Annotated in this window: 45 protein-coding genes, 2 tRNA genes and 1 rRNA gene (1 of these 48 running past the window's edge); 3 read left to right on the forward strand and 45 right to left on the reverse strand. The window is 53.7% G+C overall.

The window, feature by feature from the left end:
- The 9 genes from BM322_RS09040 to BM322_RS09080 form a co-directional block, all read right to left on the reverse strand.
- Nucleotides 1-179: ribosomal RNA gene (locus tag BM322_RS09040) — 16S ribosomal RNA — on the reverse strand; the annotation flags it as partial.
- Nucleotides 180-642: 463 nt separating this feature from the next.
- Complete coding sequence (locus BM322_RS09045; RefSeq protein ID WP_075429807.1) at nucleotides 643-1,905, reverse strand: NAD(P)/FAD-dependent oxidoreductase; 1,263 nt, start codon at nucleotides 1,903-1,905, stop codon at nucleotides 643-645.
- A 370-nt stretch (nucleotides 1,906-2,275) separates the two neighbouring features.
- On the reverse strand, nucleotides 2,276-3,640 hold the full coding sequence (rpoN, locus tag BM322_RS09050) for an RNA polymerase factor sigma-54 (protein ID WP_075429809.1): 1,365 nt from the start codon (nucleotides 3,638-3,640) through the stop codon (nucleotides 2,276-2,278).
- Nucleotides 3,641-3,671: 31 nt separating this feature from the next.
- Complete coding sequence (locus BM322_RS09055) at nucleotides 3,672-4,961, reverse strand: hexokinase family protein (RefSeq protein WP_075429811.1); 1,290 nt, start codon at nucleotides 4,959-4,961, stop codon at nucleotides 3,672-3,674.
- Between the two features lie 35 nt (nucleotides 4,962-4,996).
- Entirely contained in the window at nucleotides 4,997-6,901 is a 1,905-nt protein-coding gene (locus BM322_RS09060; RefSeq protein ID WP_075429813.1) for an ABC-F family ATP-binding cassette domain-containing protein, read from the reverse strand.
- A 97-nt stretch (nucleotides 6,902-6,998) separates the two neighbouring features.
- Nucleotides 6,999-8,327: a hemolysin family protein gene (locus BM322_RS09065; RefSeq protein WP_075429815.1), complete on the reverse strand. Its 1,329-nt coding sequence runs from the start codon at nucleotides 8,325-8,327 to the stop codon at nucleotides 6,999-7,001.
- 18 nt (nucleotides 8,328-8,345) lie between these two features.
- Nucleotides 8,346-9,569, reverse strand: a complete 1,224-nt coding sequence (locus tag BM322_RS09070; RefSeq protein WP_075429817.1) for a DEAD/DEAH box helicase — start codon at nucleotides 9,567-9,569, stop codon at nucleotides 8,346-8,348.
- A gap of 21 nt (nucleotides 9,570-9,590) precedes the next feature.
- Complete coding sequence (locus tag BM322_RS09075) at nucleotides 9,591-12,113, reverse strand: DNA topoisomerase 3 (RefSeq protein WP_075429819.1); 2,523 nt, start codon at nucleotides 12,111-12,113, stop codon at nucleotides 9,591-9,593.
- 17 nt (nucleotides 12,114-12,130) lie between these two features.
- Complete coding sequence (locus BM322_RS09080; RefSeq protein WP_075429821.1) at nucleotides 12,131-12,502, reverse strand: YkvA family protein; 372 nt, start codon at nucleotides 12,500-12,502, stop codon at nucleotides 12,131-12,133.
- A 197-nt stretch (nucleotides 12,503-12,699) separates the two neighbouring features.
- Here BM322_RS09080 and BM322_RS09085 point away from each other — a divergent pair, with 197 nt between their 5' ends.
- On the forward strand, nucleotides 12,700-13,959 hold the full coding sequence (locus tag BM322_RS09085; protein WP_075429824.1) for a diaminopimelate decarboxylase: 1,260 nt from the start codon (nucleotides 12,700-12,702) through the stop codon (nucleotides 13,957-13,959).
- A gap of 58 nt (nucleotides 13,960-14,017) precedes the next feature.
- On the opposite strand, the gene BM322_RS09090 is transcribed toward BM322_RS09085, so the two are convergent.
- The 20 genes from BM322_RS09090 to BM322_RS09185 form a co-directional block, all read right to left on the reverse strand.
- A complete protein-coding gene (locus BM322_RS09090) occupies nucleotides 14,018-15,730 on the reverse strand; it encodes a diguanylate cyclase (RefSeq protein WP_075429826.1) in 1,713 nt (570 codons plus the stop codon).
- A 109-nt stretch (nucleotides 15,731-15,839) separates the two neighbouring features.
- Nucleotides 15,840-16,805: a 6-phosphofructokinase gene (pfkA, locus tag BM322_RS09095; protein WP_075429828.1), complete on the reverse strand. Its 966-nt coding sequence runs from the start codon at nucleotides 16,803-16,805 to the stop codon at nucleotides 15,840-15,842.
- A 157-nt stretch (nucleotides 16,806-16,962) separates the two neighbouring features.
- Nucleotides 16,963-17,787, reverse strand: a complete 825-nt coding sequence (gene manZ / locus BM322_RS09100; protein ID WP_075429830.1) for a PTS mannose transporter subunit IID — start codon at nucleotides 17,785-17,787, stop codon at nucleotides 16,963-16,965.
- 25 nt (nucleotides 17,788-17,812) lie between these two features.
- Nucleotides 17,813-18,613, reverse strand: coding sequence for a PTS mannose/fructose/sorbose transporter subunit IIC (locus BM322_RS09105; protein WP_075429832.1), 801 nt, complete (start codon nucleotides 18,611-18,613; stop codon nucleotides 17,813-17,815).
- Nucleotides 18,614-18,700: 87 nt separating this feature from the next.
- On the reverse strand, nucleotides 18,701-19,177 hold the full coding sequence (locus tag BM322_RS09110) for a mannose/fructose/sorbose PTS transporter subunit IIB (RefSeq protein ID WP_075429834.1): 477 nt from the start codon (nucleotides 19,175-19,177) through the stop codon (nucleotides 18,701-18,703).
- On the reverse strand, nucleotides 19,177-19,608 hold the full coding sequence (locus tag BM322_RS09115; protein WP_075429836.1) for a PTS sugar transporter subunit IIA: 432 nt from the start codon (nucleotides 19,606-19,608) through the stop codon (nucleotides 19,177-19,179). The genes BM322_RS09110 and BM322_RS09115 overlap by 1 nt, the downstream gene beginning before the upstream one ends.
- A gap of 333 nt (nucleotides 19,609-19,941) precedes the next feature.
- Nucleotides 19,942-22,740, reverse strand: a complete 2,799-nt coding sequence (locus tag BM322_RS09120) for a sigma 54-interacting transcriptional regulator (RefSeq protein ID WP_075429838.1) — start codon at nucleotides 22,738-22,740, stop codon at nucleotides 19,942-19,944.
- A gap of 100 nt (nucleotides 22,741-22,840) precedes the next feature.
- Nucleotides 22,841-23,278: a hypothetical protein gene (locus BM322_RS09125; protein WP_075429839.1), complete on the reverse strand. Its 438-nt coding sequence runs from the start codon at nucleotides 23,276-23,278 to the stop codon at nucleotides 22,841-22,843.
- 112 nt (nucleotides 23,279-23,390) lie between these two features.
- Nucleotides 23,391-25,043 carry a TadE/TadG family type IV pilus assembly protein gene (locus BM322_RS09130; protein WP_075429840.1) on the reverse strand — a complete coding sequence of 551 codons (1,653 nt, stop codon included), beginning with the start codon at nucleotides 25,041-25,043 and terminating at the stop codon, nucleotides 23,391-23,393.
- Nucleotides 25,044-25,055: 12 nt separating this feature from the next.
- Nucleotides 25,056-25,808 (reverse strand): hypothetical protein, encoded by a 753-nt coding sequence (locus tag BM322_RS09135; protein WP_143102222.1) that lies wholly within the window; start codon nucleotides 25,806-25,808, stop codon nucleotides 25,056-25,058.
- A gap of 55 nt (nucleotides 25,809-25,863) precedes the next feature.
- Entirely contained in the window at nucleotides 25,864-26,841 is a 978-nt protein-coding gene (locus BM322_RS09140) for a type II secretion system F family protein (protein ID WP_075429842.1), read from the reverse strand.
- Between the two features lie 13 nt (nucleotides 26,842-26,854).
- Nucleotides 26,855-28,174 carry a CpaF family protein gene (locus tag BM322_RS09145; protein ID WP_075429906.1) on the reverse strand — a complete coding sequence of 440 codons (1,320 nt, stop codon included), beginning with the start codon at nucleotides 28,172-28,174 and terminating at the stop codon, nucleotides 26,855-26,857.
- 207 nt (nucleotides 28,175-28,381) lie between these two features.
- Nucleotides 28,382-28,825, reverse strand: coding sequence for a TadE/TadG family type IV pilus assembly protein (locus BM322_RS09150; RefSeq protein ID WP_177220852.1), 444 nt, complete (start codon nucleotides 28,823-28,825; stop codon nucleotides 28,382-28,384).
- Nucleotides 28,826-28,923: 98 nt separating this feature from the next.
- Nucleotides 28,924-29,151: a Flp family type IVb pilin gene (locus BM322_RS09155; RefSeq protein WP_075429844.1), complete on the reverse strand. Its 228-nt coding sequence runs from the start codon at nucleotides 29,149-29,151 to the stop codon at nucleotides 28,924-28,926.
- A gap of 42 nt (nucleotides 29,152-29,193) precedes the next feature.
- Complete coding sequence (locus tag BM322_RS09160; protein WP_075429845.1) at nucleotides 29,194-30,153, reverse strand: type II secretion system F family protein; 960 nt, start codon at nucleotides 30,151-30,153, stop codon at nucleotides 29,194-29,196.
- A gap of 5 nt (nucleotides 30,154-30,158) precedes the next feature.
- On the reverse strand, nucleotides 30,159-31,265 hold the full coding sequence (locus BM322_RS09165; protein ID WP_075429846.1) for a MinD/ParA family protein: 1,107 nt from the start codon (nucleotides 31,263-31,265) through the stop codon (nucleotides 30,159-30,161).
- A 14-nt stretch (nucleotides 31,266-31,279) separates the two neighbouring features.
- The gene (locus BM322_RS09170; protein WP_075429847.1) at nucleotides 31,280-32,140 is read right to left on the reverse strand and encodes an AAA family ATPase; all 861 of its coding nucleotides are present in this window, start codon (nucleotides 32,138-32,140) and stop codon (nucleotides 31,280-31,282) included.
- Nucleotides 32,141-32,175: 35 nt separating this feature from the next.
- Nucleotides 32,176-33,717 (reverse strand): type II and III secretion system protein family protein, encoded by a 1,542-nt coding sequence (locus tag BM322_RS09175; protein ID WP_075429848.1) that lies wholly within the window; start codon nucleotides 33,715-33,717, stop codon nucleotides 32,176-32,178.
- An 11-nt stretch (nucleotides 33,718-33,728) separates the two neighbouring features.
- Entirely contained in the window at nucleotides 33,729-34,640 is a 912-nt protein-coding gene (gene cpaB, locus BM322_RS09180; RefSeq protein ID WP_075429850.1) for a Flp pilus assembly protein CpaB, read from the reverse strand.
- Nucleotides 34,641-34,705: 65 nt separating this feature from the next.
- Entirely contained in the window at nucleotides 34,706-35,947 is a 1,242-nt protein-coding gene (locus tag BM322_RS09185) for a GGDEF domain-containing protein (RefSeq protein WP_075429852.1), read from the reverse strand.
- Between the two features lie 236 nt (nucleotides 35,948-36,183).
- On the opposite strand from BM322_RS09185, the gene BM322_RS09190 reads away from it, so the two are divergent.
- Nucleotides 36,184-37,758: a diguanylate cyclase domain-containing protein gene (locus tag BM322_RS09190; protein WP_075429854.1), complete on the forward strand. Its 1,575-nt coding sequence runs from the start codon at nucleotides 36,184-36,186 to the stop codon at nucleotides 37,756-37,758.
- Between the two features lie 66 nt (nucleotides 37,759-37,824).
- Here BM322_RS09190 and BM322_RS09195 read toward each other — a convergent pair whose 3' ends face one another.
- The 9 genes from BM322_RS09195 to BM322_RS09235 all read right to left on the reverse strand — a co-directional run bounded on the left by BM322_RS09195 (nucleotide 37,825) and on the right by BM322_RS09235 (nucleotide 47,997).
- Nucleotides 37,825-40,380: a heavy metal translocating P-type ATPase gene (locus BM322_RS09195; RefSeq protein ID WP_075429856.1), complete on the reverse strand. Its 2,556-nt coding sequence runs from the start codon at nucleotides 40,378-40,380 to the stop codon at nucleotides 37,825-37,827.
- 123 nt (nucleotides 40,381-40,503) lie between these two features.
- Entirely contained in the window at nucleotides 40,504-41,943 is a 1,440-nt protein-coding gene (locus BM322_RS09200) for a carbon starvation protein A (RefSeq protein ID WP_075429857.1), read from the reverse strand.
- A gap of 199 nt (nucleotides 41,944-42,142) precedes the next feature.
- On the reverse strand, nucleotides 42,143-43,183 hold the full coding sequence (locus BM322_RS09205) for an HD domain-containing phosphohydrolase (protein WP_318254581.1): 1,041 nt from the start codon (nucleotides 43,181-43,183) through the stop codon (nucleotides 42,143-42,145).
- Nucleotides 43,184-43,298: 115 nt separating this feature from the next.
- Nucleotides 43,299-44,987 (reverse strand): hypothetical protein, encoded by a 1,689-nt coding sequence (locus BM322_RS09210; protein WP_075429858.1) that lies wholly within the window; start codon nucleotides 44,985-44,987, stop codon nucleotides 43,299-43,301.
- 14 nt (nucleotides 44,988-45,001) lie between these two features.
- The gene (locus BM322_RS09215; protein ID WP_075429859.1) at nucleotides 45,002-45,907 is read right to left on the reverse strand and encodes an AAA family ATPase; all 906 of its coding nucleotides are present in this window, start codon (nucleotides 45,905-45,907) and stop codon (nucleotides 45,002-45,004) included.
- A gap of 24 nt (nucleotides 45,908-45,931) precedes the next feature.
- Nucleotides 45,932-46,987 carry a tetratricopeptide repeat protein gene (locus BM322_RS09220; RefSeq protein ID WP_075429860.1) on the reverse strand — a complete coding sequence of 352 codons (1,056 nt, stop codon included), beginning with the start codon at nucleotides 46,985-46,987 and terminating at the stop codon, nucleotides 45,932-45,934.
- A gap of 196 nt (nucleotides 46,988-47,183) precedes the next feature.
- Nucleotides 47,184-47,259: transfer RNA gene (locus BM322_RS09225), tRNA-Thr, on the reverse strand.
- A 9-nt stretch (nucleotides 47,260-47,268) separates the two neighbouring features.
- Nucleotides 47,269-47,344: transfer RNA gene (locus BM322_RS09230), tRNA-Thr, on the reverse strand.
- Between the two features lie 80 nt (nucleotides 47,345-47,424).
- On the reverse strand, nucleotides 47,425-47,997 hold the full coding sequence (locus BM322_RS09235; protein WP_075429861.1) for a hypothetical protein: 573 nt from the start codon (nucleotides 47,995-47,997) through the stop codon (nucleotides 47,425-47,427).
- A gap of 168 nt (nucleotides 47,998-48,165) precedes the next feature.
- On the opposite strand from BM322_RS09235, the gene BM322_RS09240 reads away from it, so the two are divergent.
- Entirely contained in the window at nucleotides 48,166-49,365 is a 1,200-nt protein-coding gene (locus tag BM322_RS09240; RefSeq protein WP_075429862.1) for a chemotaxis protein CheB, read from the forward strand.
- A 65-nt stretch (nucleotides 49,366-49,430) separates the two neighbouring features.
- Here the strand turns inward: BM322_RS09240 and BM322_RS09245 are convergent, their stop codons facing one another.
- The 7 genes from BM322_RS09245 to pyk all read right to left on the reverse strand — a co-directional run.
- On the reverse strand, nucleotides 49,431-51,401 hold the full coding sequence (locus BM322_RS09245; protein ID WP_075429863.1) for a methyl-accepting chemotaxis protein: 1,971 nt from the start codon (nucleotides 51,399-51,401) through the stop codon (nucleotides 49,431-49,433).
- A 122-nt stretch (nucleotides 51,402-51,523) separates the two neighbouring features.
- The gene (locus tag BM322_RS09250) at nucleotides 51,524-52,873 is read right to left on the reverse strand and encodes an amino acid permease (protein WP_075429864.1); all 1,350 of its coding nucleotides are present in this window, start codon (nucleotides 52,871-52,873) and stop codon (nucleotides 51,524-51,526) included.
- Between the two features lie 129 nt (nucleotides 52,874-53,002).
- Nucleotides 53,003-53,476: an SsrA-binding protein SmpB gene (smpB, locus tag BM322_RS09255; protein ID WP_075429865.1), complete on the reverse strand. Its 474-nt coding sequence runs from the start codon at nucleotides 53,474-53,476 to the stop codon at nucleotides 53,003-53,005.
- A gap of 33 nt (nucleotides 53,477-53,509) precedes the next feature.
- On the reverse strand, nucleotides 53,510-56,227 hold the full coding sequence (gene rnr, locus BM322_RS09260) for a ribonuclease R (RefSeq protein ID WP_075429866.1): 2,718 nt from the start codon (nucleotides 56,225-56,227) through the stop codon (nucleotides 53,510-53,512).
- A 73-nt stretch (nucleotides 56,228-56,300) separates the two neighbouring features.
- Nucleotides 56,301-57,047 carry a carboxylesterase gene (locus BM322_RS09265; RefSeq protein WP_075429867.1) on the reverse strand — a complete coding sequence of 249 codons (747 nt, stop codon included), beginning with the start codon at nucleotides 57,045-57,047 and terminating at the stop codon, nucleotides 56,301-56,303.
- A 72-nt stretch (nucleotides 57,048-57,119) separates the two neighbouring features.
- On the reverse strand, nucleotides 57,120-57,332 hold the full coding sequence (gene secG, locus BM322_RS09270; RefSeq protein WP_075429910.1) for a preprotein translocase subunit SecG: 213 nt from the start codon (nucleotides 57,330-57,332) through the stop codon (nucleotides 57,120-57,122).
- Nucleotides 57,333-57,485: 153 nt separating this feature from the next.
- Nucleotides 57,486-57,671, reverse strand: partial view of a pyruvate kinase gene (pyk, locus tag BM322_RS09275; RefSeq protein ID WP_075429869.1) — the 3' end only. 1,242 nt of this gene lie beyond the right edge of the window; 186 of the gene's 1,428 nt are visible here — the last part of the coding sequence; its start codon lies off the right edge, out of view — the gene reads right to left on this strand; it ends in the stop codon at nucleotides 57,486-57,488.

Consider the following 57,671-nt stretch of genomic DNA (forward strand, 5'->3'; position numbering starts at 1 on the left):
ATTCGGTATTAGCAGTCCTTTCGGACTGTTGTCCCCATCTTTGCGGCAGGTTGTCTACGCGTTACTCACCCGTTTGCCACTCGACTCTCAAAAGCAAGCTTTCAATCGTCTCGTTCGACTTGCATGTGTTAAGCACGCCGCCAGCGTTCGTCCTGAGCCAGGATCAAACTCTCCAATAAATCATATTGAAGAACTCAATCAAGCTCTCAATTATCATATGGTTCATAAATTACTGAAGTAATTTATGTAAGCGACTCACAAGCAATCAAGATTGCTGTTCGCTGCTTAAGAAATTGCCGATTGCTATGTTGTTCATACCAATCGATGTTTTTTAAAACATCTGGCTTAAATCATGTTGCATGATTTCATTTTACATTGTTTAGTTTTCAGAGAACAATCTCCGTCGCTCATTTCAGCGACTCATTTATTGTATCGCATCGATTTCTTTCTGTCAAGAACTTTTTAAATTCTTTTTCGGAAGCAACAGCTTCCAATCACTTGCCACTCAAGGCTTGCCGATTGTTTTCCGTTGCCGTATCTCTCAGCGACTTGTATTATGATACACGCCTTTTGCCGATATGTCAACACCCTTTTTATAAAAAACTCAAAAATAAATAAAAGGGGCCGTTTAGCCCCCTTCAATCAAAGCTGGATATTCGTGATAATGCGGCCAAGGCGTGTGCCGGAAAGCAGGTTCCACGTCCACTTGATGGCTACAGTAAGGTTCGTATGCGCACCAGCCAGGCGGATCAGATGAACAAACATCCAAGCACACCAAGCCATGAAACCCGTCATCTGCGGATTCATGCTCGTCTTGTTGACCACAGCCTCGCCACGGCCAATCGTCGCCATAGCACCAAGGTCTTTATACTGGAAATCAGCCAGGTCCTGCTGCCCATGGATGAGTTTCATGATATTATCATGGGCAACCTGTGCCTGCTGAGTAGCCACCGGTGCTACCGTCGGCAGCGGACGCTCTGTACCGTGCTGGAAGTGTGCGCAGTCGCCGATGGCAAAGACATCAGTGGCTCCCTCTACCTGCAATTTTTCATTGACGATGATACGGCCAGCGCGATCGACCTCACTGCCGCAGTTGGCAATGAACGGTACAGCTTTGACACCAGCAGCCCAAATGACTGTCTGCGTCGGGATCTCCCGGCCATCTTTCAGCTTGAGCGTCTTGCCATCGTAGTCAACGACCTGGGTATTGAGCATAACATTGACGCCCTTCTTGCGCAGGACTTTGACCGTATAATCGCGAAGATTCGGTGCCATCATCGGCAGGACGCTGTCCGTTGCCTCAATCAGGCTGACACTGACTTCGTCAAAATCTAGATTATGATATTCTTTCTTCTGGATGCCGATAAGCTCAGAGATTGCACCAGCCTCCTCGATGCCCGTCGGGCCGCCGCCGACAACGACAAAGCTCAGCATGCGGCGGCGAATCTCCTCATTGTCCTCATGCTTGTTGGCACGCTCAAACATATGGATGACATGGTTGCGGATATGGATAGCCTCCTGCAGCGTCTTCATGCCATAGGAATTCTTCTCGACATTGTCCATGCCGAAGAAGTTCGTCGTGGCACCAGCAGCCAGGATCAGATAATCATAAGCAATCTCGCCATGATTCGTCAGCAGCACTTTACGCTGCTGGTCAACGCCCTGGGCTTTGGCCATGAAGAATTCCACATTCTTGTTCTTGCGGAAGAACGTGCGGATAGGATAAGCGATCTCATCGGTAGAAAGGACTGCCGTCGACACCTGATACAACAGCGGCTGGAACAGATGAAAATTATGACGGTCCACCAGCATGACTTCCACGTCATCCTTTGCGAACAGTTTTGCCAGCTTTACACCACCAAAGCCAGCGCCAACAATTACAATACGAGGTTTCTTGTCTGCCATGATAAAGCCCTCCCAGCATCCATCAGCAAGATTACACAGTAGCTAATAAACGATAAAGTGAAAAAAATCACTTTAATTGCTAAAAATAAAAGACAATTCTTGGAGAACGTGTTTTTTTGAACTTACTCAGTTAGCGTCCAACCTTTGTTTGAATGTCTACGGGTACTATCATAACACGTTCTGAGACAAATGCAATAGGATATTTACATTTTTCTGTAAACTTATTATTGCATCCTATTTCTTTGTAAATTATCAGCTTATTCTGTCCTTTTTGATTTTCTTTGAACGTGAAAAGCGTAACAAAGTCAAATAAAAAAGATGCCAGGTTCCCCCGGCACCTTTCAGGATTGCTCCGGTCAAACGCAGCCGCTCAATAGCGTTTGCGTTTGACCGAAGATGGATATCCTAGTTGTTCGCGATATTTCATGACAGTCCGCCGCGACAGGTCCATCTGCCGCGCTTTGAGCAGTTCACAGAGCTTTTGGTCGCTGAGCGGCTTATGCGGATCCTCACCTTTGATCATTTCCTCGATTGCCGCCTTGGCCTGCACAGCCGCAAAGTCTTCCCCGCTGCCGTTTTTAGCCAGATTCGCCGTGAAGAAACGCCGCAAAGCCATAATGCCGTTGGGCAGCTGCACGTATTTATTGGCTACTGCCCGGCTGACCGTTGACTCATGGACACCAATCGCATCGGCAACGTCTTTCATCGTCATCGGCTGCAGGGCAGTCTTGCCCTGGGCCAAAAACTCCGGCTGACGCCGCAGGATTTCCTCCACCACATGGCGGATAGTCGTCCGCCGCTGCTCAATGCTGTTGATAAGCCAGGCTGCGGCGTTAAGACGCTGCGTGATATACTTGCGTGTCTTCTCATCGAATGACTCAGCATGCTGATACGCTGCCGAAATCCGCAGCTGCGGCACATAGTTATCATTGAAACTTATCCGGTAATCGCCATCAACCTCCTGCACGATGACATCCGGCGTTATAAAAGCCGCTATCTCACCGCCATAGGCAGCACCAGGTTTGGGATCCAAACGACGGACGATATCGACCGCCAGCTGGACCTCCTGCGGACGACAGTGCTCGGCCACCGCGATTTCCTTGATACGCGACTGGGCAACATCATCGAGATGCTTTTCAATGATTGCCGCCACGAGGCCCTCATAGATTCCCTGCCGCTGTGCCTGCAGGCGCAGGCACTCGGACAGGTCGCGGGCACCGACGCCAGCAGGATCGAAAGCCTGTACCTGCATGAGAACACTTTCCACCTCTGCTACCGTGGCCTGCATGGCCCGAGCAATCTCAGCCAGCGATACCACCAGATAGCCACGCTCATCAATCGAACCGACAATGAATGTAGCTATTGCCCGCTCCGTCACTGCGGTGAACGTAAACTTGACCTGTTCGAGCAGCTCGTCCTCCAGCGTCAGCATTTCTGCCTCAGCAGCCTCAAAGCTACGCTCCTGCTCATCGCCGAAGTATCCAGCCGAGCCATTATCCTCGCCCAGATAATCATTTAACCGTGACAAGGTGTCTGCCTGCAGCAGATTATCCTCTGCCGCAGGTGCTCCATCGCCATAATCCATTTCCAGCGCAGGATTCTCCAGATATTCTTTTTCGATCTCAGCCCGCAGATCCTGAGCGGAGAGCTGCAGGATCTGTATAGCCTGCTGCATCTTCATCGTCATCGCCAGATGCTGCGAGAGATTCATATTCAGTGATTGTTCTGCTTGCATAAAAAAGGGACTCCTTCGCTGGAAATATACCTTATTTCTGCGACATTGCTGCCGCTATGGCTGCGCCAAGGCCCGAACCACCATTTTCAAGGACCGTGTCGATCTCAGCCGCATCCTCGCCGAGGAGTTCCGAAAGAGCACGCATGATATTCTCCTTAGCCAGCGGCATCTTCTCATAGACCGAACCGTCGACGGCAATATGCTGTTTCTGCGGCTTGCCCTTGCCGGCCTGCTGCCAGATGATGCCGACAAAGGATGCCGTAACCAGGCGTGCCGAACGGACCACGAGAGCCGAGGCCAGCTGCTGGACGAGCTCGCAGTCTGCCAGCTCCAGCGTCTTGCCCGTCTTAGCGGCAACGATTTCAGCCACTTTCGCACGATCAGCGCTCTCATCGACAATGATATTGCTCATGTCGATGCTCGTGAAACCATAGGCCTTGCCTTTTTCGCCCAGCAGTTCGGCCATAGCCATACCGAAGAGCTCGCCCATGTAGCGGCCCGATACCATCTTCTCGAGACGCTGCTCGCCCGGTTTCTCCGAATTCTTGTCATATTCGACATCAAAACGGTTCGGCGCCAATTTCATGAAGCCGCCCGACTCGAGGTTCAGGATCATCGGCTCAGCCGCACTGTCAGCATACGGCTCAAGGTAGCAGGTATTATGTCCCGTCGCATAAATCGAGCCGATGTAGATATCCGGCTGCTTGTAGGCAGCGGCCAGCAGTACTGCGACCGTATCGTTGATGACAGCCGTCGGCTCAACATTGTCGATGCCCTGGCGATGCAGTGCTGCCTTGAGCAGGTCATTGACAACCTCACCCTCGACACCAGCCGTAGCAAACTCCTTCGTCCAGATGATGAGCTTGGCATTGTAGAGATCCGTCTGCTCCGATGGGAACGAGAACGTGTGGCCCAGCAGATACTTCGTCTCATGGTCACCTTCCACGGCTTCATCCACGAGCTCAGCGATAAAGTCAAACATCTGCTCAGCCGTCGAACCAGCACCGACAAAATCATAGACGCCCTCCACGCGCAGCGGTTTGGCCACTTTCTTGACTACCTCAAACTTGCCTGCGCCCTCAAGACGGATGCGCAGTACGCGCACGTTCGTACCACCGAAATCCAGGGCCAGATACTCGCCCGTCTCCTTGCCCGTCGGCAGGCCTACATAGGATTTGAGCATGCGCAGCGAAGACTCGTCAGGGTTTTCCAGCCCCTTGACCAGGTCATAGCGGAAATCAGCCGCAATCTCATGCAGCTGCTCGCCATTTACCGTGAATTCCCGGATGATGTCCTCAAATAGATTCTTGTCGAATGCCATGGTTACTGTCTCCTTTTACCTCTTGAATTTATAAGTCATTGCTGGTTTTCAGCAATTTCCTCCAGATATGCCCAGCGCTCCATAAGCTGCTCCAGCTCAGCCTGCAGCCGGCTTTCCTCTTTGCTCAGTTCGTTCAGCCGGCCATAGTCGGCTGCATTCTGCGCCATCTGCAGCTGCACGACCTTGAGCTCGCCTTCCTTGCTCGCGATGATGCCCTCGATTTCCGCATACTCCTTCTGTTCCTTGAAGGTAAGCTTTGGTTTCGCCTCTGTGCGCGGTGCACTGCGCGCCTGCCCTTTCACGGGCTGCACCTCCCGCACCGTTTCCTGCTGCTCAACCGCAGCTCTTGCTGCGAGCTTTTCCTTGTAGTAGGAATAGCCCCCCGCATACATAGTCAATGTGCCATCGTCTTCATAGGCAAAGACCTTCTCGGCCAGACGGTCGACAAAGAAACGGTCATGGGAAACGAATACGATAGCCCCGCGGAAATCATCGATGAAGGCCTCGAGCACCGCCATGGTCTCAAGGTCGAGATCATTGGTCGGCTCGTCTAAGAGCAGCACATTTGGCTCCTCCATGAGCACGCGCAAAAGATACAGCCGCCGTTTCTCGCCGCCCGACAGCCGGGAGATTGGTGTCCACTGCAGATTGCCGGGGAACAGGAACCGCTCCATCAGCTGTGACGCTGAGATCCGCGTACCATCTGCCAGCGTGATATGATGCGCTGCCTCCTGGATGTATTCGATGGCCCGCAAACGCTCGTCCATCTCGACGTTGCGCTGGGTGAAATAGCCGATCTTTACCGTCTGCCCGATGGTAACGGTACCGCTTGTGGGCTGCAAGCGGCCTGACAGGATGTTGAGCAGGGTAGACTTGCCCGTGCCGTTGGGGCCGAGTATGCCCACCCGGTCATTGCGCAGCAGCGTATACGAAAAATCCTTGATGATGATCTGCCCATCCACCTCATAATGCACATGGTCAAGCTCGATGACCGTGCGTCCCAGACGGCTGCCGGCAAGACCGATTTCCACCGTGCCCCGATCAAGGTCGACGCTTTGATTCTTGACTTCCTCATAGCGCTCGATGCGCGCCTTCTGCTTGGTCGAGCGCGCCTGTGCCCCGCGGCGGAGCCACTTGAGCTCGTTGCGCAGGAAATTCTGGCGTTTCTGCTCGCTGGCCTGCTCGCGCTCGATGCGCGCCGCCTTCTGCTCCAGGAAATCCGAGTAATTGCCGCTGTAAGTGTAGGCCTGGCCCTTGTCCAGCTCGAGAATCTTCGCCGCCGTATGATCGAGGAAATAACGGTCATGGGTGACCATCAGCACCGCGCACTTCTGCCCCTTGAGATACTCCTCGAGCCAGACGATCGTCTCACTGTCGAGATGGTTTGTCGGCTCGTCCAAAAGCAGCAGGTCGCAGGGCTGGATAAGCGCCGTTGCCAGGGCCAGCCGCTTCTGCTGACCGCCCGAGAGCGTGCCAGCCTTAGCCGTATAGTCGCCAATGCCCAATTTCGTCAGCACCGTCTTAGCCGCACTCTCGATCTGCCAACCGTCAAGCTCATCAATCTTGGCCGTATAGGTCATGATCTGCTGCTGGACGGCCTTATCCTCGGGATGTCTCGCCGCTTCAGCCAGCGCCAGCTCATAGCCGCGCAAGGCCTGCATGAGCGGGGTCATGCCGCGGAACACTTCCATCAGGACCGTGTTTTCCGGATCAAAGACCTTGTCCTGCGCCAGATACTCGATGCGCAGGCCCTTCATCGTAATCATCGTACCCTCGTCCACTGGCGTAAGCCCGGCAATCGCCTTGAGGAATGTCGACTTGCCTGTACCATTGATGCCGACGATGCCGACCTTGTCCCCTTCATCCATGCTGAAATTTACCCCTTGGAAAAGCTGTTTTTCTCCATAGCTCTTGGCAAAATTCTCGATTGTAATTATCATGCAATAATCTTCCTAACTTACAACAGGCTCTTTCATTATAATTGTTTTGGCATGAAAAACCTAGTACAAAGGCCGTAACTTGTTACAACACGCCAAATCAAACGATTTCTTCATGCGCCTCGGTCAAGGGATTCGCCAGTTTCACGAGCACCCGCGTAATCCGCGCGCCGTCGACTTCCTCGACAAACAGCAGATTGCCGGCGGCGGCGGCCATCTGCCCCACCTGCGGCTCACCACCAAGCTGGTCGTAGAGCCAGCCGCCGACGCTGTCCACATCCTCATCCTCAATCTCAATCTCGAGGATGTCTGCCAGTTCCTCCAACAGCATCTTGGCATCGACCGAGTAGACGTGATTGCCACGGTCTTCTGCCGTCGGCCGCTCCTCGTCAAACTCATCCTGGATGTCGCCGACGATTTCCTCGACGATATCTTCGATAGTCACCATGCCAGCCGTGCCGCCGAACTCATCGACGACAATGGCCAGCTGTGAATGGCTGCCCTGCATCGTCTTCAGGAGCACGTTGACATCCATGCTCTCTGGCACGACAAGGGCCTTGCGAGCCAGTTTGCGCAAATTCGGTTTCCTGCCCTCCACCATCATTTTCATGAGGTCCTTGACATGCAGGAACCCGATGATATGATCCTTGTCCTCACGGCAGATGGGGTAACGCGTCAGCTGCTCCTCCATGATAATCTCCAGATTGTCCTCAAAGCTGTCCTCGAGGTAGAGCACCACCATATCGGTACGCGGCGTCATGATCTCACGGACATTGAGCTCTGTGAAATCAAAGACATTGTCGACGAAATTCGCCTCAGTATCATCGATAAGCCCCTGCCGGTGGCTCTCCTCCATGAGCAGGCGGATCTCTTCTTCAGTATGAGCATTCTCCCCCTCAGTTGCCGCCTCAAAGCCCATGCGCTGCGTGACCCAGTTGGCCACATGATTGAGCAGCCAGACAAACGGATACATGATCTTGTGGAAGATCAGCATCGGCAGGGCGACGGACAACATGATTTTCTCGACGCTCTGGATGGCCATGGTCTTTGGCGTGAGCTCGCCGAGGATGATATGACCGGCCGTGATGATAGAAAAGGCAATCACCAGCGAAATCGTATGACCAATCGCTGCATCAAGGCCCAGCACCTGCGTGACTGGCAGGATCAAGGTGGCCACAGCCGGCTCGCCAACCCAGCCAAGGCCCAAAGAGGCCAGCGTGATGCCCAGCTGCGTAACCGAAAGCGAAGCATCGAGATGATCCGTCAGCCGTTTGGCGTAAACCGCCCGCCGGCTGCCCTCCTGAATCAACGTTTCCAGACGCGATGGCCGTATCTTGACGCAAGCGAACTCCGCTGCGACAAAAAAACCGTTCATGAAAATCAGGAATACAACCAGTACTAACTGCAATAGTATCGGCACGATATCCAAGATAAATTTCCCTCCTGCTTACTGTTTGACTGGCTTTGCCATCTTATCCTTCGGCAAGCCCTTTTGCTGATAGGCCCTATAAGGGCGCTGTTTCTGTTTCTTTTTCTTATCCTTGCCCGCCGGCGCTTTTTTCGCCTTCTTGAGGGGCTTGAAGGCTATGTCGAGACGCTTTTCGAGCTGCTCGAGCTTATAAGCCTCCTTGATATCGGCTAGCGTTATGACCGCACCCTTGGCGCCGGCTCTTGCCGTGCGGCCAGCCCGGTGCTGATAGACCTGCGCATCCTCGGGCAGATCTAGATTGAATACATAGTCCACGCCATCGATATCGAGCCCGCGCGCGGCAAGGTCCGTCGACAGCAGCAGCTGGATGCGGCCCTTCTTGAGATCGGCAATGGCCTTCTGCCGCGCCTGCTTGTTACTGTGGCCCAGCAGGGACTCCGCGCGGATGCCATCATAGCGCAGGCGTGCCAGTGTCTTTTCCGCATCGTAGACGCGGTTGATGAATACGAGCCCGCGCTTTACCCCCAGATTGCGCGTGAGCTTGCGCACATTCTCGATCTTGTCACGGAACGGCGTCATGAGGTAATAATCTTCCCGGGCCGCCATGACCTCAGGATCGGCCTCGATGACGATGTGCTCAGGATGCTCGAGGAAATCTGCGCGCTCCAGCGCCTTTTTCGGTGCCGTTGCCGAGAACAGGATGACCTGACGCTCCTTGGGCAGCAGGCGCACAGCATCGGCTGTATTCTGCAGGTTCTGATCATCAAGCAAGCGGTCGAATTCGTCAAGCACCAGCAGCTTTACCTGCTGCAGCTTGAGCTTGCCTTTGCGCGCCAGCTCGATGATGCGGCCGGCAGAGCCAACGATCAGCTGCGGTTTCTCCTTGAGCTTATCGATCTGGCGGGCGATATTGGCCCCGCCGATGAGCCCCTGTACCTTGATGCCCAGGGCAGCTGCCTGGCTGAGGTCGCGGGCAACATTGGCAATCTGCATGGCCAGCTCATATGTCGGTGCCAGGATCACCACCTGGGCCTGCCGCAGCTCCGGATCGATCTGCTGCAATGCCGGCAGAAGATATGCCAGAGTCTTGCCCGTGCCCGTCGGCGCCTGGCCGATGATATTGCTGCCTGCCAGCACCTTGGCAATGGTCTTTTCCTGAATCGCCATCGGCGCAGCAATGCCCTGTTTGCCCAGAGCATCTGCCAGCGCCGCATTTATGCCTAACTCTTTGAATGTTGTCATTTATTCTCCTTTTGAAGCCTCTTATATGACAGGCTTTCCCTTCTCATCATCAAATGTTGCCGTGCACCGCGGATAATTCGTGCAGCCCCAGAACGTACCGTTCTTGCCGCGTATCTGCCGCAGATGGCCCTCACGGCAGCGCGGGCAGAGATATTTATCCTTATCCTTACTATCTTTCGCCTTTACAGCTGTATTTTCCTCCATGTGCTCCATGGGGCTGGCCGAGTATTTGGGCTTATCGGCCCAGTTCTGCCAGCTTTTTTTCTGCTGCTGTGGCGGCACATAGTTCTGCATGGCATCAGCCATGCTGGCCTCATAATCGGCCGCCGAGAACAGGGAGTTCAGATCCTCCATATCCTGGGCCGACGGGGCCGCATACGACTGGGCCGAATACACCGGCGTCGGCGGCGCACTATAGCTTTCCGCAGCTGCCGGACGGCCGTAGCGCGGACTGCTGTCCTGCCGTGCCATTGCCGAGGCCGATACGGCCGCCGGTGCCATAGCGCGCGGGCTGCGAGCCAGCCGCGACTGTGCGTCGGCCATGTCCGGCTTGCCATCTTTATCGTTGCAGGTCATGCGGCACTTCGGATAGTTCGAGCAACCCCAGAAGATACCATTCTTGCCCTTGCGCTGCAAGAGCACGCCTTGATGGCAACGCGGGCAGACATTCTCGCCCTTGACCTCCATGCGCGCGTTGCCCGCCTTGCCGCAGAGACGCCGCGTGAACTCGACCTGTCCTTTGAGGAATTCCTCGAGGGAGCCATCGCCCTCCGACATCGAATGAAGCTTATCCTCCCAGATAGCCGTCGAATCCGGATATGTCATCTCGTCAGGCAGGGCATCGACCAGCAGGAATGCCGCGGGCGTCGGGCTCAGGTATTTCTTCTTGCCCTTAGCCGTCATGAACTTGCGCTTGATCAGATCATCGATGATCGTCGCCCGCGTCGCCTCCGTGCCGATGCCATAGACATCCTTGAGCTGTTTCTTGGCCTCGGGATTCTTGACGTATTTATGGATTTCCTTCATGCCGGCCAAGAGTGTCGACGGCGTGAACCGCACCGGCGGCTTGGTCGCCCGCTGCGTGATATCGCCCCCCGACCAGTCGACGCCGTCCTTCTTCTTCATGGCAGGCAGCGTCTTATCGCTCTCGTCCTCTTCCTTATTCTCATCTTCCTCATCGGACTTCTTGCGCTTGGACTGGTACATCTCTTTCCAGCCAAGCTCCCGCTCCGTGCGGCCACTGGCCGTGAACAATTCGTCCTTATAGGTGACCTCGACCTTCGTCTGGTCATAGGTGTGGACTGGATAGAACTGCGCGATATAGCCGCGCGCGATCAGATGATACAGATTGCGCTCCTCCGCCGTCATCGTCAGCACATTGGCCTGGACCGTTGTCGGGATGATTGCATGGTGGGCCGATATCTTCTTGTCGTTCCACGCTCGGCTCTTGATCTTCCTATCCGCTTTCGGTGCCCAGGCTGCCACCTCAGCATCACCAGCAGCAGCAAGATTCTGAAGGATCTTGCCCGCATCGCCGAACTGGTTCGTCGGCAGATACTCGCAATCCGAACGCGGATACGTCGTGAGCTTCTTCTCGTAAAGCTTCTGGGCCGTATCGAGCACAAGCTGCGGTGCATAGCCATACATCTTGCCCGCCAGCACCTGCAACGTCGACAGCGAAAAGGGCAGCGGCTGCGGCTCCTGTTTCTTCGTCTTCTGATAGGCCGTGATTACGCCCGCATGCGGCATCTCTTGGAAGAACGCCAGCTTGTCTTCAGCTATCTGCTTGTCGATCAGACGGTTCTCGCTGTCGAGGCCCGCCATCGTATCCTTAGGCTTCCACTGCGCCTGGAACGAACCATTGGCATGAGCAAAGGTACCCTTGATTGTGTAGTAATCAACAGGCTTGAAATTCTCGATCTCGCGCTCGCGGCGCACGACCAGTGCCAGCGTCGGCGTCTTGACGCGACCGATTGGCAGCACGAGCTTATCATGCCCGGCCCGGCGTGCCGCCAGCGTATAGGCGCGCGACAGGTTCATGCCGATCAGCCAGTCAGCGCGCGCACGCGCCAGAGCCGACTGTTTGAGATTGAAGAAATCCTTGTTCTCGCGCAGGCTGCTGTTGGCCTTCTTGATACTCGTCTCATCCAGGGCATTGAGCAGGATGCGCTTGACCGGTTTCGTCGTGCCGATATAGTCCAGCACCTCATCGACGAGCAGCTGTCCCTCACGATCTGGGTCACCGCCATGAACGATCTCATCGGCCTTCTCAATCAGTGATTTGACGATGGCAAACTGCTTCTCGCAGTTCTTGTCCACAAACAATTTCCACTGGTCAGGGATGATTGGCAGATCTTCGGCCCGCCATCGCTTGTACTGCGGATTATATTCATCCGGCTCAGCCTGCCGCAGGATATGACCGAATAGCCAAGTCACGATGCCATCGCGCGTCTCCAGATAGCCATCGTGACGCACCACCGGGCCAGTCAGGCACTTAGCCAGTTCCCGTCCGACACTCGGTTTCTCGGCAATATATAAACGCAAAATAAAACTCCTCTTTCTCAAGCAAAAAACAGCCGCCACAAGCCATAGACAATGAGCCCGATCCAGGCGAGCACGAACAGTGATGCCGCAATAAGCACCGCCGGCATATAACGCGTGGCCTGGTCGGCGCGGGTCTCCGCATATCGACGCACATGCGAGGGCAGCAGATTCGTCAAGCCGCAGATAACTGTCGGCACGATGACCGCATCATCGATAAGGCCGGCAAATGGCACGGCATCGGGAATGATGTCCACAGGACTCACGAGATACAGGAGGGCAAAGGCAAGTATCCCCTTGATGCGGCCCGGCGTATCACGATGACGCAATGCCATAAGCAGCACAATCAGATCATAGCGGAACACTTTCAAGAAACTCAGGAATCTTCGCATCTTCATCCTCCTCATAACGGCCTTTTCTTCTATATAATATAGAACCATTGTATCATTTCTACCTGCTGATGAAAAGAACGAATGGAATGAGTATACTATTTTTTTATAACTGTTGACTTTGTTATGCCGTCTTGTTATAATTTATTTACAAATTTACAATCAAGAATAGTTCTCTCTATCTATCAGGAGGTATCGATATGGCAAAAAAAACATTCCCACTGAACAAAGCCCAGCTGCAGGAAATTATCGCCAAATATCCCACGCCGTTCCATATTTATGATGAACACGCCATCCGCGAGAACATCCGCGCTCTGCAGAAAGCCTTTGCCTGGGCACCATCCTTCCGCGAGCAGTTCGCCGTCAAGGCACTGCCCAACCCGCGCATCGTGCAGATCCTGCATGAGGAAGGCGCTGGCACCGACTGCAGCAGCCTTGCAGAGCTGCTGCTCTCCGACATCGCTGGCGTGAAGGGCGAGGAAATCCTTTTGACCTCCAACGATACCCCTGCCGACGAATTCCAGAAAGCCATCGAACTCGGCGCCATCATCAACCTCGACGACATCAGCCATATCGAATACCTCGAGAAGAATGCCGGCCTGCCGAAGATCCTCTGTTTCCGCTACAATCCTGGCGATCTTATTGAGGGCAATGACATCATCGGCAAACCGACCGAGGCAAAATACGGCCTGACCCGCGACCAGCTGTTTGAGGCCTATAAAATGGCCCAGGACAAGGGCGTACGCCGTTTCGGTCTCCATACGATGGTCGCCTCGAACGAGCGCCGCACCGAGGCCTTCCTGTTCACGGCCAAGCTGATGTTCACACTGGCTGTGGAACTCAAGCAGAAACTCGGCATCCATGTCGAGTTCGTCAATCTCGGCGGCGGTTTCGGCATCCCCTACGAGCCCGATCAGCAGCCGCTGAACCTCATGGAAATCGGCGAAGGCATCCATCAGCTCTACGATGAGATGATGGTTCCCAACGGACTCGGCGACGTCGGTCTCATGACCGAAAGCGGCCGTGCCATGACCGGCCCTGCCGGCTGGCTCGTCTCGACAGTGCTGCATGAGAAGAAGACTTACAAAGACTACATCGGCCTTGACTCCTGCATGGCCAATCTCATGCGCCCGGCCCTCTACGGTGCCTACCACCATATCACGATTGCCGGCAAAGAAAATGAGCCCTGCGACCATCTCTATGATGTCACGGGCTCGCTCTGCGAAAACAATGATAAATTCGCCATCGACCGCAAACTGCCCAAGATCGACATCGGCGACCTCGTGATCATCCACGATACCGGTGCCCACGGCAGTGCTATGGGGTTCAACTACAACGGCAAGCTCTGGTGCGCCGAGCTGTTGCTGCGTGAAGACGGCAGCATCGAGCTCATCCGCCGCGCCCAGACCATCGACGACTATTTCGCCACACTGAAATATCCAGGCTCACTGGTAAAATAATTGCTTCTATAGCCAAAAACTGCTCAATCCCAAAGTATTGAGCAGTTTTTTATTATCATCAATTAGCATGAGCAGCCACCAAGACCTCATCAGACAATTGAGGTTCACGGCAAACCGTATTGCGGCCGCTGCGTTTGGCTGTATAAAGTGCCGTATCCACACGCTTGATAAGCTGCGCGGCACTGTCATTTTCGCCCTGCCAGGAAGCCACCCCCACACTGCAGGTGATGCGGCGCTGGCTGAAGATCCGCGACCACTCCACCTGACGACGCAGGCGCTCAGCTACCAGGAAGGCCTCATCGCCCGAGCAGCCGCGGCAGATCAGGATGAACTCCTCACCGCCCCAGCGGATGAATATATCGGACTTCTTGATGTTGTTGCGGATGACACCAGCAAAGGTAGCCAACACCTCATCGCCGGCATCATGGCCATACGTATCGTTGATATGCTTGAAAAAGTCAATATCGAGCATGATGAGTGAAAACGGTTCCTTTTCCTGCCGATGTTGGCTGATTTCCGCCTCAAGCACCGCCTGCATGCGGTTGCGGTTATAGCACTGCGTCAAAGTGTCAATCTCAGAGCGCGCCACCGCCTCGGCCACAGCCTCCTCAAGGCCAGCAGCCCGTGCCAGCAGCAAGCGTTCCCGCCGGATCTGCTGCTGCACGATGTAGAGGACGAAAATGCCAATCGTGATCGTACCATACGGGAGCCAATACCCCTTTGCCGTCAGCCAATGGAAATGACGGGAAAAACCATCGAGGGTACCAGCAGCCACCAAGCCCAGCAGTGGCACGAGAAGCGCGCGGCAATACTTATTGCCGCGCCAAGCGGACTGAAGCGTCCAATAGGCCACCATGCCCTCGATAGCTGGCAGCATGATATAGAAAGCCGACGCACAGCCATCGAGGCCACTGAGGCCAAAGACCTCCGACAAGATAGCAATCAGGAGCAGCACGACAAAGGACAGCATTGCCATCCACGTACTCCGCCGGTATTCCCTGTCGACCACCCGGTAGATGATCAAATTAGCCAAAATCGGGAAGAAGTAAACATCGATGCGCTGCAAGCCCCACCAGAATACCGGAGCATCCAGGAAAAGCTGCTTCGTATTGGATACACTTACCATCCAGACCACGAAAGCCAGCATGAACAAGATCAGCTGCATATAGAGTGTCTTCGGCGCATTTGGCGACATATAATACATCAACATGATCAGGATCATGAACACGGCGAGCGGAATATTGGCAATATACGAGATATCCTGCTGCAGCAGCGTCGACATCTGCACGACACTCGCATCGAGCTTGATGGGTTCAAAATTCCCCAGGCATAACGGATTCGCTGAATACGCCCGGATAAACAAATGCCGCCCGGCATAATCAGCTGGCAGCGGAATCAGGTGCCATTTCTGTCCATAAGACATCAATCGCGGTTCCATATCGCCGTAGCTGTAAATCCGTTTCCCATCGAGCCAGACCTCAAAGCTCTGGTCCGTCACCGTCATAAGCAGCGATGCATCGCGGATTTCCTCGCCCTGCGGCAATGTCGTCATAAGCCAGATGTACTTCTCCTCGCGTTCAAATGGCGGCTGGGCTGGCGCATCATAAGGCTGCCAATCCCCCATGCCAGCCAACGCTCTTTGGATGACATCCTCACTCGTCTCCGCACCTGCGCTCACCGGGTCCTGCTGCCAATACCACTGCCCCGTGAGTTCCTCGGCCCTAGCCTGCGGCATCATGAAACACAGCAGGCAGGCCACCAGCATAAGCATTGCTTGTATTCTATTCCGTCTAAAAGTGCATTTTCGACCAACCATTACCTAGCACATCCTCTGTGGCAGAAAAATCCCACTGTTGCCAGTGGGATTGATAAAATTCAGCTTATGCGAGCACACGGGCCAGACGCACGAGTTCTGGATCCAGTGTCTTCTGATTATTGACCGCATCAAACAGATTGACGCTGACAACCTTACCTTCATTGAAGCCAAATACGACATTCGTCGCGCCCGAGATGATGGCAAGTGCTGCCTTCTCGCCCAGCATCGAGGCCTTCATGCGGTCTTCAACCGTAGGCGACCCCCCACGCTGGATATGACCGAGTACCGATACACGCGTATCGATGCCAGTCTTTTCCTCAACGACCTGGCCAAGGCCAACAGCCGAGCCAGCACCTTCAGCAACGACGATGATGCTGTAACGTTTGCCGGCATCATACATAGCCTTGAGCTCATGGCACATCTCATCGAGGTCATATTTGACTTCTGGAACGAGCACATACTCAGCACCGCCAGCGATACCAGCCATCATAGCCAGCCAGCCGGAGTTGCGGCCCATGACCTCAACGAGCATGATGCGGCGATGTGCCGAAGCCGTATCGCGCAGCTTGTTGATGGCATCGACAATCGTATTGGCAGCCGTATCGCAGCCAATCGTGTAGTCCATGCCCCAGACATCGTTATCAATCGTGCCCGGCAGGCCGACAATCGGCATACCAGTTTCCTTGGAGAGCAGGCTGCCACCTGTGAGGCTGCCATCACCACCAATGATAACGAGACCTTCGATGCCGTGTTTCATCAGGTTATCAAAGCCCTTCTTGCGGCCTTCCGGCGTCTTGAACTCCATGCAGCGTGCCGTGCCGAGGAACGTGCCGCCGCGCTGGATGAGGTCGCTTACGCTGCGGCTCGTGAGTGGGACGATATCATCGTCAACCATGCCCTGATAGCCGTTGTTGATGCCATAGACCTCTACACCTTCATACAATGCCGTACGGACCACTGCACGGGCAGCCGCATTCATTCCCGGGCTGTCGCCGCCAGATGTCATTACCGCAATCGCTTTTTTAATCATGGAAACATCTCTCCTACCAAACCAAAAACTATAAACAGATAAATCTTTGTTATCAAACCATACTACTTTATTTTACGAAACTCAGCCATAAAAGTAAAGCTTTTCAACAGAAAAAGGAGCTGAAAATCAGCTCCTTTCCCAATTTTGTAACACTGTTTTATTTTACGTTCATGATACCGAGGGCATAGCAGATGATGCCGACTGCGAACAGACCGAAAATAATCGTGATAGCGCTAACCTTGCGCTTGAGGAGTGCCATGCAGGCAAAGGTCATGAGCAGCGGAACAAGACCCGGCATGAGCTGGTCGAGGATACCCTGAACCGTCGTAACGACATGCTCACCTTTGGCGTTCGTGATTTCCGAAACGACAACCGGGATATTGACCGACGTCCATTTGTTGACGAGAGCACCCATGACGAACAGACCGAGGATGGAAGCACCTTCCGTGATCTTCTGGAGCTTGTTGCCAGCGATATCTTTGACGATATCCGTACCTTTGGCATAGCCGTATTTGATGCCGTACCAGCGGACTGCCAGGCGGATGGCATTGAACAGGACGAAGAACAGGATTGGGCCGATGATGCTGCCCGTCAGTGCGAAAGATGCACCAAGAGCTGCCGTGATCGGACGGAGCGTGCCCCAGAAAATCGGGTCACCGACACCAGCCAGAGGGCCCATCATACCGACTTTGATACCGTTGATAACACCATCTTCGATTGGAGCACCATTGGCTTTCTTCTCCTCCAGAGCAGCCGTGATACCGATGATCGGTGCCGTTACGAATGGCTGCGTGTTGTAGAACTCGAGGTGACGTTTGATAGCCTTCTTGAGTTCCTCACCCTCATAGAGACGGCGAAGGATTGGAACCATGCCGAAGCAGTAGCCCAGACCCTGCATACGCTCCATGTTCCAGGATGCCTGCAGGAAGTTAGAACGGACGAACGTCCAGAAAAAATCGTTGGAAGTAATTTTCTTTTCCATTATGTATATCCTCCTCTACTCGCGCTTAGTCAAGTTCGTCGTCAAGATCGTCGCCAGAGCTGGAAGCTGCTGCTGCCGGAGCTGCGGCTACTGCCTGATATTTCGGGTTCAGCTGGATGTAGACGATAGCTGCTACCAGACCGATAACACCGAGAGCAACGAGGTTGAAGTTCGTGAACGCTGCGACAACGAAACCGAGGAAGAAGAACGGCATGAGGTACTGAGCCCCCATCATGTTGATGACCATTGCATAACCTACGACAACGATGAAGCCACCAGCGACCTGAAGACCACCGGAGATAACCGGCGGAATAGCACTCAGCATATTCTCAACAGCACCCGTGCCGACCGTCATAGCGACGAGCAGAGCCGGAACACCGACGCGGAGACCCTGCAGGATCAGAGCGCCATAGTTGCACAGATCGATACCGAAAAGATTCCCCTCTTCTGCGTAATCGTCTGCTTTGTGCTGGAACACAACGGAAACCGTCTTACAAATGATAGCCAGTACCTGACCAGCAGCAGCCAGCGGCATGGCGATAGCGATACCAGTTGCCACGTCCTGATGGCTGGCAACGACGAGGATCGTCGAAATGACCGAAGCCAGTGCAGCATCCGGTGCGATTGCAGCACCGATGTTCATCCAGCCAAGTGCCATCATTTCAAGCGTACCACCGATGATGATACCAGTCGTCATATCACCAAGAATAAGACCAGTGATCGTGCAAGCGATCAGCGGACGATGCGTCTGCATCTCGTCCAGGCAGGACCCCATGCCTGCGATCGTCGCAAAGATAAAGATAAGCAGGATTTGAATAGAGCTCATTGTGTATTCCCTCCATTATGTAATATGAATTTCCCCCAGCAGGGAGCCTTCCCAAACAACTCCCTGCCAGTCATATGAAGAATATCCTTATTTCAGGACATCCATCAGCATAACTTTCTTGTCCGTATCAACCTTACGGATCTCCAGCTCGATGCCTTTCTCGTTCAACTTATTGAATGCATCGATGTCTTTGTCATCAACGGAGACAGCACCCGTAATCTGATGCTTGCCTTCCTTGAAGCTCATGCCGCCGATGTTGACGCTCTTGATGTCAACGCCATGCTCAACCATGTAGAGAACGCTGGTCGGGTTCGTGAACAGCAGCAGGCATTTCTCATTCTCGTATTTCGGGTTCTGATAAACGCGGACTGCCTTCTCGAGGTCAACGACATGGGACTTGATACCAGCCGGAGCAACCTGTTTCAAGAGCGTTGCGCGGATCGTGTCCTTGGCTACCTCATCATCGCAGACGATGATGCGCGAGCAGCCCGTTACCTTCGACCAGACCGTGGCAACCTGGCCATGGATCAGACGGTCATCAATTCTTGCTAATACGATATTCATTATAAGTCCTCCTCCTCATCATCGGAAATCTGGCTGGCATGGAACGTCTGCGTGCCGTTCTTGCCGGCCTCTACAGCTTTTTCCATCAGAGCCTGGATATCCGAACCATCATCAATCATCTGGGCGCTGCACATCTCGATAAGCATCGGGAGATTTACGCCTGTTACGATGCCGTAGTTCTCATTGCTGATAACCAGACGGCAAGCTGCGTTGTACGGGCTGCCACCGAACAGGTCATTCAGGAACAGGACGCCGCCGTCGCAATCGAGCTCTGCAATCGCAGCCTCATACTTCTTGACGACATCATCCGGCCCTTCGCCCGGAATCAGCGTTACGGCACGAACATTTTTCTGCTCGCCACAAATCATTTCACAGGATTTCACAAGCTCCTGCGCAAAGATGCCGTGCGTACCAACGATAATACCAAACATTTAAAGTACCTCCTTAGAATTCATTCCCCATATAACCATTTTCATTTTTGGTCGAATCTGAATGTTTTTGGCTTTTTGCCTTACGCCCCTATATAATGCAATCCGCGTGCCAACTTTGTGTATCAAAACAAAAAATTCTTCTTTCACTTGATTTTACAGGGTTTTTTCAGATAAATTTTTTTACCGCCGATACTATTGATACACTATTAATACACTTCCATATACTTTTTGATACGCTCTGATACTGTCAGAAAATAAAATATACCCAAATAAAATACACTATGGCGTATTTCTTCGCCATAGTGTATCATGTTGCGTATTTTCTTTATTGTTTTATATCATATCAGCCATGAAATAGAACTCATCTTCATCGAAACGCAGCTTTAGTGTCTTATCGAATACTCTGGCCGCTTTTTTTACTGCCTCGAATTTTTGTGTATCGACAGCCGTCTTATCGCCCTTATAGGTCAGCGGACTGCGGGTAACGATACGCTCCAGTGCACAGCCACAGTGAACGATGATACGGATACGCAGCGGATTCGAAAGCTTGATGCTGAGTTCTGTCTCAAGCTGCCGGTCAAATTCCAGCAGGCAGCCCATGATCTTGGCTGGATTCAGATAAGTCAGGAACTTCTGCAGCGATTCCTCACAGAGTTTCTGTACCACCATATTGCTTTTGACTTTAGGCACCATACTGATCTTGCGGTCAAGCATCAGCTCATTGAGCAGCTGCTCGCCGGTACCATCAATGAGCTGTTCCAGGGAAATGAACGGCACTTGCGCCTGCGGCTTTTTCATGCCGACAGCTGCTACGATATGATAGCTTTTCGCGATTTCCTCGATGCGCTCATCCATATGTACCAAGCCAATCGGTATGACTTCCACCGCGCGGCCCGCATTGCGCAGGATGTCCTCGACCAATGCCTTGAGCTTAAGCGCCGCGCCCTGCCCTGTCGAGCAGATGGTCACGATAGCCTCCGGACCATTTTCGCCTGTGGCCACCGTCTCCGTCGAATCCACGGCCTCATAGCCCTTGAAGTTGCGTAGCGACTCGTAGATGCTGTCAAGATCCATGCCAGCGATGTCCACCTTGCGCATGGCCTCAAGGATCAGCGGCGTCGATACCATATCGAGCGTGCGGATAGGGATCTTGAGTTTTTCCGCGAGCATCGAGCCGATGTTGCAGAGCGATCCCATATCAGCAAGGATCAGTACCCCCTTGGTGCACTTCATCGCCTGCAACATGGCTGCCGTCTTGTCAAAGATTTCCTGTGGCTTGACCTCCAACGGCATGTCCACGGCAATGATATTCGTATCGGTCGAGCTGAACAGTTTCTGCGCCACATCCACCATCGAGCTGGCCGTGCTCTTGCCATGGGTTGCCACGAGGATGGTTACCTTCTCATCGAGATCGTCATCATCAGAGGATTCCAGCAGCAGGGCGATGTACTCGATCTCATTGCGCGGCACCTTCAGATGGTAATGTTTTTCGACCATCTCGCCAATTTCGACAGCCACCTGCAGGCACTTGGAATCCTGGGGGATAGCACCCTCGATTTCCGTATAAGGGATGGATTCTTTCGACTTGACACGCTTGAGGAATGCCGACAGATGCAGACTGAAGGCATAGAGAAAACGGTCGCGGTAACTGCGGTTCATCCGTTTTTGTACAAATAGCGACACCTGCTCGGAAAAGTCCACGAGGGCCTCATCCACAATCTTGAGCAAGCGCTCGCGCGTCGTCATGTTGACCGAATGTTTCTTATTATAGAGGTCTTTGACATAGACATTTACATCGGTCGCGACAATCTGCTTGATCAGCTCATCGCTGATGCCCTCGCCTTTCAAGAGGGCCACCTTGTCCTCGACCACCTGATACAGATTGAAGCCGCCTTCGCCGCCATTCTCATCCTCAAGCTGGATCTTCCTTCCCGGCGGCGAAACAACCAGCGGCTCGCTCACGTATTTCGTCAGCTCAGCCAATGCCTGGCGATTAGCTGACAGCGTCAACAGGCCATCCTTGACATTGCCCGGCAGCATCTTGAAATCGACCTCGATATAGTTCGGATTGTCAATACCGTTGAGGAATGCCTGGGCGCAAAGGAGCTTGATGTTGGACTTCAGCTGGCCGACATTGCCGCTGCCGATGCTGCCGATCAAAGCCTTGACCGACTCCACGCTGATGCGCACCGGTTTCTTGACCCGCTGCGCCTCATCCATGAAGAGCAGCTTGAGTATGTCCAGCTGCTCCTCCAGCGTGCGTTCCGCCAAGGGACGGATCGTGATGATATTCGGGATGCGGCGCACGAAGGTACGCGTCAGGGCCGAATTCGGGTCTTCCGTTGTCGCACCGATTATCAGCACCTTAGCCCGGCGGCTGCGCGTCGTCTCGCCCAGGCGGTTGAATGTGCCCGTGTCCATGAAGTAGAAAATCATCTCCTGCCCTTCCGGGGGCAAACGGTGAATCTCATCGAGGAACAATACACCGCCATCAGCCTCTTCCACAAGGCCAGCTTTGGCCGTATCCGCCCCGGTAAACGCGCCCTTGATGTGACCGAACACATGCGAGATCAACAGCTGCGGGTTGTTGTAGTAATCCGCACAGTTGAAGGTGATGAACGGCGCCTCGCTGTCAAAGCGATGCATGGCCTTGCCATAGGCGAACATCATATGCGCAAACAGAGTCTTGCCGACGCCTGTCTGGCCGACAATCAACGTATGCAGGCCATCGGGGGGATAGAGGATAGCCGCTTTGGCCTGCTCCACCTGCCGCTTGAGACTCTTATCGGCACCAATCAGATGCTCAAACGGATTGGCATCCGCCTCACTGTCCCCGCTGGCCTCACGGCATTCCCCAATGTCCTGGAACTGGCATGGCCCCACACCAAAATCCGTCTCCAGCAGATTTTCGAGAGTCTCCTTGTCAAAATAGCGCACCGGACGGCCTGCGAACTTGACGATGCGGTCCTGCCGATGCAGCTCGTTGAGCTCCTTGGACACATTGTTGCGCAGGATATCGAGGGCGGCCGCAATCTCCTGTGCGTCGAACCCCACCTGCCCTTTCAGCTGCTCTTTCGTATAAGCCGCTGATCTTTCCTGGATGTAATTGTAGATGCGCTCGCTGCGTTTCATCCGTATTCCTCCATTCTGATACTCTATTTTTTATTATAGCAGTGTATCAGAAAATAGCAACGGCCGGCAGTATCGACTGCCGGCCGTAAATAGCTTTTGCTTATTTCTTATCTTTTTTCTGCTCTTTCGTGTTCTCCTTGAGCGCGGCTAACGAGAAGTTCTCCAACTGCCCCTTCTTGTCGAAAATAAGCTCACAGCGCACAAGCTGTTCCTTCTCAAAACGCATGAGATAGATCATCTGATCCGCCTGATCGAAACGCGTCCAGCTGATGAACTTGGACTCCTGATACTTGCCGAACTTCTGGTTGAGCTCCGACAGGCTCTTGCCCAGCTTGTCCGCCTGGATATTCTTCTGTGCCTGCGGCCCCATCAGCTTGATACCTGCCGCCGCGTCCTGCTTTACCAGCATCGCGTCCACCCATTTGACAGCAGTTTCCTGTTCTCCCGACAATGCTGCAGCATCCGGCGTCGCTGCCAATGCACTAGCTGAAAAAGCCAGCAGGCAGGCCATACACAAAACCACAATATATTTCTTCATATTGAAAGCCTCCTCTGTATTGATACACTATCATTATTTTATTGTAGCACAGATTATGCTTGAAATCCCAAGAAACGCATTAAAAACTTGAATATTCGTATCCTTTTGTTCCCTACAGCGTTATCTTCGCTCTGGACGTCAGATAGACAACATCTTTCTGCGGATCATCATAGACAGTAAGCCTTACTATCCCAAAATCATCATACTGAGCATCGCCTAAGCCCATCTGCGTATAGAACGACTGCAATTCTCCATTGGTATCTGCATTCTGCTCTTCTGGCATAGGTATGATATTTCCCTCTGCATCTACGATACTCTGCGCTATGATGATCCCGGAGAACTTATGGTTATTCCCTATTACATGCACCGGGCTATTGGGCGCATAAAGGATACCACGAAAATCGGCTTCCAAATTGAACGTCAGCGTCCTGGACTTGCGGCCCACACCACGCTCATTATCTTCGCCCACTGGGCCATCATAGAAGAACGCTATTGGCCGGTAAAGATATTTTCCCGTGATGATGGATTTTCCCGTATTATCCGCCGTCTCCTTGATATTGATCTGGATATCGCGCACCGTGTTCGTGACCCAGTTGCTGCCACTGGCCGTATTATATTCCTCACTTTCAATGCGGACAAACATCGGGTCTAGTTCATTGGGGCTATCTGTATACACGCTATAAGAAACCTCATCCGCACTCAAATTTTCCACATCCCGCACCTCATAAGGATTGATCACATTGATTATCGAAGCTATCCGGGCATTCAGCAAAGTTGCCGCCACAGTCTCACCAAAATTTTTTTTCAATTTGTCATAGAATTTTCCCCACCATTCCGTACCGCCTTCCTTTGTCTCGATGATATTGCCTGAACTGTCGATCAGCTGCCAATTGGTGATTTTCATCCCATGATCAGAAAAATATTGCCGTACATCATCATTGCTCATATTGAGCACCTTGTCCAAATCCCAATTCCCTGTCAATTTTTGTGTAGCAGTGATATCGGGCTTGAAATTTATCAGCAGTTTCTTCATATTGTTGTTTATTGCCGCTGTTCCATCCATAGAAAAGACTTCCTGCCGGGTACCATCCGCATGATAGGCAGGACCTGGATTGGTAAAGCTTATCGCCTTGATATGATCATACGACTTCCCTTTATAATACGCCTGCAAATCCTGAAAGGTCGAATATGTGTCTGCCGCTGCTACCTCCGACATCTGGGTCAGCAAGTCAATCCCCGCCAAGGGATTGTTATTCGCCATCGCCCACGCCTCCACCTTAACCTTCCAATCCTTAGGCATCAGCGCTTTGGGCAAAAACATTGCCGCATATTGGAACTCCATATCATCGGACAATGTCACTTTATAGTAATAATTAACAGCCCTATTCTTCAAGACAGGGCTGTTCTTCTTGAGATTGATTTCCTTGCGCAGTTCCGTCGTAATATTTTGTCCCTCATTGTTCCACGTACTGCCGGTATCCATAGCCAGGAATCTTTTGGCCCCGTTATCCGCTTTTGTACTCGGCTCCGTTTTTATATACTGTCCCAAGACGGGCACGTCAGTCCCTGTTACCAATCGGGCCTTTTGTCCACTGACCGTTTCTGCCCCAGCCAGTGCGGCTGCATCAGCAGCATTCTGCATATACGATTTATACAGATACGCACGGCCAATATCAATCGCCACACCTGCAAAGAGAATCAAAAATGGCAGCATGAGAGCGACAAAGACAATCACCGTCCCCTTCTCGGCTTGTTTTCCTCTCATGATTCTCCCCCCCTATTTGGTAACCACAATATTCATCAGCCCATCCGTCTCATTCCTGATCCATTGGCCAGTCTCTGTATCCTTCTTATTGCGGGTAGCCCAGATCCGGACACTCTCGGCCTGCCCCTGGCTATTGAACGCAAAAGTACAGCGGACACTGACCGCATATTCGCCCGCTTGATGTGGTGTACCATTCAAGACGCCGGAAGGATCGATCAGGTCATCGGAAAAAAAGTACCGGCAATCCGACTCCCGGGTCTTTTCCGTCGACTGGAATTGGGTATAATTCCCCTGCATCCAATTGAGCAGGTTATCCTTAGCAACCAAGCCATTATCAAATACAGTCCTGACAGCACCGTCTTCTCCATCGCCTGTGCTTTTGATGTAATAGTCAAAAAGCAGCGTGCCCTGATTCAAGGCTTGGTTAGGATTGTATTTATTGAAATTGGCATTCCCCGTCAACATGGCGTTGATTTCAGCCTTTGTCTTCCCCAGAAAGACCCCAGCCAGATTCTGCAAGGATGTTTTATCGAGAGCGATACGCAGGTCATTGCTTTCCTGCCTCAGCACAGAATTTGCTATTTTCCCATATTTATTGATTGCCTGCTCTGTGGAAGGTGTACTGCTTAAATAACGTCCAACATTATCATAGGATCCTCTTACCTGCGAGAGCAGACTGGATTCGCGAAAAAAATAGAACACCCCTACCGCAAAAAGCGCTACCAAAGCCCATTCTGCCAGCGACTGTCCCTTTTCACTGCGCATGATCTCACGTAGCTTTATCAGCATCCTGCCCGCACCTCCATTCAGTAAAACATCTCTATCTATTCAGTGATTTGAGCAGCGTTAATGCGGCTGGGAAAACCACCATGACGAAAATCGAAGGAAAGATAAACAAGATCATAGGCAAGATAATCTTTACAGGGGCTTTCAAGGCAATAGCTCTCACCCTCTGCCGATGACGATCCCGCATATTGTCCGCCTGATTCTTCAGCGTCCTGGACATACTGGTGCCCAGATGCTCGGCCTGTATCACAGATGCTGTAAAGAGATAGATTTCCTCAATATCACAGCGCTTAGCCAGTTGGGTCAAGGTTCTCTGCCGATTCATGCCCAGCCCCATATCCCTGAGCATCCGCCGGAACTCATCCATCAAAGGTCCCTTCATGCGATGCACGATCTTGGCTACAGCACCATCAAAAGAAAGCCCCGCCTGAACGCTGACACAGAGGAAATCGAGGAACTCAGGCAGCTGCCGCCTTATTGCCGCCTTCCGCTGCCTGATAGCCGACTGCAACAACAGGAACGGAATCACTGCTCCCGCCAGCACCCCCAGCCCCACGATGGCAATCTGCTGGGTCATATGCAGCGGTGAAAATCCATAGATAACGGCCAGGGAGGTCATGCCTCCTGCCATTACGCCTAATACCCAGCCAGCGGCCAGACGATTCACGCTCCACTGTTCCTGCACCCCCAAATGCATGAGCATCTCTTCTAACATCGTACGCATTTCCCGCGGGGCAAAATGTGTCAGCCATGACTCTATGGACATCACCAAAGGATGGATAACGCGCTCCCGGAAGGATAGTTCCCGCACGCTATTGTAATCGGCAATCTTCCCCGGTTCCACGAGCTTCCGCTTTTGACGCTTAGCGGCTCTCCGCTGGGCTTCGGCCTCAGCAATCATCTTTTCCAAATGCTGCTGGGTCTGCATCTGGGGCCTGCGGGCAGCATAAACCAAAAGAAACAACATCACCATAATCAATGCGGTTATCAATGCCGCTGCTAAGACTATCATGGTAACGCCTCCTTCAGTCCTTGCTGAAAATATTCGCAGGCAGCTGCACGCCGTTGATCCGGAATTTTTCCATAAAATTCGGCTGCAGGCCAGTAGCTTCAAAATGTCCCACCGATCTGCCATGATCATCGAGATAATCCTGCACATAACGGAATAATTCCTGCAGGATGATGGTATCTCCATCCATGCCTTGGACTTCAGTTATATGGGTAATCTTGCGGCTGCCATCCTGCAGACGGGACTGCTGGATGATCAAATTGATAGCCGAAGAGATCTGCGTGCGGACTGCCCGCACGGGCAGCTCCATGCCTGCCATCAAGGTCATCGTTTCCAAGCGGGACAGCACATCCCGCGGACTGTTGGCATGCGCTGTGGTCAGAGAACCATCATGACCAGTATTCATGGCCTGCAGCATATCCAAAGCCTCACCAGAACGAACTTCACCCACGATAATACGGTCAGGACGCATGCGCAAAGCATTGCGCACCAGATCGCGGATAGTAACGGCACCAGTACCTTCGATATTGGCAGGGCGGGATTCGAGCGTCACCACATGACGCTGCTGCAGCCGTAATTCCGCCGCATCCTCAATGGTGACAATCCGCTCCGTAGCTGGAATGAAGGAAGACAATACATTAAGCGTAGTAGTCTTACCAGAACCTGTACCGCCAGCCACCAGGATATTCAGCCGTGCCTTGACACATCCCTCCAGGAAGACCGCCATATTCTCGCTCAAGGTGCCATACCCCACCAGGTTTTCCACAGATAAAGCCGTCTGCGAAAATTTACGGATGGTTACGGCTGGCCCAATCAATGACAACGGCGGGATGATGATATTCACACGGGAACCATCGGCAAGACGAGCATCCACCAAAGGTGATGCCTCATCCACCCGCCGTCCTAAAGGTGCTAATATCCTCTCGATGATATTCATGAGATGCGCATCATCATAAAAGCGGGTATCAGACAGCAGCAGCTTGCCATCTCTCTCGATAAAAACATCCTGTGGCCCGTTTACCATGATTTCCGTGATGGATCCATCCTTGAGCAACGGCTCCAAAGGCCCTAACCCCAACAGTTCATCACAGATATCGTCCACCAGTGCCATGCGCTCGGCTCTGGATAAGCTGTAATTATTCGTGGCCATTTCCCGTTCAAAGTAGGTAGAAATCAGATTCTTGATCTGTTCCCGAGCCTCTTTGCCCTGGGCAATCAACTGTTGTTCTGCCACCGTCATTTCATCCACGATACGACGATGGATAGCCAAGCGCAGTTCCTGTATCTGATCGATCTGCACGATAGCAGAACGCCGGGCTGCAAAGGCTGAGGCCATTTGCGGCTGCGTGGAAGGGGTTTTCTCGATCAGTCGGGAATAGGTATCCGTTTCCTCTGTCTGCCAGGCATCCCCCTTGCGGTTGACATTTCCTGTCCGTTTCTCCCCGCTTTCTGCCTGCGTTTTTTCACCACGTCTTTCTACTTCCTCAATGGCTTGTTCCCTGGTTCTTCCCAAACGCTTTAAGAGCGACATCCAATCACCACCCTACTCTGTATGATCCAAGTCCTTTTCTATGGGCATGGTGCATTGCAGTGGCTTGAGTTTTTTCGGCAAGACTTTAGCTGGGAACCCGCTGCCGCCCAGCTCCTCATTCAGGTTCAGCTCCACGCTGACCGTTACGAATCCTGGCTCTTCCGTAGTGCTTTCCTGGAGGGTGACCGAAAACTTCGCATCATACAATTTGGTCAGCGGATCGGCGTATTTCTTGACCATACTTGCATTATTGTTGCCATTCAGTCCCGTCGCAATAGCTACCCGCTTTTCTGCTTTTTGCATCGCTATGTCTCTGGCTGCCTCCCGCACGGCCGTACTATATTGCAGATAATCCGCATAAGCAAAGCCACCGTATATCATGCCCAATATCAGGAGAAGAAATAATGGTATGATCAGGGCGAATTCCACCACAGACTGCCCTTTTTGTCGTTTCACCACCATCACCTCCTGGGTTGTATCCGCTTCATAGAAAGAAAGCGGGGAAATCCCCGCCTTCCCCCTGTTGCAGCAATCCCATTTTCCAATAACATTCCTTACGGATTGGAAGTATTCGCATTATTATTATCCGTAGTGCTATTAGAGCCACCAGCTTGTTCAATCTTCTGGCCCGTACTTTGGAATAGATTCTGGATTGCCTGCCCGATAGTACCATTGTCCTTCAATGCAATGACGGCAATGGCCACCACGAACGCCAAGATCAAAGCATACTCCACTATGCCCTGTCCCTTTTCCGACCATTTCTTCTCAATACGCTGTAACATATTCTCCACATCCTTTCAAAAAATATCACTTTGCTGTATGAATTATACGTCTATATGGACAATCCTCTGAATAACCACATAGCCGATAACCTCCAATATCAATGACACCAGCAAGGCCATACGCCCTATAGGGTCAGTAACCAGCAGTATCAGCTGCTCACGGTTGAACACATACAGGAACAACGCCAGGATAAATGGCAGTATCAGCAACAACCCTGCGGATAACCGCCCCTGTGCCGTCAGAGTAAAAATCTCCCGTTTCATGCGGATACGTTCATGGATGGTATCGCTGATACTATCGAGGATCTGGGCCAGATTGCCTCCCACTTCCCGTTGGATAAGCACAGCTGTTATGACCAGATCCAGATCTCCGCTGCCGACCCGGCGCCCCATAGCCTCAAGCGCCGCCTCCAAGGGCACGCTCATGGCCAGTTCCCGGGATACCTGCGCAAATTCATCACGGATAGGCGGCTCCATTTCCCGGGATACTACCCCCACTGCCTGAGGGAAACTATACCCTGCCCGCAAAGCGTTAGCGATGGTTGTCAGGCAATCTCCCAACTGCTCCGTAAAAGCATTGCGGCGACGGTAGATTCGCCAGCTCACAAAGCCCCAGATGACAGCGGCCGCCATCACCCCCATAAGCATAGCCATGCCAACTTCCAATGTCAGCATCCAAGTCAGTAAACCTACCGCCAAACCAAAACCAGATAATAAGATCAGGAACTCTCCCCCCAGCAAAGGTATCCCTGCCTGACGCATGCGGAAATCCAAGGCATGTATAGGGCCTTGCTCGGCCAGGGGGGAAGCAGCCTTGCTCAGCAGCCTGCGCAGGCTGTCAAACCAATAAGTCTGTTCTGAGGCCTGTCCCGACGCTATGATATGATGACGACGCATACGATAAAAAATATTCATCCGCCGCATGTGCTGGATATACACCGTCAGCAACAGAACGAGAATAAAGCCCGCCAGCGCCGCTATCACAGCTGCAAAAATCACCATAGGCTTCACCTCCTGCCACTGACAATATCATCCGCAAAATCTGACAAAGCCTGCACATAGGGCGCATGTTCTGGCAAATCCTTCATGATGCGGCCACTGCCTGTAACATCCACAATCCGCCGCTCCTCCGGCAGTATCATCGTTACCGGCCCTCCCATCTCTCCTTCCAATTTCCGCTTATGGGATTCATTACAATTCTTCACGCCTGAAAACACGGTATAAATGCGCTTGCCATAAGAATCCCACATATGGAACAGCTTCAGGGAACGCTTCACATGGCGAACTTCGTAGCCACTTCGGAGCATAGACACCAAAATATCCGTGTCCGCACACTCCGCCAGTGCCAGCGAAATAGGATTGAACCCCATGGGCAGATCCAGCAGCACATAGCGAAACAAGCTTCCCGCCATCCGTACTACTTCAATAAGCCGGTCAGCTTCCACCAGCTCTGCGTGTTCCGGCTGCAGAGGACCACTCATGATCCACACCCCTTCTCCCACCTGATGGAAATAGTGTCCCAAAGTCGAGGGTGTCAGGAGTTTTATATCATGAGATGCCTCGACCACATTGTGCTGTGGTACAGCATCAAAGAACATAGCCACATCCCCAAATTGCAGATCAGCATCGATAATAGCCACAGACTCACCGCTTCTTTTCGCCAGCTCAATGGCCATGACGGCAGCCATGGTCGTACGGCCCGAATGTCCCTTCGGACTGAAGAAGGCCAACGTGCGGGTCGGTAATGCCTGCCCCCGCCGCTTGTAGATCTCCAACGCCTTCATGATATCAACAGTCCTGAAGGGTTTAAGGATACACCCGCTGCCCCCAGCATCCAACACCCTGTCTGCCGTGCCAGCATCCCACTTCTCCATCAAGCCCAATACCATAGCCTTGGGAAAGTCTTTGACGAAACTAGGAATACGCTCTACAGCCTCGGGATCATCCACATCAAGCAGGAATAGCGTAGGCCGGAAGACACTGCTCTGTCCATAGGCCGTTTCCGCATCATGATAGGTAGATGCCAGATCGAATTCATCATCAGCCTTGAGTACTCCCGCCAGCCGGGACAACATATCACTGTCATGTTCAACGAGAATCACACGATAACTCATCCAGGTCACCTGCCTTACTTCGTGTTCTGTGCCGTCTTCCAGCCAGTACGGCCCATAAGCCAGGAAAGCAATCTGCTCTTTTCCTTTTTTCCCTGTTCCCGCTGCCGGGCTCCTTGATGCGGCTTGCTCCTGTTGGTATAACGCCCCACCAGCTGCCAATAACTCTGGGTCAAAGGCGACAAGGGAACGGAATACATCAACGGCCTTCCCATGCGGATGGAATGGGTCACCGCCTGATCATCACTGGGCAGATGATGGTAAAACCTTGTCCCCAAAAGCCGTTCCACATCCTTGGATTTTATGTAGCGGTCAGGATCAGCCTGATTTTCCACCAAACAGATCTTGCTTTCCTCATAATCGAAACGCAACAGGGTATCATACCCCACCTTGTAATTCTTCACTGCAGGCAGGAAATCCATGACCCCGACGAAATTGATCACGGTACTCATATCCAGCATCGACAAGTTCAGGGTACTGAATGCCGCTGTCAGATCCAGCACGATGAAGTTGAACCCCTTCATGGAACCAATGATTTTCTCTACTGCCTCCACATTTATCTGATATGCATCATTTATTTTTCGTGGGGGAGGCATTACCGCAAAGGACACATCTCCGCATCTGTACTCTGTCAAGTAATCCTCAACCTGAAAGCATTCTTCATCTCTCAGGATAGCCCGTTGGGCATCAGCAAGCGTAAAATCGCTGACCATGTCCAGATACCCCATGACATCACCGAACTGCAAGTCAAGGTCCACCAAACAAGTCCGATAACCCTCATCCGCTAATCCCGCTGCCAGATTTATAGCTGTGATGGTCTTCCCGCTGCCGGATGATGTGCTGAAAACAGCAATAATGATACTTCTATGTCCTTCCATATCATTAACCACTCCTTCTCACAAGATCCCTGCACTTACTTGCGGGGCAGACTATCGCGATTCAGGTATTTTCCCAATATGGATTCCTGAGCCATCTCTGCCGCTGCCTGCCTTGAATCAGCCTTTTCCTGATCCGCATCCACAGCTTTCGTCTCCGCGTTACGCTCATCTTTTGGAGACGTTCCTTCATTCAGGTCAACCTGATTCATATCCTCTTTTTCCTTTTTCCCCTGCTGATAGATTTCCTGCATATCCTTGGACATGCGTCCTATCGACACATCATTCTCATCCACCAGCCGCGGTGTTACCAGGATAATCAGCTCCTGCTTATCCTGGGAATGGGACGTGTATTTGAAGAATTCCCCAATGACGGGAATATCCCCCAGGAAGGGGAATTTCCGCACCGTCTTATAATCCCGCGAATCCATCAAACCGCCAATGACCATGGTAGAACCTGAATTTACCGTCACTACGGCATCCGCCCGCCGCCGGTCAAGAATGGGCTGCTTGTCCACGGTCTGACCGCTGGGCATGCTCACCTCAGTATGGACCGAAGCTACGATGCGATTTCCTGCATCAACCACAGGCTTGAACTGCAGGATAATACCGTAGTCCTTGAACTCTGTGGTAGGATTCCCGTTGCTGTCTCGCGTGGTGTAAGGAATCTCGCCGCCCACCTGGATGACCGCGGCCTCCCCGCTCATGGTCGTGATGCTGGGCCGGGAAAGGATCTTGGCCTTGCTCTGGGTAACCAAGGCGCTCAAGGTCATATTGATATTAGCCCGATGTTCTGTCAGCCACTTCCAAGGATTATTGCGGAATGGGGTCCCGTCACTTCCATAGGACTCACCTGCATAGAATATGCCCGGCGAGCTCAGCAGGTCTGTACCTGAAGCCGAACCATAGACCACGCCCAAATCTTTGGCCTCCTCAGGATTTATGGCAATGACCTGAGCTTCCAATTTTATCTGGGAGGGATGCCGCATATGCAGAAGATCGATAACCGAACCAGCGTCGGCCCCATTATTTCCGCCCACCGTGCTGGATTTCGATTCCTTCGTGGAGCTCTGGGTGCTCAAGCTTACATTGGTATTGCTGCCCACACTGATGCTGTCAGCCTTGTCTGCTTCCTTCACGAAGAGCTGGGCCGTCCTTACCGCATAATTGCGCTCATATTGATTCTCCACCGTACCGGATAGCAGTACCTTGCCATTTACCATCTTGACACGTACCCCCGGCAGATTGATGGCCGTTTCGATGACTTTCGCCTGTCCCTCATCCTCGGGGGACACGCCCACAACGTATTCATAGCGCGCCCCATCTTCGCCCCATACCATCAAGGAAGTAGTACCTGCACGATGGGCCACCACCATGAATTCTGATCTTGAGGACGGGACCTGCACGATTGTCGCGATATCCGGATCGCCAATGGCAATGCGGATAATCGGGGTAGGCATGGATATGTAACGGGAACTATGAACGCCCACCGACAGCAGCTCCGCTGCTGAAACCTGCGATGACAACAAGCAGATACCTGCCATGATTCCAATGATCTTTCCCCATACTTTCCTTTTCATACCATCCACCCTCACTTTGCAATGACTTTATCCCCTTGGATGATTTCATAACCTGCCGATACGCGAGGAGCCGCTGGCGCACTAGGTGCTGCTGACACCGATGCCGGTGCTGCATAAACTGGCGCAGCTGCCGGAGCCGGAGCTTTCACCACTTCGCTCCCCTTGACCGATCTGAGGGTGTAGGTATCCAAGAAATTCCCCGTATCATTCGTATGGAAAGGACGCAGGGCCAGATAGATCTCGCCCACAGCTGCGGCTGAGATCAGCTGCAGCATATCATCAGGTGCCAAAGCCAGTGTAGCTATTGCCGGTTTGGCTTTGGGTCTATCCGTCTTGCTGCTATCCTTTTCCTGTGCCGTATCCTGATTGATTCCCAAAAGCAGGACATTCCGCAGTAAGAAACGGCTGGTCGCGCCTTGATTTCCCTTTTCCACCAAGATTACATCCACATAATCTCCCGGCTTAGCAAAACCTGCGACTCCAGTAATCTCGCTGATGCCCACTGACACGGCCCGGCAGTTTTCCGGTATCTCAGCCACAAAACCTGTTTTCAGTTTATCGACTATCAATTTCGACAGGGTAACCACATCACCAGCATAGATGGTAGACGCCGCCGGCTGTCCCACTACATCCTGCAGGCTCATCATAGCACCGCGGGGAATAGCCTCCGCAGGAACTTCCTTCATTTCCAGCATGCTCTCCTGGATGACAGCACGGGAGGGAATATCTTCCTTGGCCATCACCACCTGCGTAGTAAGCATCTGTTTCACAGGAGCTACTTTCGTCTTCCCCTCATCCTTGGCCATCATGCTGGACAAGGCAAGATAAACGGCTAGAAACATCACCACTGCTGTTACTCCGGCCAGCATCAATAACTGTCTGGGCTGTAAATCATTCAATACATCCATTAGCTTGGAAAACATTGGCAACACCTTCTGTTCTGTATAAAGCTTGATGATAGATAGTTATAATAGATATCTATATACTTTCAGGTTCTTTCATAACCGAGCTCAGCTGTTCCAGCCTGCTCTTTCAAAGCCCGCTTCCGCTGATACATCTGCAAGTCAGCTCGTTCAAAGATCCTCTTATAGCTTTTGTCTTCGTCAGGCTTGTATTCAACCATCCCCACCGCGATGACAACGGCACCCTTGCAACGATTCGTTTCTATCTGCTGATTGAATGCCTGCAGCAATCGGTGCCTATTCTCATAGTCATCATTTTCCAGGATTGCTACGAATTCATCCCCGCCCACACGATACACAGGGCTTTTCTTGAATATTTCACAGATCAAGTGGCAGGCCTTTCTGATGAATGCATCACCGATATCATGCCCCAAGGTATCGTTGACACGTTTCAGGTCGTTGACATCAAAGACGGCAATCGCCAGCTCCCTTATCGTACCAGCAGCAATCTGCCTGTCAATCTGCTCGCCCTTCTCAAGATAGGCGAGTTTTGTCTTGACGCCAGTGAGTGCATCCGTATAAGCCAGCTTCCAAGCGTTTTTCAACTCCTGAAGCTGTTTCTTCTCCCGTTCCAGCGAGATTTCCAGGCTGCAACGGTACTCCTCCCGTTCGTTCTCAATAACGAAGGTACGCAGCAGGCAACATCCCAGCATATAGCTGATTGCATAGAGCGGATACGTCGGGAAAAAGATCTGCACAGCCACGAAAACCATCATGATCAGCCCCGAAAGACCGATAGTCAAATGACGCTGCCGTTTCCTATCCACGCTGTGCCACGAGACCGAAAGTGTATAGATGGCAGTCAACAGCAAGAGCACCACCTGAAAGACAAACATGAATTCCCGGGCAATACCGGTCTGATAAACACCCTGCTCATCAAACCAGAACATGACAGGCTGCCAACGGTTCAGCAGCGTGACAATGATCACATAGATAAACAAGATGCGTCCGGCATAAGTCAGCAGTCTGCTGAAATCTGTCCGGCTGCCCAAATACTCCACCGCGAAGTGTGCCCAGAGCAGGATTCCTGCTGCCATTACGACAAAGTATATTTCTGTATCCACATACAGCCAACTGATCCAGGAGCGGATATACAACCAGTCCCAAAGCATATCGGTAAAATAATAAGCGATAACCGCATACAGGAAATAGCGGTAACGCTTTTGAGTCACCGAGTCTGTTGACTCTGGCTTTTTCAGCAGGACATCATGATTGGTAATGAGCAGTACCAGCAAAGCCAAGAAATCTATCAAGCAATAATAGTACATACGCTTTCCTGCCCCCTTTGCCAATTCAGTGAATTTTGAATCATTAATATAATTCGAGAAAAAAAAAAAAATACCTGCCTGTAAACAATAAAATTTTTCCACACCCCGGTATAAGGAAAACCTTATGCTTGAATGGAAACAAAATCATCCTGAGCCATAGAAAAAATCGTACAACAGGAGTATAATGTTATAAATATCTAAATTATCGGATAATCGAGCAAAAGAGGTGCAAGGGCATGAGCAAAAAAAGCATTTACAAGAAATTGTTCCTGATATTCATACTGATGGGCATGATACCTCTGATAGCCGTCATCCTCTACGGCGGATTGCGCCTGGCCAATCATATGGAACAGCACGCTAAGAACACCGGTATGCTGAACAATAATATCGTCAATGAACATCTGACCGATATCCTGCAGAATAATTTCTATGTCCTGCACACACTGGCCAACGCGCCTACCATCAAACGTTATACCGCTTCGCCCAATCCTGCCGACGAGGCAGTCATACGGCAACTGCTCAAGAACAACGATGATCTGTTCCGCGACAATAATCTGACAGCACTTACGGATGCTCACGGGCAGCAGATCATGCGCAGCGATAACGCCCCCTTGGTCAACGTAACCCAGCGTCATCATTTCCAGGAAGCCATGGCAGGACATCCCTATGTCTCGGAAGTCATCAACAGCATGTCCACCGGCCAGATGATCGTGGTCATCGAGGTTCCGATCTTCGATGACAATCATCGTCCCATCGGCATGCTGCAGCGCAATCTGTCTGTAGACAACCTGCAGGAATTCATCCTCAGCCAGGCCCATGACGGTCTCTCCGTCATCGTCATGGATCAGGCCAACAAGATTGTGGCCCATTCCAATCTCGAGGCAACCGATGGCGAACACAAGGATAATGATTACTACCAGAAACTCCTCCGGGTCATGGACAATGATTCCGGCGTTGCCCGCATCGAACTGCAAGGCGAGGATACCTTCGTGACGTGCCAACGCAATCCGCTGGCCAACTGGATTATCGCCACCACCCAGCCAGGCCGGGTGGTTTTCAAGGCTGCCAATGATGAAGTCATTCATTTGGGCCTCCTGGGCATACTGTTGCTGATCATCGTCAGTTTCTTCGCCCATATCATGGCCAACCGTATTACCATTCCCCTCCGCCAGATCTGCAAGGTGATCACGGATATTGTCAGAGGAAATGATGATGAGAAGAAACTCAATATCTTATCCGAAGATGAACTTGGCGAAATGGCCACTGCCATCAACGAAATCCGCACCATGCGCAGCAGCCTGAAACAAGAAGCGGAACTCGACCCGCTGACAGGCCTTTCCAGCCGGGCAGCTGTGGAAAGTGTCTGCCGCCAGCGCCTGCAAGAATATGAGGAATCCTACGCCCCCGGCATGATGGCTATCTTCCTCATCGATCTCGACAACTTCACGAAAGCCACGAAAGAAGAAGGCCATCAGTACGGCAATCGCATCTTGCAGAAATTTGCGCATGGTCTCAAAGAACTGTTCCGTACCTATGACTGCGTAGGGCATCTGGATGGCGATGAATTCGTCGTCATCATGGACCATCAGAATGATTTGACCATCATCAAACGAAAAGCTGCTGAAATCAACCAGCTAGCCCGCAATCTTACCGTCGGGGAAACCAATGTCGGTATCAGTGCCAGCATCGGCATTGCCATATCGCCGCAAAACGGCAAGACATACAATCACCTCTTCCATGCCGCTGACCTTGCTCTTTTCGCCGCCAAAGAAAAGGGCCGCGACTGCTATCATATTGCCGGTGACGAATGACGATAAGTCGCAATAACACAAAAGGAGCTGTTGCCCGTAGCAACAGCTCCTTTTGTGTTATCTAGATCAATCCACCAGCTCGTAACCAGCCGTTTCTATTACAGTCTTGAATTCCTCGCGGGAAATCTCGCGGCTGGCCGTGACCTCAGCCTTGCCGCCCTCAAGGTCAACGGTAACGCTCGTGACGCCATCCATCTTGGACAGCGCATCATTCACGTGTTTCTGGCAATGCTGGCACATCATGCCCTCAATCTTCAAAGTCGTTTCCATTTGTTTTTCCTCCTTATATTCTTCCGATAAGTTCTCTTCTATAGCTGCGCTTCCTGCAGCAGCCACCGGCTGGAAGCTGCGCAGGCGCAATGCATTCAGGCAGACGCAGACGCTAGACAGGCTCATGGCCGCTGCCCCCATGACCGGCGAGAGCTTGATGCCCAGCGCCGTATAGAATACACCAGCCGCCAGCGGGATGCAGATGACATTGTAGAAAAATGCCCAGAACAAGTTCTCCCGAATATTCTTGATGACCGCCTTCGACAGGCGCACGGCATTTACAGCAGCGAGCAGGTCGTTCTTCACGAGCACAGCATCGGCGCTTTCGATGGCGATATCCGTACCGGCACCGATGGCAATGCCAACATCAGCGCGCGCCAGTGCCGGTGCATCGTTGATGCCATCGCCAATCATTGCCACCTTATGGCCCGCAGCCTGCAGCGCTGCGATATGTTCTTCCTTATGGGCCGGCAGGACCTCCGCGATAACCTTGGGGATATCCAGCCGGCGGCGGATGGCCTCAGCCGTCCGCGCATTGTCGCCAGTCAGCATGACCACATCGATGCCCATCGCCCGAAACTGGCGGATGGCCTCAGCACTCGTGGGCTTTTCTGTATCAGCCACGCCGATGATGCCGACAAGCTGCTGCCCGCGCGCAAACAAGAGCGGCGTGCGGCCTTCATCAGCCAGGGCATCGAGACGGCTCTGGTAAGGAGCCACGTCAATACCTGCCTCCAGCAGGAACTGCTGATTACCGGCCAGCCAACGCTGCTCGTCATACCGCGCCTGGACGCCACGGCCGAAGACCGCCGCAAAATCAGCCATGGACACAGGCTCGATACCACGCTCACGCACATAGCCAACCACAGCTTCAGCCAGCGGATGCTCGCTGCCCTGCTCCAAGCCGGCAGCTGCCGCCAGCAGCTCTTTCTCCTCAATACCCACTGGCAAGACCTCTGTCACCTTGGGTCTGCCCTCGGTAATCGTACCAGTCTTATCGAGGACAACCGTATCGATGGCCTGGGCATTTTCCAGCGCCTCGCCGGATTTTATCAGGATGCCGTGCTCCGCCCCCTTACCCGTGCCCACCATGATGGCGACTGGCGTTGCCAGCCCCAGCGCACAAGGACAGGAGATCACAAGAATCGAAATGGCAATCGAGAAGGCAAACTCTGCCCCCGCACCCAGCGCCAGCCAGATGCCGCCCGCAGCCAAGGCGATAGCGATGACCACGGGCACGAAGACACCAGCAATCCTATCGGCCATACGGGCAATCGGTGCCTTGCTGCCGCTGGCCTCATCGACCAGGCGGATGATCTGGCTGATTGTCGTATCCTCGCCGACGCGCTCAGCCGTGAAATGGATGAAACCCGTCTTGTTGATGGTCGCTGAGATCACCTTGTCGCCCACCCCTTTGGTCACCGGTATGCTTTCCCCTGATATGGCTGACTCATCCACGCTTGTCGTGCCGTCTAAGATCCTGCCATCCACAGGGATGCGTTCACCAGGACGGACGACAACCGTATCGCCCACTGCCAGCGACTCGATGGGAATGACCACTTCGGCGCCATCGCGCAGGATCGTGGCCTGCTTAGGCGCAAGATCCATGAGCTTTTCGAGGGCCCGGCTCGTCTGCCCTTTGGCACGCGCCTCAAGATACTTGCCCACCGTAATCAGCGTGACGATCATGCCCGCTGACTCAAAATACAGGTTGCGGCTGTACTCATCCACAAGCACCATGTCGCCATGACCGAGCCCCCAGCCGATGCGGAAGATCGCAAAGGCGCCAAACAGCGCTGCCGCCATCGAGCCCATGCCAACCAAAGTATCCATATTCGGCGCGCCCTGCAGCAACGTCCGCAAGCCCACGCTATAGAAATGACGGTTCAGGTACATGACTGGCAGGACCAGCAGCATCTGCGCAAAGGCAAAAGTGATGGCGTTCTCCGGCCCGTCAAAGACTGCCGCTATCCCCGATGGCACTGGCATTCCCAGTGCCATGAAGATCATCCCGTGCATGGACACGGCGACGACCGGCAGCAGGAACAGCAACGACAATACCAGCCGCCGTCGCAGCGCCTCAGCCTGCGCTTCGGCAGGCCTTGCCTGTGGCTCCGCACTGCTGCCTGCCGCCTTGTCGCTTTGGCAGGTGGCACCATAGCCGGCTTTTTCCACTGCGGCAATGATAGCCGCAGGACTTGTGATCGTCTCATCATATTCAAGCTGCATGCTGTTGGTCAGCAGATTGACGCTGACCGCCTGCGTGCCCGCAACCTTCTCCACGGCCCGCTGCACCCTGGCCGAACAGGCCGAGCAGGTCATGCCAGTAACTGCAAATTTCTCTTTCTTCAATGGCTCACCTCCACGATAAAATCAATAATCATTCGCATGACTTATAAATGTATCTTATACGTGAAAACCATTGCTGTCAAGGCAAAAAAAGAGCCCTCCCCCACAGGGGGACGGCCCCAGATATCAGTCTTTCTTGCCCATCAGGATCTTTTTCGTGAACAGCGTCACACAGAAGATTGCAAAGAGGATACCGCACGGATACGTGATGCTCGTCGCCAGCTTGAATCCCTCTGGCGCCTGCAGGATATACGTGAAGGTAACCGCCGACATGAACGTTGCCGGAACGGCCGGAATCATCCATGCCTTGCTGCCCTTATGGACACGGTAGAGATACGTTGCGCCCGTCCAGAGGACGATCATCGCCAGCGTCTGGTTCGTCCAGGAGAAGTAACGCCAGATGATATTGAAGTCCATCTGCGAGAGGATGCCGCCGATAGCCAGCAGCGGAACTGCGAACATCAAGCGTTTGACAGCCTTGGTCTGGTCGATGCCGAACCAGTCAGCAAGCGTCAGGCGCGCACTGCGGAAAGCCGTGTCGCCCGAGGTAATCGGGCAGGCGATGACGCCGAGCATCGCCAGCGTCGCTCCAATGTAGCCCGTCATGCTGCCAGCGCCGCCCATGAAGCCGACGCAGATATCGTAGACCACCGAACCTGCGCCGCCAGCTGCCATAGCCTTGGCCAGTCCGCCTGTGCTATCGTAGAACGTGACACCAGCTGCTGCCCAGATAAGGGCAATGATACCCTCAGAAACCATTGCACCGTAGAATACCGGCCGCCCCAGGCGCTCATCCTTGAGGCAACGGGCCATGATCGGCGACTGCGTGGAATGGAACCCCGAGACAGCACCGCAGGCAACCGTGATGAACATCAGCGGCCAGATTGGCATTGCATCCCCTTTGGGGTGCAAATTGGCCAGCTGCATTTCCGGCATCGTGTGACCGCCAACACCGAAGAGCATACCACCCATGATGCCCAGCGCCATGATGATAAGGCAGGCGCCAAACAGCGGATAGAAACGGGCAATCAATGCATCAATCGGCAGGAGTGTTGCCAGGAAGTAATAGAGCAGGACACATGGCAGGACAATATTGACGGCCACGCCCGTGAGCTTAGCCAAAAGGCCCGCCGGCCCTGTCATGAATACAGTACCGACTAATACCAGCAGTACGACTGAGAATACGCGCATGATGAACAGCATCGTGCCGCCCATATGATGACCGACGACCTCGGAGATACTCTTGCCATCCTCGCGCAAGGAAATCATACCCGAAAGGTAGTCGTGGACGCCACCGGCAAAAATCGTACCAAGGACGATCCAAAGGTATACCGACGGTCCCCAAAGGGCGCCGCCCAAAGCACCGAAAATCGGGCCAAGACCGGCGATATTCAGCAGCTGGATCATGAATACCCGCCAGGTCGGCAGCGGGATGTAGTCAACACCGTCATTATGGACCAGTGCCGGCGTAGGCTTGTCAGTCGGGCCAAACAAGTTGTCGACTATCTTGCCATAGATGAAATAACCACCAATAAGTGCCAATAGAGCAATCAGAAATGTAACCATTGAATGTCCCCCCATTCCAAGAATAAAGAATACAACTAAAACGTTTGATTGCCTGTAAATTATCTTAGCATAAGTATCATGAATTGTCTATATATTCCGAACTATAAGTATATAAAAATTTTACATTTTTCTGATAAGTTGTAGTTATAAAGAACCGCCGCATGACGTCTCCATCGTCCATGCGGCGGTTTCTCCCTGCTCAACGCTCATGCAGGATATAATCTACGTCTTCATCGATGATCTGCAGCATCACATCGGCAAACTCCGGATCGAACTGACTGCCACGGCCCTTGGCAATCTGATCACGCACGACGTTCTGCGGCAGGATATCGCGGTAGCTGCGTTTCGACGTCATCGCATCATAGGCATCAGCCACAGCGATGATGCGCGCATAGATGGGAATCTCAGCTCCCATCTTGCCGTCGGGATAACCCTTGCCATCAAAGCGCTCATGATGAGAACGCGCGCCAATCGTCAGCTCAGGGAACTCTGCCACGATCTCCAGGATCTCGGAACCGATAACAGTATGTTCCTTGATCTTGCTGTATTCTTCATCCGTCAACTTGTCCGGCTTATTGATGATTGCCTCTGGTACACCAATCTTGCCGATATCGTGGAGCAGCCCCATGAAGTATATCTTCTGCTGTTCCTCCTCGTGCCAGCCAAGCTTATAGGCAATGAAACGCGCATATCTGCCCACGCGCTGCGAGTGGCCGCGCGTATAGGCATCCTTGGCATCGATGGTCTTCGCCAGCGCCATGACCGTCTCCTCGAACAGCCGCTGGCTCGATGCCAGACGTTCCTCAGCCAGACGCGTCTGCCGCCTGACCTCGCTGCGCAGATGGCGGTGCAGATACTGCAACTCCAGTACCTGTTCCACCTTCTTGACCACGATGATTGGCACAAAGGGCTTGCGCACGATATCAAAAGCGCCCGCCATCGTAATGGCCGCTTCAGCCTTCTGACTCTGATCCGTCGTCATCATGATGACCGGTATATCCTTTAGCCGCTCATCTTCACGGATACGTCGCAGCACCTCAAAGCCATCCATATCCGGCAGCTTATCGGAAAGCAGCACGAGCTCAGGGCAGTTGTTCCCCATGTAGGCCAGTGCCTCGCTGCCCGCCGTTACGCCCCAGAGGTTCACGCGCAGTGCCAGGATATTCTTCAATTGTTTGCGGTCAGTCTCGCTGCCATCTACCACCAGCACCGCAGACTGCCGCATCAAATCCATTTGCATAAATTCATATCACCTGTAAGAACTCTTATATCCGAAACAATTATATTCTTATAATTATCAAAAATTTCCCTATTATATTTTGCCTTGTTTCACTCAAAAAAGCAAGAGCCCCTACCTACAAATCTTTCAGAGCCGCTCCCTGCTGGACCTGCTGCTCGATAAGCCGCCCTACCGCCGCAGCCAGCTGTTCGATACGCTCGATGCGCGCCACCTGCTGTCCGTATATCTCCCGCGCAGCAGAACTCACGCCCTCACCAGCCACCGTACTGTTCACCAGGCCAATCAGCCGGATACCTTGCTGACGCAGCGCTTTTGCTGCCGCCGCTGTATCCTGGATGGCCGGTGTATCCATATAGCGGCGGCTCATGAGGCCACCGGCCAGTGGCAGCCCAAGCTCGTCACTCGGATTCGCATCGGTGAGCACGAGCAGCAGCTGTTGGCGGCCTGCAGCCTGGCGCAGCAGCTTCGCTGCTGCCGGCAGGGCCAGTCCATCCCGGTTCCAGCCACGCGTTGCATAGTCGAACACGCCCTCCGCATCGCCAGCAGCAAAATCCTTGAGCTGGCTCAGCACCGTAATCCCACTCAGGCTGCAGAACGCCAGGACCTGCACAGGAATCCTGCACGCCATGAGGCTCATGGCAATCGCATAGGCTTGGGCAGCAATAGTTCCCTGCTGTGCCCGCCGGGACTCCGATGCATCGAGCAGCAACGTCACATCAAAGTCAGACTGCTCATCCACCTGCCAGGCAGTAAACACACGGCTGTCCTCAAGGCATACTGCCCGCCATACCCTGCCGGCAGTAAAACGCCCCTTATGCGCTGGCAGGGCAAGTGGCTGCTGGTATACGCTCAGGCAGCTCTTCAGCCGCTCACACAGCTGGCGCATCACCAGCCGGCAGCGCACCTGCTGCTCCTGCCAGAAGCCCCGATTCGCAAGGCTTGCCGGATTCGCGCCCCCCTTGGCATAGTAGAGCCGCACCTTACGATGACTACCTCGGCAGAGCTCCTGCTCAATGCGCAGCCGTTCTGCCTCGGGAAGCAGCGGTACACCAAAGTCCCGCCGTACCTTTGCCATTGCGTCCTCCGCCGGCAGCGGACAGCTTTCCACGCTGCCATGGCCAGCTGCCGACCTGGCAGTATTGCCCAGACGCTGTACAGACGCTGCCGCCTCATGCGGCACGAACCGGCGCAGCCAGGCACTGACGCAACTGCCTAAAGGGATGTGCCAGCTTCGCTGTTGGCCGGTCATCAGACGGAACACGAAAAAGCGCCGCAGGATCCCTTCTGTGCGCTGGATGATCTCATCCGTTGTGATCTCGGCCGGATAGTCAAGGGCGGCATAGAGGCATTTATCCCAGGGATTGCGGATGCCTGTCGGACCGCCTAATATCTCATGGCAGCGTCCGGCCTTCAGCGTATGGACGATTTCGCTGCGCAGCATAAGACTCTGCATGGACACATCGATATCATCGCGCAGGAATTGCCTTGCATGCTGCTGCCTCAGCTCAGCCAAGGCCGGCCGCACCGGCAGTTCCCGCTGATACACCGCCTGCTCGATACCCAGCCAAAGGATATCCTCGAATATCTCGTGCAACAGGGACCGATCGAGCTGCCGGACATATGCAGCTAATTTCTCCGCATCATAAAAGCGATGGGCCAGTCCCACGATGGAATTCAGATAGACATCCGGCGTCCCATCACGCTGGAACGCCAGGAAATCCGGTCGGAAACCGTATTCGCCAGCCGCTGTCCAGACGATGTTGAGCGCCCGCCGTTCGCGGCTTTCCCTGCCAGCTGTCTGCATATGTGCCTCCGCCCTCAATCAAAAAGCTCTGCAGCCGTCATGCTGCCTGCAATGCGCAGGGCAATGGTATCCTCCACGAGCTCGCGTTCCTCGGCATCAAAGCACTTGTTTACCAGCCCCATGGCCAGCGCCTGCCGCACGCTCAGCCCCAGCTCGATAAGCCGCAAGGCATCGAGCAGGCCGCGCAGGTCCACCGCTTTGCTGCTGATCTGAGCATGTTCGCACTTCTGCTGCAGGTCGAGGAACAAGGCCGCAAACTGCCGCCGCCCCGGCGTCATGAGCCGCGGGAACTCCGCGGCCAGCAGCCGCTCCACGCCATCGCCATCAAGCACCGGCAGCTGCAGGATCACGAAGCGCGAAGCCAATGCCTCGTTGAGCTCCCGCGTTCCCGCATAGCCGTGATTCATCGTCGCAATGAACCGGGCTGCCGGATGGATACGTAGCCGCCCATAGCCCGGAACATCGAGGATACGCCGGAAATCGAGCAGCGAATGCAGGACCGCCAGCGCCTCATTGCGAGCCATGTTGATCTCATCGAGCACGCCAAAGCCGCCGCTTTCCGCGCACGCATAGACAGGCCCCGGACGGAATTCCACAGCTCCCTGCCGAAAGGTATCTGTGCCGATCAGATACGCAGCATCCATGTTGATATGGAACGATACATTCCAATCCGGACGCCCGAAGGCTGCCGCCAGATTCTCGGCCAGCACATTCTTTCCTGTGGCTTTTGGCCCTGTGAGCAGCAGATTCTCTCCTGCCAGCATAGCCGTGACAGCCGCCTCGATGATCTCCCGGCCATAGTAATGATACCGTGGTGCTGCTAGCGGCCGCTGTCCCTGCCACGGATACTGCTGGCGAAAGCGGTCTACAGCCGTCAGCAGTGTTTCACGCAATCCCTGTTGCTGCCAAAACTCTCTCATGACGCATCATCGTCTCCATTCGGGTCAGTTGCGCACGGTAATCTGGATATCCGATGCCAGGCCGCTCTCGTTGATGGCCCCCGTGATGATCTCCCCGAGGATATGCCCCCAGTCGATGCCACCGCCCGATGGACGCCGTGGCTGCCTCGAAGGGCCTCTCCGTTCCGGCTCAGCCTGAGGATATGCCATCTCCTCAGCCCGCTGCATAGCTTGGTACATCTCACGGTCCGTGTGGTCCGATGCATCCCAGGCCAGCTTGAGTTCCTCATAAGCATCCTGCCAACGGCGGCGGTCATAGTAAATCAGGCCGCGATAGTAATGCGACCGCCAGACTGGATAGATACTGTCGTTATGCGGCGTCCGCTGTGACTCACTGAAATTCTCCAACGCCATATCATATTCGGCCAGCTCATAATAGGCCCGTCCACGCAGATAGTAGGCGTATGCGAGCGGACTGTCCGTCACAGACTTGTCACCTATTACCTGACTGAGCTCACTTATGGCCCGCGACTGCTCGCCGCGCTGGATCATCGCCACACAGCGGTCGAATACCTGGCCAAGGTCATACTGCGATTCGAGTTTCGTCCCGATCTTATCCTTCTCCGCCCCCTTGGCCTTCCTGTATTTTTCCAACAGCTCTTCATTCTGTTTTTTCAGCTCATCCCGCTCTTTCTGCAGCTTCTCGAGCTTGGCACGGTTATCCATCATGGCCTTGAGATCGATATTATCCGTATCTACCTCCGCCGTGATCGTCACTTTATAACGCCAGACACCATTGGTAAGATCCGGCTCAGCCTTCTCATCGGTCACCTTGAGGATTGCCCCCGATATGACCTTGACATCATCTTCACTGAGCTGCATATTCTGTGTCTTGGAGTAGCTCTCCACATAGACGCCAGCTTTCTCAGTTGCCACGCGCATGGCCTCCTGCCGGGCGGCATCCTTAGCTATCTTCGGCGAGTCATTCTCGCCCATCGTATAGGTTCCTGACGCCGTAATGACCTGTGGTGCTGCCTCGCAAGCCACCGTCCCTATGAACATCATGATTGCAGCCAGCAGGCCAGTAAGAAATCTCCCCATATATACCACCTTTGCCTCTTATCCTCCCACAATATCTACTATTATGTATCTTCATCATAAGAAAATCAGTTGACAATGTCATTAATCCCAATTAATATTTCGATTAAATCGCTACTAGGAGTATTTCTCCAAATCCAGCAAAAGTCCTGCCTACGCAAAAAAGGTCTCCGATTTCTCGGAGACCTCATACTCTCAATGGAGCTGATTATAGGACTTGAACCTACGACCTGCTCATTACGAATGAGCTGCTCTACCAACTGAGCTAAATCAGCAAAGAAAAATGGAGCTGATTATAGGACTTGAACCTACGACCTGCTCATTACGAATGAGCTGCTCTACCAACTGAGCTAAATCAGCAATCTGTCAATCACTTCCGTAACTGACAGGATTAATTATAAGCGATGACAATCATCCTGTCAACACTTATTTTTTATTTCTTACATTCTTCTGAGACCGAACCAGCCGCACGATGCATCCCAGAATACCTGCGTCTGGAAATCTACATGGCCATAGCCATCCGTGCTTGTCACCACGAGCTGCTGATCGACGATGCGCGAGGACAGCTGATGCCAGCGATCGACGCGGAAGCCGATATTGGCTAAGCTGTTCCAGGATACATATGTCGTCCACTGGCCCATATGCTTGCCCACGAGCCAATAGCCGCAGTTCTTGCCATTGCCGCCGCGCGTTGCGATGATCTCAAACAAGCGCTTGCCTGGATCTGCCGTCTCGATCGCCCGGACACTGAACTCCACTCCCGTATACAGGCCATCAAAGCTGTTGAACGACATGAAATCCTTGGTACCGTCGGCACTCATCAGTCGCATGACCTTGCCATCGGCGACGAACTTGATCTTCTCGCCATCCTGATCTGTTGCCGTTACCGTCTTGTCGGCAATCGTCATGCTCTGACTGATTCCCGTGACGACCATGGCGTCGGCCTGGCCCTGGGCAAATACCATAGCGGCTGCAAAGCCAGCGGCTGCAAACAATCTGCTGATTCGATTCATGATACATACACTCCTATCTTTGTTTCCATTCCTCTGGAAACTATTCTACCATCCAAAAATATTAATTCAACATTTATCTGCATATTCCTTCTTTCCAGCAATAAGTATGATATGCTACAATGAAGCCAGATATTCAGGGCTGTTCTGGCCGCAAAATGGAGGCATGACATGCGGGATATTCGGCTGTTGCTCATCGAAAATTCCATATTCTTCCGGGATGCCTGTGCTGATGCCCTGCTGAAGCGGCTGCCATCCGGCAGTCTCATCGAACGGGCTGGCGATCCCATCGAGGCACAGAGCAAGCTGTCACTGTTCCGCCCTTCCATCCTGCTCATGAATTTCGCCATGGGCGTCATCACGGTTGACGGCAATCCATTCCTGCCCCTGCTGACTAGTCAGCATCCAGGTCTGCCCATCATTACCTATGGGCTGCTGAGCACCAGCCGCCGCACGGCTTTGGGCTGCGGCGCTATCGCCCACGTCCAGAAGCCCGGCCCCAATCAACCCCTTGACAGCTTTTTTGACGAATTAGTCCAGCTGATTACGAGCCAGACACCAACGGATAAAGTCGAACACACTGACGTTGGCCCGGGCGCTATCGTCACGCGTGAGATTTGGACAGCAACTATGCCCAGCAAAGGCTGGCTGCCACTGTCGTCTGCAGCCCAACAGGTCCTGCACACGAAGGCTGCCCCGCAGCCTTCGCCGCCCATCGCGCCTTCTGATACACCACCAGTCACACCATTGCCGCCGGCATCGCCACCGCCTGTTTCACAGCCGGCAAATCTTGCCAAGGCACAGATCCAGCTGATTGCCATCGGCTCTTCCACAGGCGGTACCGAAGCTCTGTCAGCTATCCTGCCCCAGCTGCGGCCGCCACTGCCTGGCATCGTTGTCGTCCAGCATATCCCGCCGATGTTCTCCCGTCTGCTGGCGGAGCGCCTCAATACCGAGTGCGTCCTTGACGTCAAGGAAGGCGCATCTGGCGACATTGTCCGGCCCAACCATGTCTACATTGCCCCTGGCAATATGCATATGACCGTCCAGCGCCAGGGCACCCAGATGGTACTCGATTGCCATCCCGGCGAACCTGTGCACAGCTGCTGCCCTTCGGTCGATGTATTGTTCGAATCCGTTGCCAGGGAAATCGGCAGCCATGCCCTTGGCGTCATCCTTACCGGCATGGGCAAGGATGGTGCCGAAGGCCTCCTGCATATGCGTGAGCAGGGCTCACCGACCCTGGGACAGGACGAGGCCAGCTGCATCGTCTACGGCATGCCCAAGGCAGCCTATGACTGCGGCGCTGTCGAGCGGCAAGTAGCACTTGACGGCATGGCAGCTGCCATCACCTATGCCGCCCGCACCTGAATGCAAAAAGCAAGGCTCCAGGCACATGCCTGGAGCCTTGCTTTTTTTGCCGTGCTGCACGATCCTCAAAGCTTGAACTTGCCGATAGCCGACTGCATATCGGTGGCCATCTTGGCCAAAGCCTGGGATGCCGCAGCAATCTCCTCATTGGAAGCTGACTGCTCTTCAGTCGCCGCCGAAATGCTCGACGTGCTTTCCGCCGTCTTACGGCTGATGGTATCGATGGAATCCACCGCCTCGACGATATGGCTGGCACCATCGGTTACTGTCTGCACCGAGGCATTGATCTCTTCCATCTGCGTGTTGATGCCGTTGACCATCGACAGGATATCCGCAAACTGCGCACCGACCTCGCGGATAGCAGTCGTACCAGATTTCACTTCGTCCGTCCCCGCCTCCATCGACTCGACAGCCTCAGCCGTATCCTTCTGGATTGACGCGATGCGCTCCTTGATCTGCTCCGCCGACTCCTGCGACTCAGCCGCCAGCTTTCTGACCTCCTCAGCCACGACAGCAAAGCCACGGCCGTGTTCACCGGCGCGTGCCGCCTCAATGGCTGCGTTGAGTGCCAGCAGGTTCGTCTGCTCGGCAATCGACGAGATTGCCTCAACGATCTGACCGATCTTCTGGCTGTTCTCGCCGAGTTTCTTGACCACCTCAGCCGACGACATGACACTGGTCTCGATATTGCCCATGCGCGCTACTGCATTCTCCATGAGCTGTGAGCCCTTCTGGGCAGCACTGGCTGTCTGGGTCGATGTATCTGAAACAGTACGCGCCTTCTCTGCCATGGAGTTGATATCCGTAAATACCGTATCGACATTCTTCTTGGCCGCATCGATATCCTTGAGCTGCTCAGCCATGCCCTGGGACACATCGCCGACGGTCTCAGCTACATGGACCGAGGCATCAGCCGACTGCTGGGCATTGGCCGTGAGCTCCTCCGACGATGCCGCCACCTGCTCTGAAGTCGTCGCCATCTGTGAGATCAGTTTGCGTAGATTGCCGCTCATCGTATTGAAGGCCTGGGTCAAAGCGCCAATCTCATCCGCCGACATCACTGGCAGATCTTCCATATGCAGATTGCCATTGGCCAGCTCAGTGGCATGATTCTCAAGCCCTAAGATTGGTGTCGTGATGCGGTTCGCAAAGGTCAGGAACACGAACATCGTGAGCAGCAGCCCCACCACTGTCAGGACACCATAGATGATCTTCAGATGATTGAGCGATGCAAAGACAAAGGATTCCGGCACGGCAATGGCCATGACCCAGCCAGTTGTCGGCACCGTCCGATAGGCAAACAGCTGCGTCGCACCATTGAGCTCGATCTCGAAATACCCCTTCTCCGTCTGCAGCATCTCATCAAAATGCTTGCCGACACCCTCGACGTCCTTGATGTTCTTCATCGCCTCGCCAATACCGGTCGTAGCCAGGATATTGCCAGAGCGCTCCATGATGAGGCCGATACCCTCGCCATGGTATTTCATCTCCTCGGCCTGCTTGTCGAGCACGTCGAGCGCGATATCCGTGCAGGTAGCACCGATGAACTGGCCCTCATTCTTGATTGGCGTTGCCACGGATACGACGAGCTTGCCCGTGCTGGCCGCTACATAAGCCTCGGTGAACACCGTCTTGCCCGCAGCCTTAGCCTCTTTGTACCAAGGACGCTGTGTCGGATCCTTCTTGCCCGTCTCATCCGGCGAATAGAATACACCGAAATACCCATCCTCAAGACCGATGGACATTTCGAGGATTTCCTTGTCCGAAACGATCGTGCCCATCGTTGCCTTGGTCTTGATGCGGCTCATATCCCCCTTCATCTCGGAGGCCGTGTTGGCCGTACTCACATCAACAGCCTTCTTTTCGCGCAGCCAGCCATCCAAGGTGGCCGCATCGCGGGCTACCGTTGCCCTGAGTTCTGTCTCGACACTTGTCTTCAGGTCACTGCTGGCCATATAGTAGCCGATAAGCGACATGACAGCCATGAGAATGCCCACAACACCTGCGAGCGTCAGGAATTTCTGTTTCAACCCCATGATACATACCTCTTTCCTTGCAATTCATCTCCCTAAACATCACTATTGTTTTCTATATTCGCGCTTTCCTGCCTGAACTCCTGCCAATAAAAAACTGCCATCGCTATGCGATGACAGTTTTTTCAGGCATCATGTTTTCTTTCGCGATAGAGGTAGCCTAGCCACAGAGCCAGCAGCCAGACCGGCAGCAGATAGACGGCCAAGGCCATATCGGGAATCTGCAGCATGAAGTACCAGACAGCAGCCAGGAACGCGATGCAGATATAATTGACCGCCGGATAAAGCGGCGATCTGAACTTCGTAACCTTACCCTGCTCACGGCAACGACGGCGGAATTTCAGATGGGTGATCGTGATCGTCATCCAGCTGATGGTCGCCGCAATCGTCGCAATCGACATCAGATACATGAAGATCTTGCCCGGGAAGAAATAGTTGAGCGCTACGCAGATCAGCGTGATGCCTGACGAGACGAAGATGCCCTTGACTGGCACGCCGCGTCCCGACAGCTGTGCGAGGAACTCCGGCGCCTCATCCTTGCTGGCCAGGCCGTAGAGCATGCGGCTGTTGCTGTAGATGGCCGAATTGTAGACCGACACCGCCGCCGTGAGGACGACGAAGTTCAGGATATGGGCTGCGGCCGGCACGCCGACATGGGAGAAAATCTGCACGAAGGGGCTGGCCTCAGCACCGACCTGATTCCACGGCCAAAGTGCCATGAGCACTGCCATCGTACCGACATAGAAGAGCAGGATGCGCCAGATGACCTGATTGATTGCCCGCGGGATAGTCTTGTCCGGCTCCTCAGCCTCGCCAGCCGTGATGCCGATGAGCTCAATGCCGCCAAAGGAGAACATGACGACTGCTGTCGCCAGCGCCAATCCCCACCAGCCATTGGGCAGGAAACCGCCATTGACCCAGATATTGCTGAAATTATCAGGGAAGCTCTGCGGTCCCGCAAACAGCAGATATAAGCCCAGCACGATCATCAAGACGATAGCTGAGATCTTGATCAGCGCCATCCAAAACTCGAACTCGCCGTAGAGCTTGACATTGATGAGATTGATGGCCGTGATGACCACGAGGCAGACCAGCGCCGCAATCCACTGCGGCAGGTCAGGATACCAGAACTGCATATAGATGCCGACTGCCGTGAGCTCGGCCATCGACACCAGCACGTAGTTGAACCAATAGTTCCAGCCGGACAGGAACCCTGGAAACTTGCCCCAATACTTCGTCGCATAGTAGCTGAACGACCCCGATACTGGCTCATCAACAGCCATCTCCCCCAGCATGCGCATGATAAAGAAGATCACGATGCCGCCTAGCAGGTAGGCCAGCATGACCGCCGGCCCTGCCAGCGCTATTGTCGAAGTCGAGCCGTAGAAAAGTCCCGTGCCGATGGCGCCGCCCAGCGCTATCATCTGCAAGTGACGATTCTTGAGCCCACGTTTCATTTTCGTCGGTTCACTCATAGATTCATCTCCAATTCAAAGAATACCTGCCTATTATACCATTTCCCGCCACTGCTTTACAACATTACACCATTAAAAACATAAAACAAGTCCCGCATGAAGATGCGAGACTTGTTTCCTGTTCTTTCCTCAATAGCGCTGACGGTCTTTCAAGGCGCGTTCCACATCGCGCTTGGCCGCCTTGGCCTGCAGGTCCTGACGCTTGTCGTAGTTGTGCTTGCCGCTGGCCAGCGCGAGCTCGAGCTTGGCGCGGCCATGCTTGAAGTATACCTTGAGCGGCACAAGGGTAAAGCCCTTCTCCCGCGTCTTGCTGAACAGCTTGATGATTTCCGCCTTGTGCATCAAGAGCTTGCGGGTGCGCAGCGGATCATGGTTGAAGATGTTTCCCTGCTCATACGGGCTGATATGCATATGCTCGACGAAAACTTCGCCATTCTTGATGACGGCATAGCTGTCCTTGAGGTTGGCCTTGCCGGCCCGCAAGGATTTGACCTCGGTCCCCTGCAGGGCCAGTCCTGCCTCAAAGGTCTCATGGATGAAAAAATCATGACGTGCCTTGCGGTTTTCGCAGGCAATCTTGATGGCAATGTTTTTCTTCCCCAATAATGTTCACCTCACTGCTTTCAGTGGGAATAGTCATTTGCTGTTGGCCGTACCGCCCTCGGTCTTGCGATGCGGACGCGGACGGCGTTTCGGAGCTTTCTTGGCCTTTTCTTTCTCCTGACGGGCCTCCTCCCGCAGCTTGCGCTCATGATACCCCGGCGGATCCGGCCAGACGGCACTGTTCAGTCCCGTCACATAGACGCGATGGTAGTCACCTTCCTTGCCACCGCGGCGCTCCTCACGGTTGCGGCTGCGGTCGCCGCTCTTTTCCTTTGCCTGCGGGGCCTTGTCCCCACGCTTGCGGCCGCCCTTGGCCGGCTGGGCCTGCTCCTTCGCTGGCAGTTTTTCTCCCGAGGCGCCGCGTTTCTTCCCACGGTCACCACGGGAACGTTTCTTCTTCGGCTTTTCCTCGCCATCGACAGCAAACAGCTGCTCAGCGATAAGCTCATCGGGGCTGATGTCAGCCTTCTTCGGCTTGCGGTCATTGCGGCCCTTGGTCTTCTTATCCTTATCCTTGCCGCCCTTCTTGTCGCCTTTGCCCCCTTTGCCGGACTTGCCCTTGACGCCATTGCGGCCGCCGCGGACAGCGTTCTTCATGGCCTCGGGGTCATAGGCACCATTGTCCTTGAGCACGAAGTCAAGGTTGCGTTCCTCAACGCTGGCTCGCACAAGCAATACCTCCACTTCATCGCCGAGGCGGTACTTGGCCTGGGTGCGCTCACCGACCATCGCAAACTGCTCCTCGACGTATTCATAGTAATCATTGACCATCGTCGAGACATGGACCAGCCCCTCGACGCCGTTGTCGAGCTCGACAAAGATGCCGAAGGCCGTGACGCCGCTGATGACACCGGAGAATTCCTCGCCGACAAACTGGGCCATATACTCGATTTTCTTCATATCCGTCGTCTCGCGCTCAGCCTCGATGGCGATGCGCTCGCGCTGCGACGCATGGTCGGCCGTCTCCGGCAGCACGGTCTTGAGCTTGGCCTGACGCTCAGCTGGCAGCGTGCCCGTGGCAAAGGTCTCCCGCAGCAGGCGGTGCACGATAAGGTCCGGATAGCGGCGGATTGGCGACGTGAAGTGCGTATAGTAACGCGCCGCCAGGCCGAAATGGCCGAGGCTGAGCTCCGAATAACGTGCCTGCTGCATCGAGCGCAGGGCCACGGTGCTGATGATGCGCTCCTCAGGACGGCCCTCGACCTTCTCGAGTACCTTCTGCACATCCATCGGCTGGATCTGGCCAGCCTCGTCCTGACGGACAAACAGGCCAAAGGCCCCGAGCAGGTTGTTGAGACGCTCAATCTTCTCCGTCGTCGGCTGCTCATGGACGCGGTACATGAACGGCAGATGTTTCGTATCCATATGGCGGGCCACCGTCTCGTTGGCCGCCAGCATGCACTCTTCGATGATGGACTCAGCCAGTGAACCCTCGCGCTTGATCAGCGCAATCGGATGGCCCTTCTCGTCGAGCTTGACCTTTACCTCCGGCAGGTCGAAATCAATGGAGCCCCGGCGATGGCGCTTAGCCTTGAGCACGCCGCGCAGCTCGGCCAGCGTCTCAAGCATCGTGCCGATATCATGGTTGTCGGACAGGAAGGGTTCTTCCTTGTCGACCAGCACCTTATTGACGATATTGTAGGTCAGGCGGCGGTATACATGGATAACCGTCGGCAGGATCTCGTAGCTCGTGATCTCACCCTCTGGGGAAATCTGCATCTCGCAGGCCATCGACAGACGGTCAACGCCCGCATTGAGGCTGCAAATGCCATTCGAGAGTTCCTTCGGCAGCATCGGGATGACACGGTCGACAAGATAGACACTCGTGCCGCGCGCATAGGCCTCGCGGTCCAGCGGCTGATTCTCCCGCACATACCAGCTGACATCGGCGATATAGACGCCGAGGAAGAACGAGCCATCCTCATTCTTGCGTGCAAAGACACCATCGTCGAGGTCCTTGGAGTCCTCGCCATCCACCGTCACGATGGGCAGATTGCGGCGGTCGGCACGACCGCGGTATTCCTCCGGCGACGGCTCCTGTTCCACTGCATCGGCAGCTGCCTGCACATCCTCGGGGAATGTCTCCGACAGCTCATACTGGCGCATGACCGCCAGCACATCGACACCAGGATCGCCCACCTTGCCGAGCACCTCGATGACATCGCCCTCGGCATTGCGTCGGCCATCCGGCCACTTCGTGACCTTGACGACAACCTTGCTGCCCGTCTTGGCCCCATGGAAGAACTTCTTCGGCACGAAGATATCCTGGGTGAGTTTCGTGTTGTCCGGCGTCACAAAACCAAAGGTCTTGCTGCTCTCGAAGGTACCGACAATCTTCTCATTCGCGCGCTCCAGGATGCGGATGATCTCGCCTTCCCGCGAACGGCCCGGTTCCTCCGACGGCGTGACACGAGCCACGACGCGGTCGCCATGCATGGCCGAGCCCACGCCCGGGCCCGGTACGAATACGTCCGTCTCCTCTTCGGTTTCACGCACGTCAGGAATGATGAAGCCAAAGCCCTTAGCCGTCATGGAAATACGCCCTACCACAAGATGCATGCGGCTGGGTACACCGTAGAGGTCGCTGCGGTTCCGGATGATCGCGCCCTCCTGCTCGAGCTCCTCAAGAGCCTGAGGAAACTCCACCTGCTCCTCAAGGGTAAGCTCCATCTCCTCAGCCAGATCCTCAGCCAGCAGCGGCTTATAGGCGTCCTCACGCATATACGCGACAATTCTTTCTTTCAAATCCATAAAGTTTCTTTTTCTCCCTTTTCCTCGAAGAGCTCACCAGCTCTTGCGACTCGATTCTCCTGTCCGGCACCACTTACGCGTCAGGCGCCTGCAGGAAGGCCGCAGCCTCAGCAAATACTTTCTCGCGTTCCACTGCCACTGGCAGCAGATGGCCGGACTTTTCCAGCCAGCATATCCGGCGGATATGACTCTGTACATGTTCATAGATATATTCTGCACTGGCAGGTGCCGCCGTATGGTCATCATGGCTATGCATGATGAGTACCGGTGCCGTGACCTTATCGATACAGCCCTTCGTCTTCTCGATGACATCGACGAGCTCATGGACGCCGATGAGCGGCATCTTGCGGTATGTGTTGTTGACCGCCTCCGGCACTCCCTCGAGACGGCGGCGAGCTTTCGGGATGAACTGGTTGTTGCAGACCTCACGCGGCGGCAGGAACCTTATACCGCGTTCCTCCGCGATCTGGATAGGTGCGGCCAGTGTGACCACCTTGCCGATCTCCTCCTCCGTCGACAGGAGCAGTGCAAACAGGCCCCCCATCGAATGACCGATGACATCGATGGTATCACAGAAACCAGACAGCAGGGCATAGCCATCCCGGACGGAATCCATCCAGTCCTCCCAGGTCATATGGCTCATGTCCTCAACAGTCGTCCCATGACCGGCCAGCCGGACGCCAAGCACCGTAAAGCCGCGCGCATGCAGGTGCTGCCCCAAGAGCAGCAGCTCTGCCGGCAGCCCCGTAAAACCATGGATCAGCAGCACACCTTCCCTGCCTCCTGGCAGGAAAAACGGCTCTGCACCGGGTAATATCATCCTCTTGCCTCCCTCGCCATAATGCAAAACGCCCCTGCTCTGATACTGCAGAACAGGGAACGCTCTCTCGTATTAGTTGGTCATGCGGGCAATCACGATCGTAATGACCGCAAATAAGATCGCAAAAACCACGGTCACGCGTGCCAGCAGCGCATCCATTCCCCGAGCCTTGCTCGAGAACACGGTATCCGCACCGCCGCCCATGCCGCCCATGCCAGCGGATTTCGCTTCCTGGCCCAGCACCGACGCGATGAGGATAATTGCTACCAATGCATCTAATATCATCAAAACGGTAAGCAACATCTATGTAAGCCTCCCTTTAATTACAGTTTCCATATTATTCTACCATAGAGTAGCTCCCCTCCGCAAGAAAAAGCATCGAAAAACAAAAAAGGAGTCTCCCCGCAGGGAAACTCCTTGAAAAGTCTGATGGATCTATCAGATAGCGTAAACACGGATGGAGTTCGTGTTCTTGCCGACAGCAGCGCTGCTGTCAACTTTGATACCAGAGGTAACGATCGTCGTGTCGCCGCGTTTTACGTACTCGTTCTTGACAGCGGCAGCCGTAGCATTGCTGAGCATCTCGTCAACATCGTTCCACTCCGTGCCGAGGATCGGATATAC

Origin of the sequence: Selenomonas sp. GACV-9, assembly GCA_900116485.1 — a bacterium.
In the GTDB taxonomy this organism is placed as follows: Bacteria; Bacillota; Negativicutes; order Selenomonadales; family Selenomonadaceae; genus Selenomonas_A; species Selenomonas_A ruminantium_G.

Bases quoted from the DNA above. Each gene is read 5' to 3' on its own strand.
- BM322_RS09045 (WP_075429807.1), bottom strand. From the start codon at position 1,905: ATGGCAGACAAGAAACCTCGTATTGTAATTGTTGGCGCTGGCTTTGGT.
- rpoN (WP_075429809.1), bottom strand. From the start codon at position 3,640: ATGCAAGCAGAACAATCACTGAATATGAATCTCTCGCAGCATCTGGCG.
- BM322_RS09055 (WP_075429811.1), bottom strand. From the start codon at position 4,961: ATGGCATTCGACAAGAATCTATTTGAGGACATCATCCGGGAATTCACG.
- BM322_RS09060 (WP_075429813.1), bottom strand. From the start codon at position 6,901: ATGATAATTACAATCGAGAATTTTGCCAAGAGCTATGGAGAAAAACAG.
- BM322_RS09070 (WP_075429817.1), bottom strand. From the start codon at position 9,569: ATGACAACATTCAAAGAGTTAGGCATAAATGCGGCGCTGGCAGATGCT.
- BM322_RS09080 (WP_075429821.1), bottom strand. From the start codon at position 12,502: ATGCGAAGATTCCTGAGTTTCTTGAAAGTGTTCCGCTATGATCTGATT.
- BM322_RS09085 (WP_075429824.1), top strand. From the start codon at position 12,700: ATGGCAAAAAAAACATTCCCACTGAACAAAGCCCAGCTGCAGGAAATT.
- BM322_RS09090 (WP_075429826.1), bottom strand. From the start codon at position 15,730: ATGCTTATGCTGGTGGCCTGCCTGCTGTGTTTCATGATGCCGCAGGCT.
- pfkA (WP_075429828.1), bottom strand. From the start codon at position 16,805: ATGATTAAAAAAGCGATTGCGGTAATGACATCTGGCGGCGACAGCCCG.
- manZ (WP_075429830.1), bottom strand. From the start codon at position 17,787: ATGGAAAAGAAAATTACTTCCAACGATTTTTTCTGGACGTTCGTCCGT.
- BM322_RS09105 (WP_075429832.1), bottom strand. From the start codon at position 18,613: ATGAGCTCTATTCAAATCCTGCTTATCTTTATCTTTGCGACGATCGCA.
- BM322_RS09110 (WP_075429834.1), bottom strand. From the start codon at position 19,177: ATGAATATCGTATTAGCAAGAATTGATGACCGTCTGATCCATGGCCAG.
- BM322_RS09115 (WP_075429836.1), bottom strand. From the start codon at position 19,608: ATGTTTGGTATTATCGTTGGTACGCACGGCATCTTTGCGCAGGAGCTT.
- BM322_RS09120 (WP_075429838.1), bottom strand. From the start codon at position 22,740: ATGAAACGCAGCGAGCGCATCTACAATTACATCCAGGAAAGATCAGCG.
- BM322_RS09125 (WP_075429839.1), bottom strand. From the start codon at position 23,278: ATGAAGAAATATATTGTGGTTTTGTGTATGGCCTGCCTGCTGGCTTTT.
- BM322_RS09130 (WP_075429840.1), bottom strand. From the start codon at position 25,043: ATGAGAGGAAAACAAGCCGAGAAGGGGACGGTGATTGTCTTTGTCGCT.
- BM322_RS09135 (WP_143102222.1), bottom strand. From the start codon at position 25,808: ATGCGCAGTGAAAAGGGACAGTCGCTGGCAGAATGGGCTTTGGTAGCG.
- BM322_RS09140 (WP_075429842.1), bottom strand. From the start codon at position 26,841: ATGATAGTCTTAGCAGCGGCATTGATAACCGCATTGATTATGGTGATG.
- BM322_RS09145 (WP_075429906.1), bottom strand. From the start codon at position 28,174: ATGGCCTCAGCCTTTGCAGCCCGGCGTTCTGCTATCGTGCAGATCGAT.
- BM322_RS09155 (WP_075429844.1), bottom strand. From the start codon at position 29,151: ATGTTACAGCGTATTGAGAAGAAATGGTCGGAAAAGGGACAGGGCATA.
- BM322_RS09160 (WP_075429845.1), bottom strand. From the start codon at position 30,153: ATGGTGATTTTTGCAGCTGTGATAGCGGCGCTGGCGGGCTTTATTCTC.
- BM322_RS09165 (WP_075429846.1), bottom strand. From the start codon at position 31,265: ATGAGTTATCGTGTGATTCTCGTTGAACATGACAGTGATATGTTGTCC.
- BM322_RS09170 (WP_075429847.1), bottom strand. From the start codon at position 32,140: ATGGAAGGACATAGAAGTATCATTATTGCTGTTTTCAGCACATCATCC.
- BM322_RS09175 (WP_075429848.1), bottom strand. From the start codon at position 33,717: ATGAAAAGGAAAGTATGGGGAAAGATCATTGGAATCATGGCAGGTATC.
- cpaB (WP_075429850.1), bottom strand. From the start codon at position 34,640: ATGTTTTCCAAGCTAATGGATGTATTGAATGATTTACAGCCCAGACAG.
- BM322_RS09185 (WP_075429852.1), bottom strand. From the start codon at position 35,947: ATGTACTATTATTGCTTGATAGATTTCTTGGCTTTGCTGGTACTGCTC.
- BM322_RS09190 (WP_075429854.1), top strand. From the start codon at position 36,184: ATGAGCAAAAAAAGCATTTACAAGAAATTGTTCCTGATATTCATACTG.
- BM322_RS09200 (WP_075429857.1), bottom strand. From the start codon at position 41,943: ATGGTTACATTTCTGATTGCTCTATTGGCACTTATTGGTGGTTATTTC.
- BM322_RS09205 (WP_318254581.1), bottom strand. From the start codon at position 43,183: ATGCAAATGGATTTGATGCGGCAGTCTGCGGTGCTGGTGGTAGATGGC.
- BM322_RS09210 (WP_075429858.1), bottom strand. From the start codon at position 44,987: ATGCAGACAGCTGGCAGGGAAAGCCGCGAACGGCGGGCGCTCAACATC.
- BM322_RS09215 (WP_075429859.1), bottom strand. From the start codon at position 45,907: ATGAGAGAGTTTTGGCAGCAACAGGGATTGCGTGAAACACTGCTGACG.
- BM322_RS09220 (WP_075429860.1), bottom strand. From the start codon at position 46,987: ATGGGGAGATTTCTTACTGGCCTGCTGGCTGCAATCATGATGTTCATA.
- BM322_RS09235 (WP_075429861.1), bottom strand. From the start codon at position 47,997: ATGAATCGAATCAGCAGATTGTTTGCAGCCGCTGGCTTTGCAGCCGCT.
- BM322_RS09240 (WP_075429862.1), top strand. From the start codon at position 48,166: ATGCGGGATATTCGGCTGTTGCTCATCGAAAATTCCATATTCTTCCGG.
- BM322_RS09245 (WP_075429863.1), bottom strand. From the start codon at position 51,401: ATGGGGTTGAAACAGAAATTCCTGACGCTCGCAGGTGTTGTGGGCATT.
- BM322_RS09250 (WP_075429864.1), bottom strand. From the start codon at position 52,873: ATGAGTGAACCGACGAAAATGAAACGTGGGCTCAAGAATCGTCACTTG.
- rnr (WP_075429866.1), bottom strand. From the start codon at position 56,227: ATGGATTTGAAAGAAAGAATTGTCGCGTATATGCGTGAGGACGCCTAT.
- BM322_RS09265 (WP_075429867.1), bottom strand. From the start codon at position 57,047: ATGATATTACCCGGTGCAGAGCCGTTTTTCCTGCCAGGAGGCAGGGAA.
- secG (WP_075429910.1), bottom strand. From the start codon at position 57,332: ATGATATTAGATGCATTGGTAGCAATTATCCTCATCGCGTCGGTGCTG.